This is a genomic window from Sellimonas catena (assembly GCF_027924685.1).
Classification (GTDB): Bacteria; Bacillota; Clostridia; order Lachnospirales; family Lachnospiraceae; genus Sellimonas; species Sellimonas catena.
Genome location: NZ_BSBO01000010.1, coordinates 1 through 57,671 on the forward strand (window position 1 = coordinate 1; position 57,671 = coordinate 57,671).

Here is a 57,671-nt window from a genome sequence, read left to right on the forward strand (position 1 = left end):
AGAGCATTCTGTTAAAAAGAAACATAAAATGATCAGATAAAGTCCGAGCTGAATTGTCTGAAAATAAAAGAAATAAACTGATATCAAAAAAAGAAGAAAAAGTGCCAACGATTACTTGACACATACTCCAGTGGAAATAGAGTTGTAATTTAAAAAGAAATTCGTTACAATAGAACTATCTGCATAGAGGGGGCTTTTATCGGCTGCGGTAAAGGAGTACTATGCATAGAAAGAAAAGAAAATTGTTTTGTATGGCGGCAGTTCTGATTTTTCTGGTGTTTGCAGGATGCGGCGGTAAGGAGGCCGAACCGGAAGAGACGGTGGTGCTTCTGGAGGAAGAGTCAGAGAAAGAGGCTGTTTTGGAAGAAGATACTGAGCAGAAATCTGCCGGGGAAGAAGAGTCAAAAGACCGGAAGAAGACAGAGACGGAGATGATTGTTGTCTACGTCTGCGGGGAAGTCCAAAAAGAAGGTGTTGTGACGCTTCCTGCCGGAAGCAGAGTTTATCAAGCGATCGAGATGGCGGGCGGCGTGACTGAGGAGGCCGAGGCTTCCTGGCTGAATCTGGCGGAGGTTCTGACAGATGGAGCCAGGATTTACGTGCCGGACAAAGAGGAAGTAAGCGGAGCAAATCCGGCAATCCCGCAAGGAGCCGGAAGCGGATCCCCGGAAGCAGCCGGTGGGCTGGTCAATCTCAACCAGGCTTCCAGGGAGGAACTGATGACGCTTCCGGGGATCGGTGAGGCAAAGGCTGAGGCGATTCTTCAGTACAGAACAGAACATGGGAACTTTGATTCCATCGATGAAATTAAAAATATTTCCGGTATCAAGGATGGAGTTTTTGAAAAGATTAAAGATAAGATAACAGTGTAGCGAGGGAGAAACATGGCAAAAAGGGTATTGGTTGTAGACGATGAAAAACTGATTGTAAAAGGAATACGCTTCAGTCTGGAACAGGACGGCATGGAAGTGGACTGCGCATACGACGGGGAAGAAGCTTTGGCCTATGCACGGGACAATGATTACGACATGATTCTTCTGGATATCATGCTTCCGAAGCTGGACGGGTTTGAAGTATGCCAGCAGATCAGAGAATTTTCGGATGTACCGATTGTGATGCTGACGGCAAAAGGCGACGACATGGACAAGATTCTTGGACTCGAGTATGGTGCGGACGACTATATCACAAAGCCGTTTAATATTCTGGAGGTAAAGGCAAGGATCAAGGCCATCATGCGCCGGACAGGCAAGAAGGAAAAAGATGGAAAAGATGCGAAGGTCATTGTCAAAGGAGACTTAAAGCTTGACTGTGAGAGCAGAAGAGTATTTTCCAAAGACAGAGAGATTAACCTGACGGCAAAAGAATTTGATCTTCTGGAACTTCTGGCCCACAACCCGAACAAGGTATATTCCAGAGAGGATCTGTTAAATCTTGTCTGGGGATATGAGTATCCGGGCGATGCAAGGACTGTGGATGTACATATCAGAAGACTTCGTGAGAAGATCGAAGTGAACCCGAGTGATCCGAAATATGTATATACAAAATGGGGAGTTGGTTACTATTTTAGGGGGTAAGTTAAAACTCAGGCACCATCCGTTTAAAAGTCTCAGGTTTCTGATTTTCCTGCTGATTCTTTTTATGGGAATGGTGCCGTGTCTGATTTTACGTTTTGTGGTTCTGCGGTCCAACGAGAGCCACTCTGTCTCAATCCGCATGGCAGAGATTCAGAATCAGTGTACGATTCTCTGCAACCAGCTTTCCGTGCTGGACACACTTTCGGGAGATATCCCGGAGACGATCGACGCGGAGATCACACAGTTTTCCAACATTTATAACGGCCGGGTCATGATTATCGATCAGTCTTACCGGATCATTGAGGATTCGTACGATCTGGATGCGGGCAAGACGATCATTTCCGGTGATGTGATCAAGTGTTTTGAAGGTGAAACAGTCAGCAATTATGACGACCGGAACAGCTATATCGAAGTGACATCTCCGATTCAGGGGACTGCGTCCAAAGAGATTGTCGGTGTTATGCTCGCAAGTGTTTCCACGGACAATATTGTGGATATTCAGGAAAATCTGAGACAGACGCTGGATATTATCATCATTACGGTGTTTGTTGTATTGATTGCGGTGGGCGTGCTGATCAGCTTTTACATTACGCGTCCGCTGAACCGGATTACAAAAGCAGTCGAAAACATGACAGAAAGTTATGAGGAAGACGATCTCCATGAAAATGCATTTCTGGAGACCATCCGGTTTTCGGAGGCGTTCAACAAGATGATCGGAAGGTTCAAGGTTCTGGACGAATCGAGACAGGAATTTGTTTCTAATGTCTCACATGAGTTGAAGACGCCGCTTACTTCCATGAAGGTGCTGGCGGATTCTCTTCTTTCCCAGGAGGAAGTGCCGGCAGAGCTCTACCGGGAGTTTATGGGAGATATGTCGGAGGAGATCGAACGGGAGAACAAGATTATCAACGATCTCTTGTCTCTTGTGAAGATGGATAAGACTTCCAACGATATGAATATCGAAATGCTGGATATTAACCTCATCGTAGAGCGGATTTTAAAAAGACTCAAGCCGATCGCGCAGAAACAAAATATCGAGCTTGTATTTGAGACATTCCGTACAGTGGAGGCGGAAGTAGATGAGACAAAACTTTCCCTCGCAGTCAGCAATCTGGTGGAAAATGCCATCAAGTACAATCATGAAAATGGCTGGGTGCATGTATCGTTAAACGCAGACCATAAGTTTTTCTATTTAAAAGTGGCGGATTCCGGAATGGGAATTCCAAAAGAAGCGCAGGAACATATTTTCGAGAGATTCTACCGCGTGGACAAATCTCATTCCAGGGAAATCGGAGGAACGGGACTTGGGCTTGCCATTGCACGAAGCGCTGTGATCATGCACAGAGGGGCTATCAAAGTGTACAGTGAAGAAGGGGAGGGCACGACGTTTACCGTGCGGATTCCGTTGAAATATGTGGCAAATGCAAAATAAGAGGAGGAGACCATGAAAGGAAAAAGGATTGTATCATTTCTGCTTGTCATACTCATGGCGTCTGGTCTCCTGTCCGGCTGCAGGAGAGGAGAGCAGGTCAAGCAGGGAGAGTTTGGACTGTTTTACTTAAGTGCGGATAAGACGGAACTTGTGAGAATTGCCGGGGAAAAGAAAGACGGGTCAAAGGCGGAGCAGGTACAGTATGTGCTGGATGCACTGGAAAAACCGGCTGAAGAGTCAGAGGACTATCAGACCCCGTTTCAGAATGACGTGAGGGTGGAAGAGTTTGAGATCGACGGAAAACAGGTGGATCTTACTTTTAATGAGAAATACACATCTCTGGATGCCGCAGAAGAAGTGCTTCTGAGAGCGGCGGTTGTAAAATCACTGGTACAGATTTCCGGGATCGATTATGTCTCTTTTTATATCGGAGAGGAGCCTTTGATGGCGGCAGACAATACGCCGGTCGGCCTGATGAGTAACGAGGATTTTATACAGAATGTCGGATCTTCGCTCCACTCCTATCAGTCTACGTCGCTGACACTTTATTTCGCCAACAAAGACGGGGACAAACTGGTTAAGGAAACGGTAAATAATGTCCGGTACAACAGTAATATCTCCATGGAACGTCTGGTGATTGAGCAGCTGTTGAAGGGGCCGTCCTCTTCGGGAGCCTATGCAACGATTCCGGCCAATACCAAGATCTTGAGTGTATCCACAAGGGATCAGATCTGCTATGTCAATTTTGATCAGGAACTGATGAACATGAAATCCAATGTAAAGCCTGAGATCCTGATTTACTCGATCGTCAATTCGATTGTGGAGAGCGGGATGGCAGGCCAGGTACAGATTTCCATCAACGGTGAGAGTAATATCAACTTCGGCGAAAGCGTTCCGCTGGACCAGCCGTTGTCGAGAAATCTGGATCTTGTGGAAGGAGAAAAATAAAGATTGAAAAACAGGCCGCTTGCAGTAATGTGCCTTGTTTTTCTTGTGATCCGCTGTCTGGTCTTCTGGGCGGGAGCCAAATGGGAGTTCCCGCCGGAAGTACTGCGGATGGACGGAGAAAAGATCTGTGTGAGCGGGCGTATTTTTAAAAGAGAACAAAGGGAAAAGGGCCCGACATGGTATCTTCGTGCGGGAGACAGGGCGTATATCATCTACAGCTCCGAGTGGAGCGATTACAGGATCGGCAATACGATCATAGTCACAGGCACCTTTCATCTGTTTGAAAGGGCTTCTAATCCGGGAACATTCGATTCCCGGTCTTATTATCAGAATCAGAATATCTACGGAATGATCTTTCCGGAATCAATCAAAGTTACAGACAACACAATTCAATATGGAAAAGAATGGATTGCCTCTCTTCGGGAGCGGTGGAAGAAAGAACTTCTGGACAGAATGGGGGACGAGGGTGCGGTTTTAAGCGGAATTCTCCTGGGAGATAAAAGTGCCCTGGATCCGGAGGTGAAAGAGCTGTATCAGAAAAACGGAATTGCTCATCTTCTGGCGGTCTCGGGGCTTCATGTGTCCTTTATCGGCCTTTTGATTTACCGGACAATGCGAAAGGCGGGAGTCCCGTTTTCTGGAAGCGCCGCCCTGGGCATCCTTGTTTTGCTCCCGTATGCGGTGATGACGGGATTCAGTGTCTCGGCAAGAAGAGCAGTTTACATGTATTTTATCCGGATGGGAGCAGAGGTGACGGGAAGAGTCTATGACCTTTTGACAAGCCTTGTCGTTTCCGCTGCTGTGATTGTGGGGACAGCGCCTCTTTCCGTATTTGATCCGGGATTTCTCCTCTCGTTTGGTGCGATCTTTGCCATCTGGGGAGGGGAAGAGCTGCGAATCCGGTTGGAGGAACTGAAAGAAAAGGAAAGAAAAAAAGAGAAAACTCCTGGAATAAAAAGGAAGAAAACCATCCGGCAGAAACTGCTTTGGGCAGCGTATCCGGGGCTGTGCATTCAGCTTCTGACCTTTCCTGTCCTTCTTTCTTCCTATTATGAATTTCCGCTGTACTCGGTCCTTGTGAATATCTGGGTAATTCCGATGATGTCGGTTGTCATGGGAGCCGGTCTTTTGGGAAGCATCTGCTGTCTGGTGCTGCCCCCTCTTGCGGATGTCATTCTCTGGATCAGTAAGGCGGTTCTGATGTTTTACGAATGGAACTGCCGGATCATGCTGAAACTGCCTTTTGCAAGAATTGTCACCGGAAAACCGGATACAATCCAGATTCTTCTCTATCTGTTTTTACTGATGCTGGTATATCTGCTGTTCCGAAAAGGAAAGGGAAAATCGGGGATGTCCGCCCTTATATTTGCACTGACTCTGCTTCTTGGCCCATGGAGCCAGTATTACGGAGAGCTGAAAGTCACCATGATAGACGTGGGTCAGGGGGACGGGATTTTGATCCGGATGCCGGGAGGACTGGACTGTCTGGTAGACGGAGGAAGCACATCGGAAGAGATGCTGGCAAAATACACGCTGGAGCCGTTTCTGGAAAGCAAGAGAATCCGGATGTTGGATTATGTCCTGATTTCCCATGGAGATACGGATCACATCAGCGGGATACAGGAAATGCTGGAGCGCCAGGATGTGGGCGTCGGCATCCGGACACTGGTTCTGCCCGAGCAGCATCTGTGGGATGAAGGTCTTGAAAATCTGGCACGGACCGCAAAAAGAGCAGGGACAAAAGTGCGGACCATGAAAGCGGGGGAAGCAATCCGGGACAGGGCAGGGACAGAGCTTTCCTGTCTTGGCCCTTCCGAAGAATATGGAGGAGAACCGGGAAATGAAGCATCCATGATTTTAAAGCTTTCCAGCGGGAAGTTTTCCATGCTCTTTACCGGGGATCTGGAAGGAGCAGGAGAAGAAGACTTCTTACAGGGAGAAAGCGGTTCAGGAACCTATACCGTACTGAAAGTTCCCCATCACGGATCTGACGGAGCAGCGACAGAAGCGTTTTTAGAACAGAACAATGCAAGGTATGCACTGATTTCTGCGGGAAAAGACAATCCATACGGACATCCGGGAGAAAAGCTTCTGAAACGTCTGGAAACCTGTGGAATCCAGACATTCTGTACAAAAGAGGACGGAGCCATCACATTGCTGGTCAAAGGGGAGACAATGACCATCCGAAAATTTTTGGAATAGGGTGTTTACGGAAAAACATGTTCTATGCTAGAATAGCGGTATGAAAAGTTTAAATGAAGATCTCAAAACAGGACAATTTAAACAGGTATATCTTTTGTACGGTGAGGAGAGCTATCTCAAAAAGCAGTATAAGGACAGGCTTTCCAAGGCGATGCTCCCCGAAGGGGATACGATGAATTATGCGTATTACGAGGGGAAGGGAACGGATGTCAGACAGGTCATCGATCTTGCCGAGACGCTTCCGTTCTTCGCCCCGCGACGACTGATTGTGATGGAGGACACCGGATTTTTCAAAGGCGCCTCTCCGGAGCTTGCGGAGTATATCCGCAGCATGCCGGAGACGACGTGCTTTCTTTTTGTGGAGAGCGAAGTGGACAAGCGGGGAAAGCTTTACAAGGCGGTAAAGGAAAAAGGGCGCATTGTGGAGATGGCCAGACAGGACGGCAGTACTTTGCAGAAATGGGTACTCTCCATGGTGAAGAAGGAAGGACGGCAGATTACCCAGTCGACGGTCCGGTATTTTCTCACGAAAGTCGGGGAAGATATGGAAAATATCCACGGCGAGCTTGAGAAGCTGTTCTGCTATACTCTTGGGAAACAGGAGATTACCATTCATGATATAGAAGAAATCTGTACGACCCACATAGACAACAAGATTTTCGACATGGTCAATGCCGTGGCAGATCAGAAGCAGAAGCAGGCGCTGATGTATTATTATGATCTGCTGGCCTTAAAAGAGCCGCCGATGCGGATTCTCTTTCTGATGACACGGCAGTTCCGGATCCTGCTGGAAGTATCTGAGATGAACAGACGGGGATACGGGAAAAAAGAGATCAGTGAAAATGTCAAGGTTCCGCCGTTTGCGGTGGGACGCTATCTGGCACAGGCACAGAAGTTTTCTCCTTCCAGTCTTCGGCAGATTCTGGAGGACTGTGCTTCGACAGAAGAGGAGGTCAAGACAGGAAGGCTTGCCGATACAATGGCGGTGGAGCTTCTGATTGTACAATACAGTAGTTAATATAAGATACAGCAGTTATAATGAGTTGATTGGAGGATTTTACATTGTCAGTAATTGATCAAAAACATATACGGAATTTCTGCATCATTGCCCATATCGACCATGGGAAGTCGACGCTTGCGGACCGGATCATTGAAGATACCGGACTTCTGACAAGCAGGGAGATGCAGTCCCAGGTACTGGATAATATGGATCTGGAACGGGAAAGAGGAATCACAATCAAGGCACAGACAGTCCGCACAGTCTACAAGGCAAAGGACGGGGAGGAATACGTTTTCAACCTGATTGACACGCCGGGACATGTGGACTTTAACTATGAGGTATCCAGAAGCCTTGCGGCCTGCGACGGGGCAATTCTCGTGGTGGACGCGGCACAGGGCGTGGAAGCACAGACGCTTGCAAATGTCTATCTGGCACTGGATCACGATCTGGATGTTTTTCCGGTAATCAATAAGGTCGATCTGCCGAGTGCGGATCCGGACCGTGTGGCAGAAGAAATTGAAGACGTCATCGGAATTGAAGCCACAGACGCACCGCGGATCTCCGCCAAGACCGGACTGAATATCGACCAGGTGCTCGAAGAGATCGTGCATAAGATTCCGGCACCGGAAGGAGATCCGGAGGCCCCGCTTCAGGCACTGATCTTTGATTCGGTCTATGATTCCTATAAAGGAGTCATCGTATTCTGCCGGATCAAAGAAGGAACCGTAAAAAAAGGAACCAAAATCCAGATGATGGCAACCGGGGCAAAAGAAGAGGTTGTAGAAGTCGGCTACTTCGGAGCCGGACGCTTTATTCCATGTGACGAACTGAGCGCAGGAATGGTCGGCTATATCACCGCCAGCATCAAAAATGTAAAAGACGCCAGAGTCGGCGATACCGTTACAGACGCAGATCGTCCGTGCGACGAGCCGCTTCCGGGATATAAGAAAGTCAACCCGATGGTATACTGCGGTATGTACCCGGCAGACGGAGCCAAGTACCCGGATCTCCGGGATGCCCTTGAGAAGCTTCAGTTAAATGACGCTTCCCTTCAGTTTGAGCCGGAGACGTCCATTGCCCTCGGATTCGGATTCCGCTGCGGCTTTTTAGGACTGCTTCATCTGGAAATTATCCAGGAGCGTCTGGAGAGAGAATACAATCTGGATCTCGTCACAACCGCACCAAGCGTTATCTATAAAGTCCACAAGACTAACGGTGAAGTGATTGAACTTACAAATCCGTCCAACCTGCCGGAGCCAAGTGAGATCGACTACATGGAAGAGCCGATGGTAAAGGCGGAAATCATGGTAACCTCCGAATTCATCGGGGCAATCATGGACCTCTGTCAGGAACGAAGAGGCGAATACCAGGGAATGGAATACATCGAGGCGACCAGAGCGGTCCTTCACTACCACCTGCCGCTCAATGAGATCATCTACGATTTCTTTGACGCCCTGAAATCTCGATCCAGAGGATACGCATCCTTCGACTATGAGATGCTCGGATACAAACAGTCCTCCCTCGTGAAACTCGACATTCTTGTCAACAAAGAAGAGGTGGATGCCCTTTCCTTCATCGTCTTTGAAGGAAGCGCATACGACAGAGGACGCAAGATGTGCGAAAAATTAAAAGAAGAAATTCCAAGACAGCTGTTTGAGATTCCGATCCAGGCAGCCATCGGCGGAAAGATCATCGCAAGAGAAACAGTAAAAGCACTCAGAAAAGACGTCCTTGCAAAATGTTATGGAGGAGATATCTCCCGAAAACGGAAACTCCTCGAAAAACAGAAAGAAGGAAAGAAACGAATGCGCCAGGTAGGAAACGTAGAGATTCCACAGAAAGCATTCATGAGCGTACTGAAACTCGACGACAAATAGTCAGAATTGTTTTATTTTTTTCATTGGGGACGTGTACCGATGCACAGGTACACGTCCCCAATAATGATTATGAAATGAGGATAAATAGATGAAACAAGAACTGGAAATATATATTCATATACCTTTCTGTGTGCAGAAATGTGCGTACTGTGATTTCCTGTCCGGCCCTGCCGGAAAGGAAGAACAGGAAGCGTATGTCCGGGCTCTTCGGAGGGAGATCAGCGTTGCTTCGAAAATGGCAGAGGAATATGAAGTCAGCACTGTCTTCCTTGGAGGCGGTACGCCGTCGATTCTGCCGCCGGAGGCAGTTGACGGGATTCTCAGGACGGTGAGGGAATCATTTTCGCTTTCTCCGAATGCGGAGATTACTATGGAACTCAATCCAGGGACTGATGGAAAAGAGAAGATGGAAGCGTATCGAAAGGCCGGGATCAATCGTTTGAGTATCGGGTTACAGTCTGCGAATGACCAGGAGCTCCATACTCTTGGAAGAATTCATACATGGCAGGATTTCCGAAACACGTATGAGGCGGCGAGAAAGGCAGGTTTTGTCAATATTAATATCGACCTGATGTCTGCGATTCCGGGCCAGACGCTGAAAAGTTATGAGAAGACACTGGAACGGGTATGCAGTCTTTGTCCGGAGCATATCTCGGCGTACAGTCTGATTCTGGAGGAAGGGACGCTGTTTTGGAATTGGTATGAGAAGACGGATCATCCAAAGGACCATCCGCCCCTGCCGGATGAGGAGACTGAGCGGCAGATGTATGAGCGGACAAAAGAGATTCTGCAAGGATACGGATATGAACGGTACGAAATTTCCAATTACGCAAAGAAAGGGAAAGAATGCAGACACAATATCGGTTATTGGAGAAGAATTCCGTATCTGGGATTTGGAGTCGGGGCAGCCTCTCTTTTTGAAGAGCAGAGGTGGAGTAATCTCCGGGACAGGAAGAAATATGTGGAAACCTGGAGTGAAAACGAGCCGAAAGAAGCGCTGCTTCTGACAAGGGAAGAAGTGCAGAAACTATCCGGGCGGGAAGCTCAGGAAGAGACGATGTTTCTGGGGCTTAGAATGATGGAAGGTGTTTCCGAAGCAGAGTTTGCGGCGCGGTTTCACCATACGGTGGAAGAAATTTATGGAGATGAGATCCGGGAACTGGAACAGGAGCATCTCATACAAAGAAAGCAGGGGCGTATCGCTTTAACAGACCGGGGAATTGATGTGAGCAATCATGTGATGGCCTGCTTTCTGCAGGATGAGGGAGAGGAGGAAAGCTCATGATCAATCTGATTCTGGCAGTTCTTTGCAGCGCAGGTGTTTCCATTTTCATGCGTGCAAGTGAGACGTACTGTCGGGGAAAATACGGGATTCTGCTGATGAACTACGCGGTCTGCGTCATTGCAGGGCTTTTGACAACGGGAAAAAACCTGGGACATATCGGGGAAGCCGGTACTATGACAGCCGTGGGATTTGGCGTGGTGACCGGTCTGCTTTACTGCGGGGCGTTCATTCTCCTGCAGTGGAATGTGCGGAAAAACGGCGTTATCCTGTCCTCTACCTTTATGAAGCTTGGCGTGATCGTCCCGTCTGCACTTGCAGTCCTCTGGTTTGGAGAAAAACCGGGATGGAACCAGGGAATCGGACTTCTGATTGCGGTGGTTGCCATTTTGCTCATCAATCTGGAGAAAGGAGCGGTCCGGACGGGAGGAAGCTCCAAGGCCGGACTTGTACTTCTTTTACTTGGCGGAGGCCTGGGAGATGCCATGGCCAAGTTTTATGACGCATACGGGAAAACATCCTTTGGAAGCTTTTTCCTGATGCTTTCCTTTCTTGTTTCCGGAGTAATCAGTGGTCTGCTTGTTGCACGAAACAGGGAGCGGATTACAAAAAACGAAGTTCTATTTGGAGTTCTCATCGGAATCCCAAACTATTTTTCGGCCCGGTTTCTGCTTTGGGCGCTGGCCGATGTCCCTGCAGTCATCGCCTATCCGACCTACAGCATTGCAGCGATGGCAGTGATCGGAGCAGCAGGAGTGCTCCTTTTCAAAGAGAAACTTACGAAAAGGCAGTGGGTAGCGTATGGAATGATAATCCTTGCTGTGGGACTTCTGAATATGTAGAAAGACACAAAAAAGATACAGAATCGGTGTTGACAAATGTGTGCGGGAGTGCTAAATTAGTAAACGTAGATATTAGCACTCGAAATAAATGAGTGCTAATAAGGCGGAAGGAGGATCTGAATGGAATTAATCCGGGAACTGAGTGAAAGAAAACTGAAGATATTAAAAGCAGTCATTCAGAACTATCTGGAGACAGGTGAGCCGGTTGGTTCCAGAACAATTTCCAAGTACACCGATCTGAATTTAAGTTCCGCTACAATCCGGAATGAGATGGCGGATCTGGAAGAACTTGGATATATTTTTCAGCCTCATACGTCTGCAGGACGTATTCCGTCTGACAAGGGATATCGGCTTTATGTCGATATGCTCATGCAGGATAAAGAGCAGGAAGTGACGGAAATCAAGGAACAGATGCTTCAGAAGGCGGATAAGATGGATCAGCTTTTGAAACAGGCGGCGAAAGTACTGGCTAACAATACAAATTACGCCACGATGGTATCCGCGCCTGTCAGCATGAAAAACCGGCTGAAATTTATTCAGCTTTCCCAGGTTGATGAGGAACAGTTGATCGCAGTCATTGTGCTGGAAGGAAACATTGTCAAGAACCAGATCATCCGGGTTGACCAGGATCTGGGAAGCGAGACGCTTCTAAAGCTGAACATGCTTTTGAATACGACGCTGAACGGCATGTCCATCGATCAGATTACACTGGGACTGATTGCCAAGCTCAAAGAACAGGCAGGCATTCACAGCGGAGTGATCAGCGATGTGCTGGATGCGGTAGGCAATGTGATTCAGCTCGATCAGGACATGGAGATCTATACAAGCGGAGCCACCAACATTTTCCGTTATCCGGAATTATCCGACAAGCAAAGCGCACAGGAAATCATCAGTGCCTTTGAGGAAAAACAGCAGCTTTCGGAACTTGTCACCCAGACACTTTCCAGTGACACTAAGGGAATACAGGTTTATATCGGAAATGAGACTCCGGTACAGAACATGAAGGACTGCAGTATTGTGACAGCAACCTATGAATTAGGAGAAGGCATGCAGGGAACGATAGGGATTATCGGACCGAAGCGTATGGACTATGAACATGTCATGGACACACTGAAAACACTGCAGACTGAGCTGGATACGATATTTCACAAAAAAGAATAGAGCAAAAGCAGAAAGGTGGTATCCTGGTGGGAGAAAGTAAGAATCAGGAAGAAATGGTAAAAGAGGCCGTAGAAGAAGCGAAAAAGCAGGCTGAGCAAAACGGTGAGATTCCTGTAGAGGATGAAACCGCACAGGATGAAGCGGAAGAGACCGGCGCGCCGGAAAGCACAGACGGCCAGGAAGCTTCGGACGACGGCAAAGAAAAGAAGGGATTCTTTAAAAGAAAGAATAAAAAGGATCCAAAAGATGAGAAGATCGAAGATCTGACCGATAAGCTGACACGCCAGATGGCGGAGTTTGACAATTACAGAAAGCGTACTGAAAAAGAAAAATCGGCCATGTATGAGATTGGAGCAAAGGACATCATTGAGAAGATCCTGCCTGTTATCGATAATTTCGAGAGAGGGTTCCAGAGCGTTGAAGACGGAAAGAAAGACGATCCGTTTGTAGACGGCATGGATAAAGTATATAGACAGCTTATGAAGACGCTGGAAGACGCAGGCGTCAAGCAGATCGAGGCCCTGGGACAGGAATTCAATCCGGACTTTCATAATGCGGTGATGCATGTGGAAGACGAAGAAGCCGGTGAGAATATTATCGTGGAGGAATTCCAGAAAGGGTATATGTACCGTGACAGTGTGGTAAGACACAGCATGGTAAAAGTAGCTAATTAAGAAAAATGAAATAAATCAGGAGGAATGCATTATGGGCAAAATTATTGGTATTGACTTAGGTACAACAAACAGTTGTGTTGCCGTAATGGAAGGTGGACAGCCGACCGTTATCGCAAATACAGAAGGCGCAAGAACGACTCCATCCGTAGTCGCATTTACAAAGAACGGAGAACGTCTTGTAGGTGAACCTGCAAAACGTCAGGCAGTTACAAATGCAGACAAAACAATTTCTTCCATCAAAAGGAAGATGGGAACAAATGAGAAAGTAAACATCGACGGAAAACAGTATTCTCCGCAGGAGATTTCTGCAATGATCCTTCAGAAACTGAAAGCAGACGCAGAAGGATACCTTGGTGAGAAAGTGACAGAAGCAGTTATTACAGTGCCTGCTTACTTTAATGATGCACAGCGTCAGGCAACAAAGGATGCCGGTAAAATCGCAGGACTGGATGTAAAACGTATCATCAACGAGCCTACAGCAGCAGCACTTGCTTACGGACTTGACAATGAAAAAGAACAGAAGATCATGGTATACGACCTTGGCGGCGGTACATTCGACGTTTCCATCATCGATATCGGAGACGGTGTTATTGAAGTACTTTCCACAGCCGGAAACAACAGACTTGGCGGTGACGACTTCGACCAGAAGATCACAGACTACATGCTGGCTGATTTCAAGGCAAAAGAAGGCGTAGACCTTTCCAATGACAAGATGGCTCTTCAGAGATTAAAAGAAGCGGCAGAAAAAGCAAAGAAAGAACTTTCTTCCGCTACAACAACCAATATCAACCTTCCGTTCATCACAGCAACATCTGAAGGACCGAAACATTTTGATATGGATCTGACAAGAGCAAAATTTGATGAACTGACAAGCGATCTGGTAGAAAAGACAGCAGAGCCTGTTCAGAGAGCGCTTTCTGACGCAGGACTTCGTCCGTCAGATCTTGGCCAGGTACTTCTGGTAGGTGGTTCTACACGTATTCCGGCTGTACAGGATAAAGTAAGACAGCTGACAGGAAAAGAGCCAAGCAAATCTCTGAATCCGGATGAATGTGTTGCACTTGGTGCTTCCATCCAGGGTGGTAAACTTGCCGGAGAAGCAGGCGCAGGCGACATCCTTCTTCTTGATGTTACACCACTGTCACTTTCCATCGAAACAATGGGTGGTGTTGCAACAAGGCTGATTGAAAGAAATACAACAATCCCGACAAAGAAGAGCCAGATCTTCTCTACAGCTGCAGACAACCAGACAGCAGTAGATATCAACGTTGTACAGGGTGAAAGACAGTTCGCAAGAGACAACAAGTCCCTCGGACAGTTCAGACTGGATGGAATTCCGCCGGCACCACGTGGAATCCCGCAGATTGAAGTAACATTCGATATCGATGCAAATGGTATTGTAAATGTATCTGCAAAAGACCTTGGAACAGGAAAAGAACAGCACATCACAATTACAGCAGGTTCCAACATGTCTGATGAAGATATCGACAGAGCAGTTAAAGAAGCAGCAGAATTTGAAGCGGCAGACAAGAAGAGAAAAGAAGCTGTTGATACAAAGAATGAGGCAGATGCGATTGTATTCCAGACAGAAAAAGCACTTAAAGATGTTGGAGACAAGATCGATGCAGCCGGAAAATCAGCAGTAGAGGCTGATATTCAGGCTCTTAAGGATATCCTTGCAAAATATCCGAATGCAGAAGAAATGACAGAAGCGAATATCGCTGAAATCAAAGCTGCAAAAGAGAAACTGATGACAAGTTCTCAGGAACTTTTCACAAAGATGTATGAGCAGGCAAATCCACAGGGCGGTGCTCAGGGAGCAGGACCTCAGGGTGGAAATGCACAGTCAGGACCGGCACCGGAAGGATATGACGATGTCGTAGACGGAGACTATAAAGAAGTATAATCCTGCCGGATAACAGGCAGAACACAGAGATTGCGCCCGGCGCAATCTCTGTGCGTGTGTGGATTCCGGCTTGATCCGGGGTCCCCGATACCGAAATGTAGGATACGCGGCAGCGCCTACTGTATAGAAAGGGAAGGTAACGATTATGGCAGAGGCAAAGAGAGACTACTATGAAGTCCTGGGAGTATCCAGAGATGCCGATGACGCAACACTGAAAAAAGCATACCGTCAGCTTGCGAAAAAATATCATCCGGATATGAATCCAGGAGATGCGGAAGCAGAAAGAAAGTTCAAAGAAGCTTCTGAAGCGTATGCTGTATTAAGTGATCCGGATAAGCGCCGTCAGTATGATCAGTTTGGTCATGCGGCATTTGAAGGCGGCGGTGCAGGCGGTGCAGGCGGATTCGGCGGCTTTGATTTCAGCGGTGCGGATTTCAGCGATATTTTCGGTGATATTTTCGGAGACTTTTTCGGCGGCGGAAGAAGAAGCGGCCGCACCAGTAACGGCCCGATGAAGGGGATGAATATCCGGAAAGGAGTCCGGATCACCTTTGAAGAGGCTGTGTTCGGCTGTGAAAAGGAAATTGAGATCGTTCTGAAAGATCCATGTGAGAAATGTCAGGGAACAGGAGCAAAACCGGGAACCAGTCCGGAGACGTGTCCGAGATGTGGCGGCAGAGGCCAGGTTGTCTACACCTCACAGTCTTTCTTTGGAACGGTGCAGAATGTACAGACATGTCCGGACTGTCATGGCTCCGGCAAGATTATTCGTGAAAAGTGTCCGGACTGCGCAGGAACCGGTTATATCTCAAGCAAGAAAACCATTCAGGTATCAATTCCGGCCGGAATCGACAATGGACAGAGTGTCAGAATACGGGACAAAGGTGAGCCGGGTACCAATGGAGGACCAAGAGGAGATCTGCTTGTGGAAGTAACGGTATCCAGACATCCGATCTTCCAGAGACAGGACATGAATATTTTCTCCACAGCGCCGATTTCATTTGCACAGGCAGCCCTCGGCGGAGATGTGCGCATCAAGACGGTGGATGGGGAAGTCATCTATACTGTTAAACCTGGAACAAAGACAGATACGAAGGTAAGACTGAAAGGCAAAGGAGTACCGTCCGTGCGGAATCCAAAGGTGAGGGGAGACCAGTACGTCACCCTTGTGATCCAGACACCGGAAAAATTAAGTCCGGAAGCAAAGGAAGCACTCAAACGGTTTGACGCTCTTTCAGGCAATTCCCTGAATCAGCCGGAACCGGAAAAAGAAAAACCGGAGAAACCGAAGAAAAAAGGCTTTATGGACAAATTAAAAGAGACCTTCGAGGAGAGGGACGATTAAGAAAACATACAGCTGCGGGGAGAAGCAACCCGCAGCTTTTTTCTGCTGAAAACCCGTTCGGAAGATTTTCTGAAAACCTATTGACAGGGCTTGCAATTCTATGTATAGTTAAAACGAAATATATGAATAATTGCTCATATGTTTTAATAAAATACCGGAATTCCAGGATTGAAACAAATGCCAGGATCCGGAATGATTATACAGGCTGGCAGTGGGAAGCACAGGCCTGCCGGAAGGGAAAAGGAAAATGACGAAAAAGCAGAAAAAGATGCTGGTAAGAATTGCTGTGGCATTTCTTCTCTATGCAGTACTCTTGATTCTTAAAGAGACAGGAACTGTGAAAGGAATGAAAGAATTTCCGAAAGGATTTCTTCTTTATCTGATTCCATATCTGGTAATAGGCTGGGATATTTTGTGGAAGGCAGCCAGAAATATCCGGAACGGACAGATTTTTGATGAAAACTTTCTTATGACGCTTGCTACTTTCGGGGCATTTGGAGTAGGTGAATATGCGGAAGCGGTTGCCGTCATGCTCTTTTATCAGGTAGGGGAATGGTTCCAGAGCTATGCGGTGAACCGTTCAAGGGCATCGATCGCGGAACTGATGGATATTTGTCCGGAGTATGCCAACATGGAGGAGGATGGACAGCTTGTCCAGGTCGATCCGTATGATGTTCAGACTGGAAGTGTGATTATCATTAAACCGGGTGAGCGGATTCCGCTTGACGGAGTGGTGGTGGATGGAACTTCTATGATCGATACATCCGCATTGACAGGAGAATCGGTTCCAAGGAAAGTGACTCCGGGATCCGATATCATCAGCGGATGTATTAACGGAAGCGGTATCCTCCATGTACGTGTGACAAAAGAGTTTGAGAATTCTACAGTTTCCAAGATTCTGGAGATGGTGGAAAATGCCAGCAGCAAGAAGGCAAAAGTGGAAAACTTCATTACCAGATTCGCAAAGTATTATACTCCGGTAGTTGTCATTGCGGCAGTGATTCTTGCGATTCTCCCTCCGGTCGTTCTGGGAGGAGGATGGAGTAACTGGATCCAGAGGGCGTGTATCTTTCTCGTGATTTCGTGTCCGTGTGCTTTGGTAATCTCTGTACCGCTCAGTTTTTTTGGTGGTATCGGGGCTGCATCCAAGGCCGGGGTACTTGTGAAAGGAAGCAATTATCTGGAAGCGATGGCGGATGTGGAGACAGTTGTTTTTGACAAGACCGGAACACTGACAAAAGGGGAATTCAAGGTGACTGAGGTTCTCCCGGAGCAGAAGAAAAGGGAGCTTTTAACCCTTGCCTACGCGGCGGAAGCGTATTCCGATCATCCTATTGCCCAGTCCATACGGGAAGCATATCTGGAAGAAAAAAAGGATGTGACGCCGGAAAAGATCAGTGATGCAAAAGAAATTTCAGGATGCGGGATCTGTACCGTTTACCGGGGGAAAGAGCTTCTTGCCGGAAACGGGAAGCTGATGCAGACATACGGGATCTCGTTTGAGCCGTACCGGGGTATCGGAACGGTTGTATATCTCGCATTGGACGGAAAATTTGAAGGAACAGTTGTAATTTCCGATACGATCAAAGAGCAGGCGCCGGAGACAATCCGTCTTCTCAAACAGTCCGGCGTGAAAAAGACCGTGATGTTAACCGGAGATAAAAAAGAGGCCGGGGAGGAAGCGGCAAAAGAGCTGGGAATCGATGAAGTCTATACAGAACTACTGCCGGGAGATAAGGTAGAACTGGTGGAACAGCTTCTTGACGAGATGAGCGGCAGTGGAGAAAAAAGAGCAAAACTTGCCTTTGTCGGGGATGGTATCAATGATGCTCCGGTTCTTGGAAGGGCAGATGTGGGAATTGCCATGGGAAGCATGGGATCAGATGCGGCCATTGAGGCGGCGGACATTGTCCTGATGGATGATGATACGGCCAAAATCGCGAAGATTACGGCGATTGCCAGAAAGACCATTCGGATTGTCCGCCAGAATATTGTATTTGCTCTCGCGGTGAAGGCGCTCGTGCTGGTTCTGGGCGCATTTGGAATGGCCAATATGTGGGAAGCGGTTTTTGCCGATGTCGGAGTTGCAGTCATCGCAATCCTTAATGCCATGCGGGCACTGAAGACAGACGGCAGTAAATAGGAAAAAGATGTTGTAAAGAAGCAGGAATGTGTGTTTACTTTACGGCATCTTTTTGGCATACTAAATCATGAACAGATAAAAGGAGATGGGGAAACATGCTGAAAGTAGAACACCTTTCTTATGAAATAGAAGAAGATGGAAAAAAGCAGGAAATACTAAAAGATGTCAGCTTTGAAGTAAAAGACGGAGAGATGCTCGTTGTGACCGGACCAAACGGCGGAGGCAAATCCACGATTGCCAAACTCATGATGGGGCTTTATAAAGCGACCGAAGGGAAGATCTGGCTGGACGGGCAGGACATTACGAGTCTTCCGATTTATGAGCGTGCGAAAGCTGGAATTGGTTTTGCGTTTCAGCAGCCGCCCCGGTTTAAAGGAATGACTGTCAGAAGACTGCTGAGCCTGGCTGCGGGAACGGATCTTCCGAAGCATATCTGCTGCGGGCTTTTGAGCCGGGTAGGCCTCTGCGCGGAGGAATATCTGGACCGGGAAGTGGATGCGACTCTTTCCGGAGGCGAGATGAAGCGGATTGAGATTGCCACGGTTCTTGTGAAAAAGCATAAGCTCTGCATTTTTGATGAACCGGAGGCCGGGATTGATCTTTGGAGTTTTGCCATGCTGGTAGAAGAATTTCAAAAGCTTCATACGGAGAAAAAGGAGAGTCTGCTTCTGATCTCTCATCAGGAACGGATTATTCAAATGGCGGACCGTGTCATGATTATTGACGGCGGACAGGTGACAAAGTGCGGACCAACACAGGAGATTCTGCCGTATCTGACAGGAGAAGCCATCAGCCATCCACAGTGCCTGAAAAATCAGGGCGCAGCGGTATAAGAAGGAAGAAGGTGCAAGAAGATGATGCTGGATAAGATTACAGAGAAAGTACTTCGTATGATTGACGGGGAAGGATTCAAACAGGAAGGAGCCTTCAATCTGCGTGAAAACGGAATTTCCATCTGCCACGGGGACAGCGAGCATGTCAAAATCCGCAAAAAAGAGGACAGGCAGGGAATTGATATCTATATTGATAAAGATACGAACGGAGAGACGGTACACATTCCGGTTGTTGTTTCCAGTTCCGGAATGACAGATGTTGTCTACAACGATTTTTACATTGAGGATGGAGCAAAGGTAACCATCATTGCAGGATGCGGAATCCACAATTCCGGATGCAACGATGCAAGACATGACGGAATTCATACGTTCCATATCGGAAAGAATGCGTCCGTCCATTACGAAGAAAAGCATTATGGTGAAGGAGAAGGAACAGGAGCCCGGATCTTAAATCCGGTAACCGATATCTATGTCGGCGAAAACTCCATTTTTACCATGGACACGGTACAGATCGAGGGAGTGGACTCGACAAAAAGGGAAACCGATATTACCATGGAGGCGGGAAGCCGTCTTACCGTGACAGAAAAACTGATGACACACGATAAACAGGAAGCGGTCTCCAACATGAAGGTGATTATGAACGGGGATGCAAGCTCGGCACAGATCATTTCACGGTCCGTGGCAAAGGGAGAGTCCATCCAGACCTTCCATCCGAGGGCAGTCGGAAAGGCGGCCTGCCATGCCCATATTCAGTGTGATTCGATTATTATGAATGATGCTCAGGTACGCTCCATTCCGGAGATTGACGCGAGAAATGTGGATGCTCAGATTATACATGAAGCGGCAATTGGAAGGATCAACAGTGAACAGCTTTTGAAGCTTCAGACGTTTGGACTTAATGAGGAGGAAGCGGAAGGCGTCATCATTGAAAATTTCCTCAACTAAACAGAAAGGAAAAAACAGGGAGGTTATGCCTCCCTGTTTTGACTACATCTTCACATCATTTAAATCCATAATTTCCTTGTGGCTGTATACATGCTGCTTTAAGGCCTCAAAACTTTCCGGGCTGATGACATGTTCAATCCGGCAGGCGTCCTGAGTGGCAGTTTCCCTGGAAACGCCGAGATACATCAGGAAGCTGGAAAGAAGGGTGTGACGCTCGTAAATGGTCTCAGCAATCTCATGCCCCTTTTCTGTCAATGCGATATAGCCGTCCTTGTCCATCAAAATATATCCATTCTCCCGCAGGTTTTTCATGGCTACACTGACACTCGGCTTTGAAAAAGAAAGAGCAGTTGCGATATCAATAGAACGGACATTTCCTTTTTCTTTTCCCAGCATCAGGATTGTTTCCAGATAATTTTCAGCGGATTCCTGTATCTTCAACAGAGTGCCTCCTTCCATATATAGTATCTTTGTAGTTTAGGATAACATATTTGTTGTGATAGTTCAAATACTTCTGAAAAATGAACCGGGAAATGGCAGCAGGAAAAAGATTATGGCGAAATAGGCTAAGAAACAGTCTTGGAAGGAGGACGATAGATGCGGAATTTTACATATTGTGTGCCGACAGAGATTGTGTTTGGAAAAGACACAGAAGTTTCCTGCGGCAGAGAAGTGAAAAAGCATGGAGGGACAAAAGCGCTGATTGTATACGGCGGAGGCAGCGCCAGAAGATCGGGGCTGCTGGAGCGGATTGAAAAGTCGCTGGAAGAAGAGGGAATCGCCTATGCAGAGTTTGGAGGCGTAAAACCAAATCCAGGGCTTGCATTTGCGGAAGAGGGGGTGGAAAAAGGGATCCGGGAGAAGGTGGATTTTATCCTGGGCGTAGGTGGAGGCAGCGCTATCGATACGGCCAAGGCCATTGCCCATGGAGTGGCAAATCCCGGGATTCCTCTTTGGGATATCTGGATGAAGAAAGTGCCTCTGACCAGGACGACAAAGGTCGGCGTTGTGCTGACGATTCCGGCCGCGGGAAGTGAGACAAGCGACTCTGCGGTCCTTACCAATGAAGTGATCGGGAAGAAATCGGGTCTCGGAACGGAGCTGAACCGGCCGGCCTTTGCCATTATGAATCCGGAGCTTACCTTTACACTTCCGAAATACCAGATCGGATGCGGGATTGCGGATATCATGATGCACACACTGGAACGGTATTTTATTCCGGACCAGGAAAACCGGATGACGGATGAGATTGCGGAGGGACTTCTGCGGACCGTTATCGACAGTGGAAGAAAGGCGCTTCAAAATCCGGCGGATTATGATGCCATGAGCGAGCTGATGTGGTGCGGCAGTCTTTCCCATAACAACCTGACGGGCCTTGGAAGAGCAAAAGACTTTTCTGTCCACAAGCTGGGGCATGCCTTGAGTGCAAGATTTGACTGTGTCCATGGGGCAACTCTTACCGCAGTCTGGGGCTCCTGGGCGGAGTATGTGTGGACCAATGATGTGAACCGGTTTGTCCACTACGCAAAACAGGTCTGGGGCATTGAAGGCAGTGGGGAAGAAACGGCAAGAGAAGGAATTGAAAAGACCGTATCCTATTTTAAAAGTATTGGAATGCCGGTATCGCTTGGGGAACTCGGAATCGGAATTCAGGATGAAAAAACACTGGAAGAGCTGGCTATGGACGCGACGATGAATGATACCGTCCGGCTTTCCGTACTCCGCCCGCTCGACGCTTCCGATGTGCTGGAAATTTTCCGGAAAGCCAATCACTAGCAATTGCCAAAGCAGGAGAAAAGGTGTTATACTATAACAAGATGCAGTAATACACTGTAAATATCGATAAGAGGAGTGACAGACGATGAAAGTAGTAGCAACAGAAAAAGCACCAAAAGCATTAGGGCCTTATTCTCAGGGATATGTATCAGGAGGAGTATTTTACTCAGCAGGACAGATTCCGATCAATCCGGCAACGGATACAGTAGAGGCTGACACAATTGAAGGTCAGGCAGAGCAGGCATGCAAGAATGTCGGCGAAGTATTAAAAGCAGCAGGAACAGATTTTGATCATGTTGTAAAGACAACATGCTTCTTAAGCGATATGGCTAATTTTGCAGCATTTAATGAAGTATACGCAAAATATTTCACATCCAAACCGGCAAGAAGCTGCATGGCAGTGAAGGAACTGCCGAAGAATGTACTTTGCGAGATCGAAGTGATCGCAGCAGTAGAGGAATAGGAGCATTAAAGACATGGCAGAAGAAAAGAAACAGGAAAGCTGTCCTTCAGAAGGATGTGCCGGATGTGCTCATGCATCGACATGTACCAGCCAGAAGAAGGATTTCAGAAAACCGGCGAATCCGTATTCAGCGGTCAGAAAAGTGATCGGAGTCATCAGCGGAAAAGGTGGAGTCGGTAAATCCATGGTTACGGCATCCCTTGCAAGAATGATGATTGAGAAAGGATATACGGCGGGAATTTTGGATGCAGATATCACAGGGCCATCGATCCCGAAGATGTATGGAATCCATGAGCAGGCCCTTGGAAATGAAGAGGGAATGCTTCCTTGCGTAGCAAAAGACGGAACGAAGATCATGTCTGTCAATCTGCTTCTGGAGAAAGAAGATACCCCGGTCATCTGGAGAGGACCGATCATCGCAGGCGTGGTGACTCAGTTCTGGACCGATGTCATGTGGGGTGACGTAGATTATCTCTTCGTAGATATGCCTCCTGGAACCGGAGATGTACCGCTTACGGTATTCCAGTCTCTTCCGGTGGACGGTGTCGTAATTGTGACATCTCCGCAGGATCTTGTCAGCATGATTGTAAAGAAAGCATATCATATGGCAAAAGACATGAATATTCCGGTACTTGGAATCGTGGAAAACTTCAGTTATCTGGAGTGCCCGGACTGCGGACGGAAGATCGAGGTCTTTGGAAAGAGTCATATTGAAGACATTGCAAAAGAACTGGAGATTCCGGTACTCGGCCGGATTCCGATCGATCCGAAGCTGACAGAAGCAGTGGAAAACGAAGCCTTTGACCAGGTGAACAATGCATACTTAAGCGATGCAGCACAGGTGTTGGAATCATGATCGATTATCGCCTTTTAAAAGAACAGATGGATGCACTGACCGGGACGCAGAGCCGTCCTGTTCCGAATCTGGCCAATGCGTCCGCATTACTCTGGCAGATACTCCCGGATCTGAACTGGGCCGGATTTTATCTGATGGAGGATGGAGCGCTTTACCTTGGACCATTTCAGGGAAAGACAGCCTGTATCCGGATCCCTCTGGGACAGGGAGTATGCGGAACTGCGGCACAGAAAGATCAGGTGCTCAGAGTGTACGACGTACATGAATTTGAAGGGCATATCGCCTGTGACAGCGCATCGAATTCCGAGATTGTCCTTCCGATCCACGACGGAGACGACGTCATTGGAGTGCTGGATATTGACAGCCCGCTTGTGGGACGCTTTTCCGAGGAAGACGAAGAGGGATTAAAGGAAATCGTAAGAGTGCTGGAGAAAAACTGCATATGGAAATAATCAGAAACTCTGTACAGACAGAACATTGCCTGTATGGAGTTTTTTAATTTCTCCTTGCGCATGCCGAACGTATGTGCTATCATAATAAAAAGAACATATGTTCGAAAAGAGGAGGGGAGATACGTGGATTGTTTTCGGATTCAGAAAGAAAAGACGCTGTATGAGAAGCTGAGCATTCTCTCTGACGCAGCCAAATATGATGTGGCATGTACTTCCAGCGGCACTCAGAGAAGGGGAGACGGAACTGGAATCGGGAATTGCGAGAAAGCAGGGATCTGCCACAGTTTTACGCCGGACGGACGGTGCGTCTCCCTCTTAAAGATCCTGTTTACCAATGAATGTATTTTTGACTGTAAGTACTGTATTAACCGTGCGTCCAATGATGTGGAGCGGACATCCTTTACCCCGGATGAGGTCTGCCGTCTTACGATTGAGTTTTACCGGAGAAATTATATAGAAGGATTGTTTTTAAGTTCCGGTATTATGAAAAGTCCGGACTATACGATGCGCCTGATTTATGAGACTTTATACCGGCTGCGGTCACAGTACCGGTTTCAGGGTTATATTCATGTAAAGGCAATACCGGGTGCATCTCAGGATCTGATTCGGATGACGGGATTTCTTGCGGACAGAATGAGTATTAATCTGGAGCTTCCTACGGCTGAGAGCCTGCATCTTCTGGCACCTCATAAGAGCCGGAAAAATATTTTATCTCCGATGCGATATGTACAGAAGAAACGGGAGGAGAATACACATGAGCTTGCGCTGTACCGGCACGCGCCGCAGTTTGTTCCGGCAGGACAGAGTACGCAGATGATTATCGGGGCAACACCGGAGAGCGATTATCAGATTATCCGTGTGGCAGAGTCTCTTTATCAGAAGTTTGAGTTAAAGAGGGTGTTTTACTCGGCGTTTGTTCATGTGAATGAAGATTCTGCCCTTCCTGCAAGGACGGACCTTGGGCCGCCGCTTCTTCGGGAGCATAGATTGTACCAGGCGGACTGGCTTCTGCGGTATTATCATTTTTCGGCAGAGGAGCTTTTATCGGAAGAACGCCCGAATTTCAATCTGGTTCTGGATCCGAAGTGCGACTGGGCCCTGCGGCATCTGGAGTATTTTCCGGTGGAGGTCAACCGGGCTGATTACCAGACGCTGCTTCGGGTGCCGGGGATCGGCTATACATCCGCCAGACGGATTGTGCGGGCAAGAAGAACAGGAACGCTGGATTTCACAGATTTGAAGAAGATGGGCGTTGTGTTGAAGCGGGCGCTTTATTTTGTGACATGCAAAGGGAAGATGATGTATCCGATACGGATGGATGAAGATTATATTTTAAGGAATCTTCTGGATCCGAGGGAGAAGCTTCCGGGGAGACTTGGGGAGATTACCTACAGGCAGCTGTCGCTTTTTGATGACATGAAGATCGGGGAAGTGGGAAGATGAAACGAAGATATATCTGTACGGAGACCATGACAGGAGTACTCTCCGCCATCTATGATGCGTGGACTTATGACAGGAGTGACCAGGAGGCAGGGATTGTTTTCTGGGGCAGTGTGCAGCAGGAGATGTTCTGTGAGTACCGGGAAGTGAGAGAGGATGAAAAGAAGGCACAGGCAGTCCGCAGGCTGATTCACCGCCATCTGGGAGAGGAGGCTGAACTGTCTGTCGGATATGCCTTGCTTTCAGAAGATCCCGGAAAGGGAACGGCGATTCTTCGTATGATGATGGAGGCAAGAAACCTTCCCGACGGGAAGAAGATTATGGGGCATCTCTCTCATCCGGAGGTGCGCCGTGTGTTTGAACTGAGCAGAAATGTTGGCAGGGAAACACATGCGTGGAAAGAGTTTCTTCGTTTTCAGGAGCTGGAAGGAGGGATTCTTTATGCCAGCATTACACCGCACAATTTTGTCCTTCCGGGGATTGCTGATCATTTTTCCAACCGGTTCCCGCTGGAAGATTTTGTGATCTGCGATGAGACACATGCTTCTTTTCTGATCCACCCGAAACAGAAGCCATGGCTGATTATCAGAGATGAAGAGCGCAAATGGGAAATAGAAAAATCGTTTTCGGAAAAGGAAAAAGAGTGGCAGAGATTATGGAAGGGATTTAAAAAGAGCGTGACGATTCAGGAAAGGAAGAATTTGAAGCTTCAGCAGATGAATATGCCGCTGCGCTACCGGGGCGAAATGATAGAATACCGGGACGGAGAGCAGTCTTAGGACAGGAGTTTCATTTTGCGGATTTTTTGAGCGGTTTCGACAAAGAAAAGAGGAAAACCTGGAAAATACTGGCATTTTTACAGATTGATTTTCAAAAAAGATGATGGCATAATACATGGGAACACAGAAGGGAGTGTATTCAAATGGAACATAAACGAAAAATCAAATTGACCCCTGCAGATGTCCATGAGTTTGTCACATCCGCAGAAAAGTGCGATTTTGATATCGATGTATTTTACAATCGATTCATCGTAGATGCCAAATCGATTTTAGGCGTTTTCAGTCTCGATCTGAACAAAACTCTGACTGTGCAGTATGCTGGAATCGATCCGCATTTTGAAGCAACTTTGAATAAATTCTGTGTCGCATAAGGCGGCATTTGGCAGGGTATAAAAAAGAAGTGTTTCCATTCCGACAAGACGGGGAAGCACTTCTTTTTTATACTGTGTTTATGTTATAATAAACAAGATTAGACAAAAATGAAAGAAAAGACGTGACCCGGGATGGAAGAGAAAAAAGAGGAGAAGGTACGGATTTCGGTCCGAAATCTGGTGGAGTTTATTCTAAGAGAGGGAGATCTGGACAGCAGACAGGGAGGCACAGCGGATAAGGAGGCCATGCTGCTTGGGGGAAGGATTCATCGGAAAATTCAAAGACAGATGGGAGGCGGATATCATGCGGAGGTGCCGCTTCAGATTGTCGTGCCGTGTGAGAAACTGGATATTATAGTGGAGGGAAGAGCGGACGGAATTATTGAGGAGGATGGCCGGACCGCAGTGGATGAAATCAAGGGAATCCTGCAGGATCTGGATCTGATCAAAGAACCGAAGAAGGTGCATCTGGCCCAGGCAAAGTGCTATGCCTATATATATGCCAGCATAAAGGAACTTTCTGAAATCGGAGTACAGATGACCTACTGTCAGATGGAGACAGAGGAAGTAAAGCGTTTTTATCAGACTTTTTCCTGTGAAGAACTGAAGAAATGGTTTTTTGATCTGGTGCACCGGTATGAAAAATGGGCCGTTTTTCAGATAGAGTGGAGGCAAAAGAGGAATCAGTCCATCAAACAGGTGGAGTTTCCTTTCGGTTACCGGGAAGGGCAGAAAGATCTGGTGGTATCGGTGTACCGGTCGATTCTCAGGAAGAAGAAGCTGTTTATTCAGGCTCCGACAGGAGTAGGGAAGACGATGGCGACAGTGTTCCCTGCGGTAAAGGCAGTTGGCGAAGGACTGGCGAATCAGATCTTCTATCTGACAGCCAAGACGATCACAAGGACAGTGGCGGAAAAGGCTTTCCTTACGTTAAAGGAGCAGGGACTGGCCTGCAAGGTTATTACTCTGACTGCAAAAGAGAAGATCTGCTTTTGTGAAAAAGCGGAATGCAATCCGGATGCCTGCCCATATGCGAAAGGACACTTTGACCGGGTCAATGATGCGGTCTTTGATATGCTGACCCACACCGATGATATGAGCAGGGATCAGATTGAATCCTATGCAAGAAAGCATATCGTATGTCCGTTTGAGATGGCGCTGGATCTTTCTGTCTGGACTGATGCGGTCATCTGTGATTACAATTATGTATTTGATCCGAATGCCCATCTCAGGCGCTTTTTCGGAGAAGGAGCGAAGAAGGAGTATCTCTTTTTGATTGACGAGGCGCACAATCTGGTGGAAAGGGGGAGATCCATGTACAGTGCCTCCATCTGCAAGGAAGATTTTCTGGAGGTCAGAAGAGCGGTAAAAGAGGAGGATGCAAAACTGGGAAAAGCCATCAGCGGGTGTAATGAGCAGCTTCTGACACTGAAAAGGGAATGCCCGGGACATGCTTTATATTCCAGTGTCTCCCATTTGGTGCTCCGTCTGATGAATGTGATGACCGAAATAGAGCGTTTTCTGGAAGAGTGCAGTCAGGAAGAGATCCGGGAGAAGGTGCTGGATCTGTATTTTGAGATTCGGGATTTCCTGTATATTCATGATAAACTGGACGAAAATTATATGATTTATACGGAGCTTACCGAAGAAGGGAAGTTTTATGTCCGGCTGTTCTGCGTGAATCCGGCAGTCAATTTAAGCGAGTATCTGAATTACGGAGTCAGTACGATCTTCTTTTCGGCAACCCTGCTTCCGATTCAATATTATAAGAAGCTGTTGAGCACGCAGACAGATGACTATGCGGTGTATGCCCATACCCCGTTTCCGGAAGAGAATAAAAGGGTTCTGATCGGAAGCGATGTTACGACCCGATATACGAGGCGCAGTGAGGAGATGTACGAGCGGTATGCCAGATATATGCTGGAGACGGTTCGAAAGAAAAATGGGAATTATCTTGCCTTTTTCCCATCCTATCGGTTTTTAAATGATGTGTATGAGGCCTTTTTGGCACTTCAGAAAGAAGAGGAGGAGATTTTCTGCCTGATTCAGGATCCGGGCATGACGGAGGAAGAACGGGAAGAATTTCTGAATTACTTTGAGGAAGAGCGGGACGGATCACTGATCGGATTCTGCGTGATGGGCGGGATTTTTTCAGAGGGGATCGATCTGACAGAAGAGCGGCTGATCGGGACGTGGATTGTCGGCACAGGACTTCCACAGGTCTGTCTGGAGAGAGAGCTGTTAAAGCAGTATTTTGATGAAAAAGGAATGAGCGGATTTGATTATGCCTACCTGTATCCTGGAATGAATAAAGTCATGCAGGCGGCTGGACGGGTGATCCGAACCGATACGGACAGAGGAATGATTTTTCTTCTGGACGACCGTTTCCTGCTTCGACAGTACCGGGCGGTCTTTCCCAGAGAATGGAGCAAGGCTTTCTCCATCCGGCTTCCCCAGACCGCGGAAGCGGTGGCTGCATTCTGGGATGAAACCAGGACGCAGCCATAGAACACTCCGAAAACGTAAGGATCCGGCTGTGATCCAAAGATTAGAAGTAATCGAGAAAAGCCTGTACAGACCGGGACATCGGAATCCGGTCATTGTAGGCGATCAGGAGCTGCCGTTTTGGCAGCTCTTCTTTTGTCTCCACGATAAAGAGCCCTTCCGGGTCACGGCTTAAACAGTAATCCGGAATGAAAGCGATGCCAAGGCCGATCTTTGCAAGATCGATGAGAAGATCATTGCTGCTCAGCTCGATTTCCGGTACAAGATCCAGCTGATGCTGCTGGAAAAGACTGTGAAGGAATTCACTGGTCGTACTTTTCCGGTCCAGCATCAGGATCGGTTGATCCAAAAGTTCCTGGTAGGAAAGTTTCTTCCCTTTCAGGTGGGAGAAGGAATCATTGGCGACAAAGACGTCCCGGAACGTTTTGATCTTTTTGACAGTAGAAAGCTGGTTGATATAATTGTTAGGGTAATTGATAAAAATCAGATCCACCTGTCCGTTTTCCAGAAGATCCACGCATTTGATGGACGTCTGGTTTGTCACCTTGATGTGAGAACTTGGAAAACTCCTGTGAAAACGCTCTAGATACGGTACGAGAAAGTAGCGGCAGATGGTATCACTTGCCCCGATCCGGATCTGACCGCCTGTGGAGGCGGATTCCAGAAGCTGGTTTTCTCCTCTTTTGATCAGATTCATGGCCGGTTCCACATGGCGCAGAAGGATCTCCCCTTCCGGAGTGAGCTGGACTTTCTTTGTACTCCGGATAAACAGGACCTGATCCAGTTTCTTTTCCAGAGCCTTGATTGACTGGCTGACTGCGGACTGGGAAATATAAAGCTGCTTGGATGCTTCGGAGAAGCTTAAACTTGACGCAACATAGTAAAAAACTTTATATAATTCATAGTTGATATCCATCATAAGTCCTCCTTATAAATTCTAGTTTTATTATAAGGAAAGAATGGGAAAAAAACAAGGCACAAAAGTTTTGCTGGAAGGACAGGCCGACAGCATATATAATAGGAAAAGAAGACAGACAGAAAGGAACGGCGATAAGAATGAAGACAAAAAAAGTGCTACACGGATTTCTGGCAGCAGCGGCAGCGGTTTCGCTGATTCTGATTTTACTGCTGAGTGCTTTCGAGATCGCAGCATACAGTGATTTTGGGTTTTACCAGAAAGAATATGAAAAGTATGAAATTCAGGAGACACTCCCGATGGAGATGGACGACATCATGGATGTTACGGAAAAGATGATGTCCTACTTACGAGGAGACCGGGAGGAGCTTTCCGTCATGACTACGATTGATGGGGAGCGTCAGGACTTTTTCAATGAACAGGACAGGTTCCATATGGGAGAGGTCCGGGATCTGTTTCTTGGAGGGTTTGCCCTCAGAAGATATGCGGCGGTTATACTGGCTGCGGCGGTAGTGCTTCTGCTCATTTTGAAGGCGGATCTCAAACGGATTCTGCCGAAGGCTTATGAGATCACGGTCGGGGTATTTCTGGCGCTGGTTGCGGCTCTTGGAATTGCGATTGCCGTGAACTTTGACCGGTGCTTTGTCATTTTCCATGAGCTGTTTTTCGACAATGATCTGTGTATGTTTGACCCGGCCACGGATTATATGATCCGGATGCTTCCGGAAGGATTTTTCTTCGATATGACACTGCGGATCGGGGGATTTTTTGTTGCTTTTCTGATTTTCTTTGAATTGATCTGTATTGGACTTCGGATCTGGAGGAAGAAAAAAGAAAATTAGGACAACTTATAAGTAAATTTAAATATATTAATTATACTTATCAAGAAAAGTATGATACACTAGGGTCAGAATCGAATAATCTTGTAAAAAGAAGAATGGAGGAAATTCATGAGCGGTGTAAGACGTGTATATGCAGAGAAAAAGCAGGATTTTGCCGTACAGGCGAAAGCATTAAAACACGAGATCAAAAGCTACCTGGGGATTTGCGGCGTGACCAATGTCCGTGTGCTGATCCGCTATGATATTGAAAATCTGTCAGACGAGACATTTGAGAGAGCGTGCAACGGTGTGTTTGCGGAACCGCCGGTAGATACCTTATATAAAGAGACTTTCCCGATGAAAGAGGACGAGCGGGCATTTTCCGTAGAGTACCTGCCGGGGCAGTTTGACCAGAGAGCGGATTCTGCTGTACAGTGCGTACAGTTTATCCGTGAGGATGAAAAGCCGGTAATCAAGACGGCGACAACTTACGTAATCGAAGGAAGCGTAAGCGACGAGGAGTTTGCGGCAATCAAGGCGCACTGCATCAACCCGGTGGATTCCAGAGAAACCGGAATGGACAAGCCGGAAACACTGGTGACACAGTTTGAGGAGCCTGCAGACGTCCTGATTTTTGACGGCTTCCAGGACATGGAAGAGGGAAGCTTAAAAGAGCTTTATGATTCCCTTGGCCTTGCCATGACATTTAAGGATTTCCTTCATATTCAGAATTATTTCCGGACAGAGGAGAAGCGTGATCCGTCCATGACAGAGATCCGTGTGCTGGATACATACTGGTCTGATCACTGCCGTCATACGACATTCTCCACTGAGCTTACCAATGTAACTTTCGGAGAGGGAGACTACCGTGAACCTCTGGAAGAGACATACCGGGAATATTTACAGACACACAGTGAAATTTTCAAAGGCAGAGAGGACAAGTTTGTCTGCCTGATGGACCTTGCCCTGATGGCAATGCGGAAGCTGAAAAAAGAAGGAAAGCTTCAGGATCAGGAGGAGTCCGATGAGATCAATGCGTGCAGTATCGTAGTGCCGATCGAAGTGGACGGAAAGGAAGAAGAGTGGCTTGTCAACTTTAAGAACGAGACACACAATCATCCGACCGAGATCGAGCCGTTTGGAGGCGCTGCAACCTGCCTTGGCGGAGCCATCCGTGACCCGCTGTCCGGCCGTACTTATGTTTACCAGGCAATGCGTGTGACAGGAGCGGCAGATCCGACCGTTTCTGTGAAAGATACGATGAAAGGAAAGCTCCCTCAGAAGAAGCTTGTCAGAGAGGCTGCTCATGGATACAGCTCCTATGGCAACCAGATTGGACTTGCTACAGGCATGGTTAAAGAGATTTATCATCCGGATTATGTGGCAAAACGTATGGAGATCGGTGCTGTCCTTGGCGCTGCGCCGAGACGTGCGGTCATCCGTGAGACATCCGATCCGGGCGATATCATCATTCTGCTCGGCGGACGGACAGGAAGAGACGGATGCGGCGGTGCGACCGGTTCTTCCAAAGTACATACAGAGGCATCCATCGAGACCTGTGGTGCGGAAGTTCAGAAAGGAAATGCGCCGACAGAGCGTAAGATTCAGAGAATGTTCCGCAGAGAAGAAGTCAGCCGTCTCATCAAGAAATGTAATGACTTTGGCGCAGGCGGAGTTTCCGTTGCGATCGGAGAGCTGGCAGATGGTCTGAGAGTGGATCTTGACAAAGTGCCGAAGAAATACGCAGGACTTGATGGAACAGAGATCGCTATTTCCGAGTCCCAGGAACGTATGGCCGTTGTAGTAGATCCAAAAGATGTCGCACAGTTTTTAGAGTATGCCAAAGAGGAGAACCTGGAGGCGGTGGAAGTGGCAGTTGTCACAGAAGAACCTCGTCTTGTACTCTCCTGGAGAGGCAAAGAGATTGTCAACATTTCCCGTGCATTCCTCGATACAAACGGAGCACATCAGGAGACAGAAGTCTTTGTTGAGATTCCGTCAAAAGACGGCAACATGCTGGAAGAACGCAAAGATGTTCCGGATGTGAAGGAAGCATGGCTTGATACATTAAAAGACCTCAACGTATGTTCCCAGAAAGGACTTGTGGAGATGTTTGACGGTTCCATTGGAGCAGGATCTGTCTTCATGCCGCACGGCGGAAAATACCAGATGACAGAGACCCAGACCATGGTAGCCAAACTTCCGGTACTGAAAGGGGCATGTGATACGGTATCCATGATGAGCTTTGGATTTGACCCGTATCTTTCAAGCTGGAGCCCGTATCACGGAGCAGTTTATGCAGTGACCGAGTCCATCGCAAAGATCGTAGCTTCCGGCGGAGATTACCGGAAAATCCGCTTCACATTCCAGGAGTATTTCCGCAGAATGACAGAAGATCCGAAACGCTGGAGTCAGCCGTTTGCGGCACTCCTTGGTGCATACAGCGCACAGATCGGATACGGACTTCCATCCATCGGAGGAAAGGACAGTATGTCCGGAACCTTCCAGGATATCGATGTACCTCCGACACTGGTTTCCTTTGCTGTGGACATTGCGAAGGTTGGAGACATTATTACACCGGAACTCAAAGCAGCAGGCAATAAGCTTGTATGGCTTCGGATTGAGAAAGACCAGTACAGCCTCCCGGTTTACAGCCAGATAATGGATCAGTACGGCAAGTTCCGCGAGGACATTCAGAATGGAAACATTGTTTCCGCGTACGCTCTGGACCGCCACGGTATTGCTGCGGCTGTCAGCAAGATGGCATTCGGAAACGGCATGGGTGTCAAGATTGAGCATAATGTAGACCCGAGAGATTTCTTTGCTCCGGGATTTGGAGATATTATCGCAGAAGTACCGGCAGAAAAAGTCGGAAAACTTGCGATTACATATACAGTAATCGGTGAAGTGACAGATAACGGTACCTTCTCTTATGGAAATACGGAAATTACACTTGCAGAAGCAGAGTCAGCATGGAAAGCACCTCTGGAAAAGGTATTTGCAACCGTTTCAGGTGAAGAATCAGCACCGGAGTCCGTATATGTGGCGCCGGCAGATCCGGAAGCACGTATCACGGAAGACGGATGCTACGATACAAAGAAAGTTCACATCTGCTCCCACAAGATTGCGCAGCCGACTGTCTTTATTCCGGTATTCCCGGGAACAAACTGCGAGTACGACAGTGCAAAGGCATTTGAGCGCGCAGGTGCTAAGGTGATTACAAAGGTATTCCGGAATCTGGATGCGGCAGATATCCGCGATTCTGTAGCTGAGTTTGAAAAGGCAATCGGACAGTCTCAGATTATTATGTTCCCGGGCGGATTCTCCGCAGGAGATGAGCCGGACGGATCTGCGAAGTTCTTTGCGACTGCATTCCAGAACGCAAAGATGAAAGAAGCAGTAGAGAAGCTCTTAAATGAAAGAGACGGTCTTGCGCTTGGTATCTGTAACGGATTCCAGACACTGATCAAACTGGGCCTTGTTCCGCACGGCAAGATTGTCGGACAGACAGAAGACGCGCCGACATTGACATACAATACCATTGGACGTCATATTTCCAAGATGGTTTACACAAAAGTAGTTACAAACAAGTCCCCATGGCTTCAGATGGCAGAGCTTGGCGGAGTTTATACAAACCCGGCTTCCCACGGGGAGGGACGTTTTGTTGCAAATGAAGAATGGCTTAATACCCTCTTTGCAAACGGACAGGTAGCGACACAGTACTGCGATCTGGACGGAAATGTAACGATGGACGAGGAATGGAATGTTAACGGTTCCTACCGCGCGATCGAAGGTATCACAAGCCCGGACGGACGTGTACTTGGCAAGATGGCACATTCCGAGCGTAGAGCGGATGGTGTGGCAATCAATATTTACGGCGAACAGGATATGAAGATCTTTGAATCCGGCGTCGCATATTTCAAATAGGGCATATAATTGATAGAGAAAGAGGACAGATCAGAGCAGGATTTGTCCTCTTTCCGTTTCCCTTGAGTATTTGACAGAAGAAAACACGATGATTATAATGTAAGCGTAAAATTGCTTAATGGTTTTATTAAGGGAGGGACAGATATGCCGTCCAGTAAGATCGGAAAATATATTTCTATTCTAAACCGTCAGTCACAGAAGTATCTGCACCATCTGGTGGAGCAGTACGGGATCGGCTATTCCAGCTATTATTTTGTCATGTATATTGGGGCCAATCCAAAGTGCAGCCAGAGAGAGATGTGCGATTCCATGGCCATGGATCAGGCAATGGCGACGAGAGAGATGCGCCGCCTCGAGAAAAGTGGATATATAATCAGGGAAAAACGTCCGGGAAATGCAAAAACATACGAAATTTCGCTTTCAGAAAGCGGAGAAAAACTGTATCTGAAGCTGAAAGACAAGTTGACGGAATGGTGGGGAGAACTGCTGGCCGAGAGCGAAATCGATCCGGAGCCGTTTTCCGAACAGCTGCGAATACTGGCAAAAGCTGCCCATGAGAAGGCCGCGGGAATGGAAAATCAGGAAAAACGAACCAAAAAGACAAGGTAAAAAATTCTTGACAATGACATGAAAATGCTTTACAGTGTTAAAGAAGAAAAGCGATGTATGTTTATGCAGACTTTTTTAGGAAAAGAAGTAGGAGGAAGATGTTATGTCATACGTAGATGAAGTGATTGACCTTGTAGTAAAGAAAAACCCAAACGAACCGGAATTTCACCAGGCTGTCAAAGAAGTTCTGGAATCTCTCCGTGTCGTGATTGAGGCAAATGAAGATAAATACAGAAAAGAAGCGCTTCTGGAAAGACTGACAGAGCCAGAAAGACAGCTGCTCTTCCGTGTGCCGTGGGTAGACGACAACGGACAGGTACATGTCAATAAGGCATACCGGGTACAGTTCAACAGCGCAATCGGACCATACAAAGGAGGACTCAGACTCCATCCGTCTGTCAATTTAAGCATTATTAAATTCCTTGGATTTGAGCAGATTTTCAAAAACTCCCTGACAGGTCTTCCAATCGGCGGAGGAAAAGGCGGATCTGACTTTGATCCAAAAGGAAAATCCGACAGAGAGATCATGGCATTCTGTCAGAGCTTCATGGCAGAGCTGTGCAAATACATTGGAGCAGACACAGACGTGCCGGCCGGAGACATCGGAACAGGGGCAAGAGAGATCGGCTACATGTTCGGACAGTACAAGAGAATCCGCGGCGTATTTGAAGGCGTGCTCACAGGAAAGGGTCTGACTTATGGAGGATCCCTTGTTCGTACAGAAGCAACAGGATACGGACTGCTTTACTTCACGGAAGAAATGTTAAAACTTGCAGGCAAAGACATGAAAGATAAAGTCATTGCCATCTCCGGAGCAGGAAATGTTGCGATCTATGCAGCAGAAAAAGCAGTACAGATGGGTGCAAAAGTCGTGACCATGAGCGATTCTACCGGATGGATCTACGATCCAGAAGGCATTGATCTGGATGCAGTGAAAGAAATCAAAGAAGTAAAACGCGCAAGACTGACCGAGTACAAGACATACCGTCCGAACTCCGAATACCATGAAGGCGCAGGCGTATGGTCCGTAAAATGCGACATCGCACTTCCTTGCGCAACACAGAACGAACTGCACCTTGAAGATGCAAAACAGCTTGTGGCAAACGGATGTATCGCAGTTGCAGAAGGAGCAAACATGCCGACTACAATGGAAGCAACCGAATACTTACAGGCAAATGGCGTACTCTTTGCACCTGGAAAAGCATCCAACGCCGGCGGTGTTGCAACATCCGCACTGGAAATGTCACAGAACAGCGAGCGTTTGAGCTGGTCTTTTGAAGAAGTTGATGCGAAACTGAAAAACATCATGGTAAACATCTGCCACAACGCAACAGACGCAGCAAAGAGATACGGATGCGAAGGCAACTATGTTGTAGGAGCAAACATTGCCGGATTTGAAAAAGTAGCAGCCGCAATGGAAGCTCAGGGAATTGTTTAAAAATTTCCGCAAAATAAAGACGCAGATTCATTGAGATCCTGCTATAACAGTCTGAAACGGAAAAAGCCGCAAAGACCATCAAAAAAAGTGAAAAAATCTATGTCAAAAAAGATAAAAAAAGTGTTGACATTTATCAGATGTTAATAGTATAATAATCAAGCGGGTTGCGAAAGCGACCCGCGATATATGGGATCTTAGCTCAGCTGGGAGAGCATCTGCCTTACAAGCAGAGGGTCATAGGTTCGAGCCCTATAGGTCCCATTTCGTAAGAAATTACGAACATATGGCGGGATAGCTCAGTTGGCTAGAGCATACGGTTCATACCCGTAGTGTCGCTGGTTCGAATCCAGTTCCCGCTATTCATATGGGATCTTAGCTCAGCTGGGAGAGCATCTGCCTTACAAGCAGAGGGTCATAGGTTCGAGCCCTATAGGTCCCATTTCTTATGAAAATTACAAAACATATGGCGGGATAGCTCAGTTGGCTAGAGCATACGGTTCATACCCGTAGTGTCGCTGGTTCGAATCCAGTTCCCGCTACTACAAATTCATAAGTACAAAAAAAGAGACGAAAGTCTCTTTTTTTGTTGTGTTTTACTTTCGGCGGGGACGTGTTCCGATACACAGGTACACGACGTAAATGACAAAAAAAGCCCCGAAACCCGCATAAAATAAGGCAAAACTCAAATTGTCAGATTTTTTCCATCGGGGACAGGTTCCGATACACCGGAACACGTCCCCGATAATTTGGCAATAATTCTTAATATTTCTGGAATATGGTTTTTTACGTTGTATCTGGCAGACTTTTTAGATATAATATTGAAAAAATCGAACGAAAAGGGGAAGGATATGGAATTACGTTTAAATAATGTGAAGAAATCTTTTGGCAGCAAGGTGGTTTTGCATGATTGTTCCTTTGTGTTTGAAAAGGGAAAGATTTATGGGCTTCTTGGGCGTAATGGAGCTGGTAAGACGACGTTGTTTAATTGCCTGAGTGATGAGATTCAGCCGGATTCAGGGGCTGCTATGCTCTGGGACGGAGAAAACGAGCGGGAGATAATGCCGGATGAGATTGGATATGTGTTTTCGGTGCCGGTGCTTCCGGATTTTTTGACGGGTGAAGAGTTTGTGCGGTTTTTTATGGATATTAACAGGGACAGGATTGAGCCGGGGACGAGTGCGGAAGCGTATTTTGATCTGGTGCAGATTGACCAGGAGGACAGGAAGAAGCTGATCAAGGGATATTCTCATGGAATGAAGAATAAGCTTCAGATGATTTGTTTTATGATCTCAAGGCCGCCGGTGATTCTTCTGGATGAGCCGCTGACTTCACTGGATGTAGTTGTTGCGCTGGAGATGAAGCGTCTTCTGCGCAGTATGCAGAAGGATCATGTGATCATTTTCTCTACGCATATTCTGCAGCTTGCGACGGATCTCTGTGATGAGATCGTCATTTTAAGTGACGGGAGACTCAGGCAGATCGACCATGAGATGTTGAAGCAGAAGGATTTTGAAGAACAGATCATTGAATTATTGAAGGATGAGGAAAGCCATGGTTAGAACATTACAGCAGATTATTATGTTAAAAGCAACAATTGTGACGAATACGTTCCTGTATTATCTGAAGAGACTGTGGGTGATCGGGAAGCATGTTCCGGACAGTGTGTATGGGAATCGGGAACTGAAGATGGTGCTTGCGGTGTTGTTTACAATTCTTGGTCAGGTTTTCAGTCTGGCGGGGAAGGCGCTTTACATATTTCTTTTTGCTGTCCTTCCGGCACTTTTTGCTGGTACGGCGGAAAGTGGAGTGAGATTTGACAGTCTGGTTCAGATCCTGTTCTTTTTGTCCTGTATTATGGGACCGCTTCAGGATAGTGTGGTCTTTAAAGTAACGAAAGAGAAATTTACCGCGATACGGTACATGAAAATGGATGTGGAAAAGTATACAAAGGTATATCTTCTTTACTGTTATATCCCGTTCGCATTGTATTTTCTGATTTGCATCATGACAGCTTCCTGGTTTACGGGAGGAAGTATTGCAGACGGTATATGTCTCTGGATTGTCATTGTGATGATGCGTGCTGCGGGCGAGGCGTTTCAGGTATGGCTGTATGACCGGAAAGGGATTGTGTTCTCCAGAAAAACCGGATGGGTATGGACAATTATTTTTCTGTCCGTTGCCGGTGCATATACTGTGTTCGTGCCGTGGGGACCATTTTTGACTGCAGAGAGACTGTTTCATCCTGTTTTACTTGTTCTGATTTGTATTGTGGGTGTGATTTCGGCGTGGTATATTCTGTCAGGATACCGTTGTTACCGCCGGAAACTCCACAGGACGGTAGAAGAGCAATGGCTGTTTTCTTCCATTGTCAATCAATCCACTCAGGCGGCAAATGAGAAGTCTGTGGGAATTCGGGAGCAGGATCTGCATGCAGACAGCAGAAAGATGGCGGGAGTGGAAAAGCTTCACGGCTATGAATACTTTAATGCTTTGTTTTTCCTGAGGCACAGGAGGCAGATTCTAAGACCGGTGTACTATCGTCTGGCGGCAGTCGTGGGCTTTTTTATCGCAGGTGTAATGTTCAGAGTGGGAATGCCGGAAGTAGCGTATCTGGGAGCAGAAAACCTTGCGGATTTCCTTCCGATTTTCGTTTTTGTTATGTATATGATGACGGTGGCTGACAAGGCCTGCAAGGCAATGTTTTATAATTGCGATAAAAGTATGCTGAAATTCGGTTTCTACCGGAATCCAAAGACGCTTCTATCCAATTTTCGGATCCGTCTGGTAAAAATCGCGGGGTATAATCTGGTGATCGGAGCTGCAATCTGTGCAGCGGTGGCAGGATTTCGTGGAATCTGCGGTATCTGGAATTTTGGACAGAACATGTTTTTGTTTTGTGCGGCAGTACTGATGCTTTCTGTGTTCTTTACCGTGCATCACCTGTTTTTGTACTACGTATTCCAGCCGTATTCTGAAGAGATGAATGTAAAAAATCCGTTTTTTCAGGCAATTAATATGGCGGTCTATCTGATTTGTTTTCTGTGTTATGAGCTTCAGGCAAACGGTACTCTCACAGGAAATCTTCCGTTTACCGCAGGTGTGCTGGTTGTGACACTTGCCTATATTGTGGCGGCGCTCATTCTGGTGTACCGCTATGCCCCGAAAATGTTCCGCGTTAAATAATGTTCCCGAAAAATCAGTAGTTTTTGGGAAGAATATGTTAAAATAAGATGGAAAAGAGTACAATACATGACAGATGAACGCGAAAAGGAAAGGAGGAGTCTTATTGAGAGTAGGAATGGGATATGATGCCCATAAATTGACAGAAGGAAGAGACTTGATTATCGGAGGGGTGAAGATTCCATATGAAAAGGGGCTTTTGGGTCATTCGGACGCGGACGTGCTTTTGCATGCGGTCATGGATGCGCTTCTCGGCGCCGCGGCCCTTGGAGATATCGGTCTTCACTTTCCGGATACAGACGAAACATACAAAGGAGCATCCAGCCTGAAACTTCTGGAACAGGTTGGAGAGCTTCTTGATGAACACTTATATGTGATTGAAAATATCGATGCGACAATCATTGCGCAGCGGCCAAAGATGCGTCCGCATATTGATGCCATGCGGGAAAATATTGCAAGGACGCTTGCCATTGATGTGGATCAGGTCAACATCAAGGCAACCACGGAAGAAGGTCTTGGATTTACCGGAAGCGGAGAGGGAATTTCCGCCCAGGCAGTCTGCTGCATTGAAAAGGCAACGAATTTCAGCTATGACGTGACGTGGCAGGAAGGCGGATGCCGGGGATGCCCTGGATGTCACGGTGTGTCGGATGACCGGGTGATGGAATGAAAATAAGAAAGCTGAAACAAGAGGAGCACAGAATGACCCGATCGCTCTGGGAAGAGATTTTTACGGAGGACGACGAGGCGTTTCTTGATTATTATTATCAGGTGAAAACGGCGGAGAATTCCATCTATATCATAGAAGAAGAGGACGGGCCGGTCTCCATGCTGCAGCTTAATCCATATCCGGTGCAGTTTTTGGGGGAAACATGCCTGCTTCACTATATTATAGCGGTGGCAACAAAGAAGGAATACCGGAGCCGGGGCTATATGACGCGGCTTTTGCAAATGTCTGCCAAAGACATGTATCAGGCAGGAGAGCCGTTCACTTATTTGATGCCGGCTGCGGAGGGAATTTATTATCCGCATGGATTCCGGTTTGTCTACCGCCAGTGCCGGATAGAGGGAAAACCATCCGGAGAAAAAGGACAAGATGGGACTTTGGCAGGATGCCAGGTGCGGTACGCCGGGGAATCGGACTGTCAGGCACTTGCCTGCCTTGCAGAAGAGCTGCTGGGACAGATGCCTTTCATCCGCGCTGTCCGGACAGAACGTTACTATAGGACGATCTTAAAAGAACAGCAAAGCGAAGGCGGAGGAATCCTGCTTACGGAAAAGGACGGAAAACCGACCGGATTTGTCGTTTATGGATGTTATGAAGGAAAGGCAGAGCTTCGGGAGCCGCTGTTCGAGAAAAAAGAAGACTGGGAGCAGATCCTCGCGTTTCTGAATGAGGAACCGGTAAAAACCGTCCAGATTTCAGGGGCCCGCCCGGAGGATGCGGCATGGCTTAAAGAAGAACTGGAAGGAGCCGAAGAAAAGGAAGTTCCGGTGATCATGGTCCGGATCGTCCATCTTCAGCACTTTCTGGAACGGTTCCTTGCCCGGAGCAATTTTGAGATCCGGCTTCATATAGAAGATGGACTGATTCCGGAAAATACCGGCTACTGGGAGATCCGGGGACAGGAGGGACAGACTTTATCTGTCCGGAAAACCAAAGCCTCCAAAGAGGCGGAAACGGTTTCTCCGGGGGAACTTGTGACGGTATTGTTTGGCTACTGGTCAGAGCGCAAAGAGGAGCGGGAAGTCTATGAAAACATGGGCCCGCAGATGCGCGTGCTTCTGAAGGGCACCCAACCCGCACCACCGGTATTTTTGAATGAGATTGTATAGAAATGGGAGTTGACAAAATGAGAGTTATCCCATACACTATAACAACAGAAGGATAGAAAAAGGCAGAGAACGGAAAGAGTAGCATATGCATACTTTACAGAGAAGGAAGGCCGCCGGCTGAGAGCCCTCCGAAAGAACGGATATGTGAAGTGCGTCCGGGAGCCGGGTCTGCGAAGGAAAAGTAGCAGATCACGTAGGCAGTCGTTACCTGCACAGATGAGTGGAAAGGGCATCTGCCCTTTTTAATAGAGTGGAACCGCGGATCAACTTCGTCTCTTGGATGTTATCAGGGACGAAGTTTTTCTTTTTATGTGCCGGAAAAATTTTCCGGTGCGATAGAAATGCTCCGTAAGACTCTGCAAAAAAAGAAAAGGAGGAGAATGACAGATGAAACTGTACAATACGATGACACGAAAAAAGGAAGAATTCGTGCCTCTGGAAGAGGGAAAGGTAAAGATGTATGTATGCGGCCCGACCGTTTATAATTTTATTCATATTGGAAATGCAAGACCGATGATTGTCTTTGATACGGTACGCCGCTATTTTGAATACAAAGGATATGAAGTGAATTTTGTTTCCAACTTTACAGACGTAGATGATAAGATCATTAAAAAAGCACTGGAAGAGGGCGTGACGGCAGATGAGATCGCGGCACGCTATATCGCAGAGTGCAAAAAGGATATGGAAGACCTCAACATCAAGCCGGCTACCGCAAATCCGCTGGCGACCCAGGAGATCGGCGGAATGATCGAGATGATCCGGGAACTGATTGAAAAGGGGCATGCCTATGAGAAGAACGGAACCGTTTACTTCCGCACAAGAAGTTTCAAAGACTATGGAAAGCTGTCCCATAAAAATCTGGATGACCTGCAGTCCGGCGGAAGAGAGCTTCTCGTATCCGGCCAGGACGAAAAGGAAGATCCTCTGGATTTCGTACTCTGGAAGCCGAAAAAAGACGGCGAGCCGTTCTGGGATGCACCGTGGAGTAAAGGACGTCCGGGATGGCACATCGAATGCTCGGAAATGTCCAGAAAATATCTGGGCGAGCAGATTGACATTCATGCCGGCGGCGAAGATCTTATTTTCCCGCATCATGAAAATGAAATAGCACAGTCCGAGGCATGCAACGGCAAGGAATTTGCGCGTTACTGGATGCACAATGGATTTTTAAATATTGATAATAAGAAGATGTCAAAATCTCTCGGAAACTTCCGCACTGTACGGGAGATCGGGGAGAAATATGACCTGCAGGTATTCCGGTTCTTTATGCTGAGCGCGCATTACAGAAGCCCGCTGAATTTCAGCGCGGAGCTGATGGAAGCAGCAAAGAACAGTCTGGAGCGTATTACCAATGCTGCAGACCATCTGAAACACCTGATGGAAACAGCACAGACAGAGCAGATGACAGATGTAGAGAAAGAAAACGCGGCAAAGACTGCAGAGTTCATCAAAGAATTTGAAGACGCTATGGAAGATGACTTCAATACAGCCGATGCCATCACTGCTATCTTTGAACTTGTAAAATTTGCCAACACAACAGCAGACGGAGAAAGCTCCAAAGAGTACGCAAAGGCACTTTTTGATCTGATTGTGCGTCTTTGCGATATCCTCGGACTGATTGTGGACAAAGAAGAGGAAATGCTGGATGCGGACATCGAGGCTCTGATCGAGGAGAGAACAAAGGCAAGGAAGGAAAAGAATTTCAAACGTGCTGATGAGATCAGGGATGAGCTTCTGGAAAAAGGAATTGTCTTAAAGGACACAAGAGAAGGAGTACAATGGAAGAGAGTATAACGATGGAACTGGATTCGTATCTGTGTGAAGTCTTTCAGACAGAGGAACATGATATCAGAAGTTATTCCCCTTTGTCCCTTGCCTTTATCGGGGACTGTGTCTATGACCTGGTGATCAAATCGCTGATTATCAGAAAGGGAAACCGCCCGGTGAATGTTATGCAGAAAGAGACGAGCAGGCTTGTGCAGGCATCTGCACAGTCTGCCATGATGAGGGTGATGCAGGAACATCTGACGGAAGAGGAACATGCGGTTTACCGGAGAGGGAGAAACGCAAAATCCGTTTCCCCGGCGAAGAATCAGTCCATCACGGACTATAGACGGGCAACAGGATTTGAAGCGCTGATCGGATATCTTTATCTGAAAAAAAACTACAGACGGATCGTTGATCTGATCAAAACCGGCCTTGTCGGGCTGGAGGAAGCAGAGGAGAAGGATGAAAGACCAGAAGAATAGAAATGAATCGATGATTGAAGGAAGAAATGCGGTGCTGGAAGCATTCCGCTCCGGGAAACCGGTGGATAAGCTGTACGTTCTGGACGGATGTCAGGACGGACCGGTGCGGACCATCGTACGGGAAGCAAAAAAGCACGATACGATTTTAAACTTTGTTACAAAAGAGCGGCTTGACCAGCTCTCGGAAACAAAAAAGCATCAGGGCGTTATTGCAGTAACAGCCGCGTATGAATACTCGGATATTGAGGATATGTTCAACCTTGCGAAGAAGAAGGGGGAGGATCCGTTCCTGATCCTTCTGGATAATATCGAGGATCCGCACAATCTGGGAGCCATTATCCGGACGGCCAATCTGGCGGGCGCCCACGGGGTGATTATTCCGAAACGCCGGGCGGCAGGATTGACCGCGACAGTCGCAAAAACATCGGCAGGGGCGTTAAACTATACTCCGGTTGCAAAGGTGACCAATCTGGTGAAAACAATGGAAGAATTAAAGGAACGGGGACTCTGGTTTGTCTGTGCCGACATGGGAGGCGATGTGATGTACGATGTCGATCTCAAAGGGCCGATCGGGCTTGTGATCGGGAACGAAGGAGAGGGAGTTTCCAGACTCGTAAAGGAAGCATGTGATTTCACTGCGTCAATTCCTATGAAAGGAGAGATTGATTCTCTCAACGCATCTGTGGCGGCCGGCGTACTGGCTTACGAGATTGTTCGCCAGAGGACAAGGTAAAGGAGCGGCAGAAAGATGGCTGATTATGAAACCAGAACAGATGAAGAGCTGATCCAGAGCCTTCGAAGCGGAGAAGCCGAGATTATGGATTTCCTTCTGGAAAAGTATAAGCCCGTGGTTAAGAAAAAAGCGCGGGCGATGTTCCTTTTGGGCGGGGACAGTGATGACCTGATTCAGGAGGGAATGATCGGTTTGTTTAAAGCGGTGCAGGATTACGATCCGGAGCAGGAGGCTTCCTTTGAAACCTTTGCGACGATCTGTGTGACAAGACAGCTGTATTCAGCGATCCGGGCATCGAGGAGGAAGAAACATCTGCCGCTGAATTCCTATGTTTCTCTCTATGATAAACAGGAGATTTCCGAGGAAAAGGAATCCGAGCTGATCGGTCTCCAGAATACTTCATCCAACAATAATCCGGAGGATCTGGTGATTCACAAGGAATCCGAGGATTCTTTCATGAAAGATCTGGAGGGACGTCTGAGTGATCTGGAAAAGAGGGTGTTGTACCTGCATCTGCTTGGAACCGATTATAAAACGATTGCAGGGCTTCTGGGAAAGAAGCCGAAGACGGTGGACAATGCCCTGCAGAGAATTAAAACAAAAGCAGAGGACCTGCTCTGATTATATTGTAAAACAGTAAAAACCGCCAAAATATTCATTGAAAAATGCGAGTGTTTTGGCGGTTTTTCTGTTATATAAATAACAATTGGAAAAATGTTGACAGGTCAAGGAAAAAACCTTATAATCCTACTGTTAGGAAACGAACAAATCATAGGAGTGGAAACGATGGACCAAGAGTTACGTAAGGCACGGGAGCATCACGTTGGGAGAATCATCCATATGCTGTCCCATCAGCTGAAAAGGCGGGGAACGATGCCGGAAGTGGAGATGGGGCTGACGCCGATGCAGAAGCATGTCCTGACCTTTATTCTGTTTGAGACGATGGAGCGGGATCTGTACCAGCGGGATATCGAAGAGGAGTTCCGCATCAGAAGATCTACCGCAAGCGGAATTTTGCAGCTGATGGAAAAAAACGGATTTATTTACCGCAAAAGTGTTGCGAGGGATGCAAGGCTCAAACAGATTATCCCTACGGAAAAGGCAGAGAAACTCAGGATGGATATTCTGGTAAATATTCAGGAGATGGAAAAGAAGCTGACCGGAGGGATTCCGAAAGAGGACCTGGAAGTGTGTCTTCGTGTTCTGCGGAAAATGATCTGCAATCTTTCGGAAGAAGAACAGATCAAATGAATAACTTCAGGAGGTAGAGATGAACAGAAAGCTTTTTAAATCAATCAGGGAATATAAAAAAGAATCCGTTCTCGCACCGTTTTTTGTCATTCTGGAAGTGCTGATGGAAGTATTGATCCCGCTTCTGATGGCAAACATTATCGATATCGGAATTCAGGACGGCAATCTTCCCTACATTATTAAGATGGGCATCCTTCTGGTCGTTATGGCCATGCTTGCTCTCTGGTTCGGAGTAAAGGCCGGTACCTATGCGGCAAGAGCCGGAGCGGGATATGCGAAAAACCTGCGGCATGATATTTTTTACAAGGTTCAGGAGTTTTCCTTTAAAAACATTGACCACTTTTCCACATCCAGCCTTGTAACACGTATGACGACAGATGTTACCAATGTGCAGATGGCGTATATGATGAGCATCCGTCTGCTTGCAAGAGCACCGATTATGATCGTTCTGTCATGGATCATGACACTGACGATCAATGTAAAAATCGCGCTCCTGTTCCTTATTGTAATCCCGCTGCTGGGAGGGACATTGATTTTCATTGCCAAGAAGGCCCATCCTCATTTTATCAAAGTATTTGATGAATACGATGTTCTGAACAACGAGGTACAGGAAAATGTCAATGCGGCCAGAGTGGTAAAGGCATACGTAAGAGAAGATTATGAAATCAGGAAGTTTCATAAAGTCTCCCGGACTGTCTACGATCTCTTTACGAAAGCAGAAAAAATCGTGGCCTGGAACTCTCCGACCATGCAGTTTTTTGTATATGCGGTTGTACTTTGCATGGTGCTGATTGGAGGAAAGGATATTGTATTTGAAACGATGGAAACAGGAGAGCTGACAAGCGTTATTGTCTATGCACTTCAGATTCTTTCTTCCCTGATGATGGTATCTTTTGTTTTCGTTATGATTATGATTGCGGAGGCTTCCAGTGACCGTATTGCGGAGGTACTGGATGAAGTGCCGGAGATGCAGGATAAAGAGGATGCTGTCAAGGTCGTTCCGGATGGATCCATCGATTTTGAACATGTGGATTTCAGCTATGCCGGGGAAGGTGGAAATCTTTCCCTGAAAGATGTCGATATTCACATCAAATCCGGACAGACAATTGGAATTATCGGCGGTACCGGAAGTTCCAAATCTACGTTTGTGCAGCTGATACCAAGACTTTACGATGTGACAAAGGGATGTGTTAAAGTCGGAGGTATTGATGTCAGAGAATACAACCTGGAAGCACTGCGTGACCAGGTATCCATGGTGCTTCAGAAAAATGTGCTTTTTACCGGAACAATTTACGACAATATCCGCTGGGGTGATGAAAACGCATCTGATGAAGAAGTGCAGAGAGTATGTAAGCTTGCTCAGGCAGACACCTTTGTGCAGGAATTCCCGGCTGGCTACAATACAATGATTGTTCAGGGAGGAAACAATGTTTCCGGCGGACAGAAGCAGAGACTTTGTATCGCGAGAGCCCTTCTGAAAAAACCAAAGATTCTGATCCTGGACGATTCCACAAGTGCGGTGGATACGAAGACGGATGCCATGATTCGAAAGGCATTCCGGGAAGAAATTCCGGACACAACAAAGATCATTATCGCGCAGAGAGTCTCTTCTGTTGAGGATGCAGACCTGATTATCGTCATGGATGATGGTAAGATCAACGGAATCGGCACATCTGAAGAGCTTTTAAAGACAAATGCGATTTATCGGGAAGTTTACGAATCGCAGGTAAAGGGAGGTGAGGAAGATGAATAAGAATGACGAAAAGGTACGTGTTTCCAAAGGGACCTTAAAGACGGCAAAACGACTGCTCGGCTATGTGACCAGCCGCTTTAAAGTACAGTTTTTTGCAGTATTTATCTGTATCATTATCAGTTCCATTGCGTCTATTTCGGTATCTCTGTCACTGAAATTTCTGCTGGATGACTTTATTATCCCGCTGATCGGGCAGGAGTCGCCGGATTTCTCAGAGCTTTACATGGCGCTTGGAGTACTTGGAACCATCTTCCTGGCCGGAGTGATTTCTACATTTGTTTACACAAGACTGATGGTAACGATCGGGCAGGGTGTGTTAAAACAGGTCAGAGATGATATGTTTGAACATATGCAGAAACTTCCGATCCGCTATTTTGACCAGAATACCAACGGCTCCATCATGAGTCTTTACACCAATGATACGGATACCCTGCGTCAGATGATTAACCAGTCCATCCCGCAGGTGCTGATGTCTTCCATTACCATCGTGGTTACGTTTATTTCCATGGTGGCGCTGAGCCCGATTCTGACGGTTCTGGCTGTTATTATGATCTTCCTGCTCATCTTTGTCGCAAAGACGATCGGAGGAAACAGTGGAAAATATTTCCTGAAACAGCAGATTGCCATCGCAAATATTACCGGGTTTGTGGAAGAGAGGATGAACGGACAGCGTGTCATCAAGATTTTCAATCATGAGCGTGTATCCGAAGAAGAGTTCGACGAACTGAACGAGAAGCTTTACGACAGTGCGGCAAACGCCAATACTTTCGCGAACATGATGGGACCGATTATCGGAAACATTGGAAACCTGCAGTTTGTACTGACGGCGGTGCTTGGCGGATTTCTGTCCGTCATGGGAGTGGGCGGCATCACCCTTGGTGTCATGGCTTCCTACCTTCAGTTTACAAAGAGTTTTACCCAGCCGTTCATGCAGGTGGCACAGCAGTTTAACTCTATCGTCATGGCGCTTGCCGGCGCAGAGCGGATCTTTGCAATGATGGATGAAGAGCCGGAAGTGGACGAAGGATATGTGACACTGGTCAATGTCCGCAAGGATGCAGAAGGAAATATGATCGAGTGCAAAGAAAGAACCGGTATGTGGGCATGGAAGCATCCGCATCAGGCGGATGGTACCGTGACCTACACGGAACTGAAAGGGGATGTACGGTTCTACGATATGACATTCGGGTATACGGATGAAAAGATGGTGCTCCACGATCTGACACTCTACGCAAAACCGGGACAGAAGATTGCGTTTGTAGGTTCCACCGGAGCCGGAAAGACGACCATCACAAACCTGATCAACCGGTTCTACGATGTGCAGGATGGTAAGATCCGTTACGATGGCATCAATATCAACAAGATCAAAAAGTACGATCTGAGACGTTCTCTTGGAATTGTATTGCAGGATACCCATCTGTTTACCGGAACAATCATGGAAAATATCCGGTACGGAAGACTGGATGCAACGGACGAGGATGTATACGAGGCAGCAAAACTTGCCCACGCGGATCAGTTTATCAATATGCTTCCGAATGGTTATCAGACCATGTTAAGCGGTGACGGAGAAGAACTTTCCCAGGGGCAGAGACAGCTTCTTGCCATCGCGAGGGCAGCTGTATCCAATCCGCCGGTACTGATTCTGGACGAAGCAACATCCAGCATTGATACCCGTACGGAAAGCATCGTACAGAAAGGTATGGATAACCTGATGAAAGGACGTACGGTATTTGTCATTGCCCATCGGCTTTCCACGATCCGGAACAGCGATGCTATCATGGTTCTGGAACACGGACGCATTATCGAACGGGGCAATCACGAAGATCTGATCAAACAGAAAGGGACATACTACCAGCTTTATACAGGAAAACTGGAATTGTCATAAACAGAAAACCTTCCGGTACAGCACGAAAAGAAGCTGTACCGGAAGGTTTAAAATTTTCTCTTGACATTTCTGATAATTTACGATATAGTAAATGAGCGTGTTAAATATGCTGCCTTGGCTCAGTCGGTAGAGCGTCGCCTTGGTAAGGCGGAGGTCGGCGGTTCAAGTCCGCTAGGCAGCTTAAAAAACTCCTGAGAAATCAGGAGTTTTTTCATTTTCATGTCCGCACACGTAAACTATTCATTTATATTTGGAATACATTGAGAAATAAACTCATCGATAGAAGCCGCTTTGGCAGCAACTTTGCTCCAGACGGTTAAAAGCTCAGGGTCTTTTTCAGAAAGAATCCGCTCTTTCAGAGGCTCAGTGACATCCCCAAGATCTGCCAGAAATGAAAGAACAATTTGAGCTTTTCCTAAACATATTCCCTCATTTTTGCTGATACGCCGTGTTTCCTGAACGTCATAAGCTTCAAAATTTTCAAACAGCATTGCAAAATCCCTCCGTTCGATCTGATCTGCAAAAGCAACAATTTCTTCTTTCGGAACATTAAGACGGTGTAGAAGGACAGAGATAATTTTAGCAATCAACTGTAAAAGCGAGTCAGGAGAATTACGGCTAATCTCTTCCAAATAACCATCTGGCACTTCCTGTAATTGCCGGAAATCAGCTGCACTTCTTAATTTATCAATCAGCATTACCAAGGACAGTTCATCTCGTGATCTACTTTGGACTGATGCTCAATCAGTGTAATTAAAAAAATAGACTCGGATTCAGGACAATCTTTCAAATGGATTTCTTTAATTGAATCAGAATCTCGCTCTTCATGCCACATAGAAATAAAACGCTCGGAAATATCTGTAATATCTTCCGGCTGAACGTCTTTTAGAAGTTCAATATTCGTATATCCCCGCAAAAATTGTGCACATAAAATGGGATTGCCGAAAATCAGTTTTGCACCACTATCTTTCACCTTTTTATTGGTAATTTGTGCATCTGAGAAATTGATGTTTTGCTCTTTTTGCATGTCTGTCGAACTGCCATTGTTCTTTTGCGTAATTTCTGTCATAAATGTCTCCTTTCTTGAGTGGAATACAGAAAAAACGGACAGACTGCTTCTTAAACTGATTTTATCAATGAATGCAAAAAAATACAATGAAAATCAAGCGATTCTCTTCGTTTTCCCTAATATTCCTGTTGGTTATGTGAAACGTGATAAATTTGGCCGAAGGGCCGGGATTTTCTGCGGGAAATTATAGTTTCCCGGTAGGACAACAGAAAAAAGAAGTCCTGAATAGATATTCTCAGTATAAAGAAGGAACCGAAAAAAAGCAAGAGGAGATTTGAGACTCTTCCGGAGAAATGATATAATTAGAATCAGTGAATAATATAGTATCAGGGAAAAGGAGGCGTTTACGTTGAAAGCAATGGTTTATCAGGGAGAGGGAAGAGCCGCGCTTCTTCAGAAGCCGCGCCCGGTCATCCAGAAGCCGACGGATGCTATCATCCGGGTGACCCTTTCGACGATCTGTTCCAGTGATATTCACATCCTGCATGGTGCGGTTCCAAAAGCGGTGCCGGGTGTGACTCTGGGACATGAATTTGTCGGCATTGTGGAGGAGACCGGACCTGCAGTCAGAAGCGTTTCCGTTGGAGACCGGGTGGCGGTCAATGTAGAGACATTCTGCGGAGAATGCTTTTTCTGCAAAAGAGGATATGTGAATAACTGTACTGATCCGGAGGGTGGATGGTCGCTTGGATGCCGGATAGACGGAGGACAGGCGGAGTACGCAAGGATTCCTTTTGCAGATCAGGGACTTATCAGGATACCGGATGAAGTGTCTGACGAGGAGGCGCTGTTCACCGGGGATCTTCTTTCCACCGGATACTGGGCGGCACAGATGGTGGAGATCCGGAAAGAAGATACGGTCGTGGTTATCGGGGCAGGACCTGCGGGACTTTGCACGATGCTCTGCGCAAGACTGTATGAGCCAAAACGGATTATTGCCATTGACTGTATGAAAGAACGCCTTGCCTTCGCGGAAAAATACAAGATGGCGGATCTGACATTTACACCGGACGATATGGATCTTCTGGAACGGGAGATCCGGGCACTGACAGGCGGACGCGGGGCTGATGCTGTCGTAGAGGCGGCAGGAGGCACCAACACCTTTGAGATGGCATGGAGACTGGCACGTCCCAATGCAGTGATCGGGCTGGAAGCCATGTACGAAGAACCACAGACACTTCCGCTCCCGGATATGTACGGGAAAAATCTGATCTGGAAATCCGGAGGGGTAGACGCATGCAAATGCAAAGAGATTCTGGAACTGATCCGGGAGGGCAGACTGGATGCCAGACCTTTGATTACCCACACATGCACACTTTCCGAGATCGAAAAGGCATACCGGATCTTCGAAAACCATGAAGACGGTGTGATGAAATACGCAGTCTATCCGGAATAGTTTGATGCCGCTCGTTTGCGGTTTTGGCTTGTGGTTGCAGGTGTTTTATGGTAACATAAAAGTTATGAATAAAACCAAACCTATGAGGAGGGCTTTATGGAGACAACAGCAACTGAATCCAGGAATTTTATTGAGCAGGAAATAGAAAAAGATTTGAGGGAAGGAGTGTATGATCATGTCTGCACACGGTTTCCACCGGAGCCGAATGGATATCTGCATATCGGACATGCAAAGTCAATCCTTCTGAATTATGGTCTCGCACAGAAATACAATGGGGAATTCCACATGCGTTTTGATGATACGAACCCGACAAAAGAGCGTATGGAGTTCGTAGATTCTATTAAGGAAGATATCCAGTGGCTCGGCGCGGACTGGGGCGATCATCTGTACTTTGCATCCGATTATTTTGATGTGATGTATGAGTGCGCGGTAAAGCTGATTAAAAAGGGAAAAGCATATGTCTGTGATCTGACTCCGGATGAGATCAGAGAATACAGAGGAACTTTGACAGAGCCTGGCAAGGAGAGTCCGTACCGGAACCGTTCCGTGGAAGAGAACCTGGAATTATTTGAAAATATGAAGAATGGCGTTTACAAAGATGGAGAAAAGGTACTCCGTGCCAGGATAGACATGGCATCCCCGAATATCAATATGAGAGATCCGATCCTGTACCGCGTGGCACATATGACTCACCACAATACAGGAGACAAATGGTGCATCTATCCGATGTACGATTTCGCGCACCCGATTGAAGATGCGGTTGAGAAGATCACACATTCCATCTGTACACTGGAGTTTGAGGATCACCGCCCGCTTTATGACTGGGTAGTCAGAGAGTGCGAGTTTGACCACGGCCCGAGACAGATTGAGTTTGCAAAGCTTTATCTGACCAATGTCGTGACCGGAAAGCGTTACATTAAAAAGCTGGTAGAAGAAAAGATCGTCGATGGCTGGGATGACCCGAGACTGGTGTCAATCGCTGCCCTCAGAAGAAGAGGATTTACGCCGGAATCCATCCGGATGTTTGTAGAGCTGTGCGGGGTTTCCAAAGCACAGAGTTCTGTAGACTACGCGATGCTTGAGTACTGCATCCGTGAGGATCTGAAGCTGAAACGCCCAAGAATGATGGCAGTACTGGATCCGATCAAACTTGTGATTGACAACTATCCGGAAGGAGAAGTGGAATATCTCGAGGCAGATAACAATCTGGAAAATGAAGCACTTGGAAAACGTATGGTACCGTTTGGCAGAGAGCTTTATATCGAGAGAGAAGATTTCATGGAAGAGCCTCCGAAGAAATACTTCCGTCTGTTCCCGGGCAACGAAGTGCGCCTGATGAATGCGTATTTTGTAAAATGTACCGGATGCGAAAAGGATGAAAACGGTAATGTGACAGTCGTACACTGCACCTATGATCCGGAGACAAAATGCGGCACCGGATTTACCGGCCGGAAAGTCAAAGGAACGATTCACTGGGTGGCAGCGCCGACAGCAGTGAAAGCAACCGTACGTCTTTATGAAAACCTGATTGATGAGGAGAAAGGCGTATACAATAAGGAGGACGGGTCTTTGAACCTGAATCCGAATTCTCTGGAAGTAAGAGAGTGCTATGTAGAGCCGAATTTCCAGGATGCAAAGGCATACGACAGCTTCCAGTTCGTACGCCAGGGATACTTCTGTGTGGATTCCAAAGATTCCAGACCGGATGCACTGGTATTTAACAGAATCGTATCACTCAAGAGCTCCTTTAAACTTCCGAAAAAATAAAAATGAATGAATTGACAATGAATCTGGAACCGCACAGTGCGGTTCCTCTTTATGAACAGATTTATCAGTATATCAAAAATGACATACAGAAAGGGAGGATTTCCGCAGGGGAAAAACTCCCTTCTACCCGTTCTCTGGCCGGCTATCTGGAAGTCAGCAGAAGTACGGTGGAACTTGCCTATGAACAGCTTGTATCGGAAGGTTATATCGAATCGGTACCGTACAAAGGGACATTTGTGCTGGATGTTAAGGAACTGTACCGGCTAAAACCGAAAAAGACAGTTGCAGGAGGACAGCAGGAGAAGAAAAAAGATATCCTGTATGACTTTTCTCCGCACGGGGTAGATCTGAAGCGTTTCCCGTATCAGGTGTGGAGAAAGCTCTCGAAAGATGTGCTGGGGGAGGACAAGTCCGAGCTGTTCCGGATGGGAGATCCGCAGGGGGAATATGGACTGAGAAGAGTCGTCGCCTCCTATCTTTACCAGGCGCGGGGGGTCAACTGTACGCCGGAACAGATCATCATCGGGGCAGGGAACGACTATATGCTTCTTCTGCTCCATACGATTCTTGGACATAATCATAAAGTGGCGTTCGAAAATCCGACTTACCGACAGGCATACCGGATGTTTGAGCGGCTCGGATATCCGGTATGTACCGTGGATATGGACAAATACGGAATGGAAGCCAGTATCCTTCGGGAGACGGATGCGGATATTGCCTATGTCATGCCGTCCCACCAGTATCCCCTTGGAATTGTTATGCCGATCAGGCGGAGAATGGAGCTCCTGGCATGGGCAGATGAAAAAGAAGGGCGTTATCTGATCGAGGATGATTACGACAGTGAATTCCGTTATAAAGGAAAACCGATCCCGGCGCTGAAAGGTTACGATGCGTCGGAGAAGGTGATCTATCTCGGCACTTTTTCCAAATCCATCGCTCCGGCTATCCGTATGAGTTACATGGTACTTCCGGAAAGCCTGATGAAAGTTTATCAGGCGGCCTGCCGGTTTATCAATCCGACCGTATCCAGAGTGGATCAGATGATTCTGCAGAAGTTTATCGAAGACGGTCATTACGAGCGTCACCTCAACCGGATGCGGGCACTTTATAAAGGAAGGCACGATACCTTTCTGAACTGTCTGAAACCATTTGCAGGAAAATGCAGGATTTCCGGAGAACATGCCGGTGTCCACCTGCTTTTGACATTTGAGAACGGACGGTCGGAAGAGGAACTGATCCGGCTTGCAAGGGAGGAAAAAGTGGCGGTCTACGGTCTTTCCTCCTACGATACACAGGGGACCAGAAAAAACCAGGCTTCTGTGCTTCTCGGTTATGCCAATATGGAAGAAGACCAGATTAAAGAAGCAGTGGAAATCCTGAAAAAAGCCTGGCTTTCCTGAGAAAAATCAAATGTGAATTTTTCAAAAAAAGGCTTTCAAAATCGAGGAAAAACGAGTATAATAAGGAGCTGTCTGATAAGAAAAATATGCACATAAGGCAGGAGAAAAACAATGAGAGAGGTATATGTGAATATTGGTTCAGTGGAGAAAGCAAAAGGACTGAATGGAGTTCTGAGAAAACTGGAGGGGGATTTCGATCTGGTTCAGGGGAGAGCCACGATTGATGCGAAATCCTTTTTGGGGATCCTTAGTATGGATTTATCCAAATCTGTCAAGCTGATCATTCATGACAGTGATTCGGTCGACATGACACTTCTGGAAGAATATATGGCATAGTGACAGAGAGGATAAAAGGGAAAAAGAAAGAAGCATCAAACGGGGATGCTTCTTTCTTTTCATAAAGAGAAACCCGGAAACAAATTTAAGCAGGAGATTAAAAATGGAGAACAGAATAGAAATAAAAGATGAGATTTATGTAAACGGAGAAAAACTGCAGATCATTTCAGGAAGTATCCATTATTTCCGGGTAGTTCCGGAATACTGGAGAGACCGTTTGGAAAAATTAAAGGCCATGGGCTGTAATACGGTGGAAACCTATGTGGCGTGGAATGTCCACGAGCCGTACGAAGGGGAGTTTCACTTTGAAGGAGAATATGATCTTTGCAGATTCATGGAACTGGCACAGGAGCTGGGGTTATATGTGATTTTAAGACCGTCTCCGTATATCTGCGCAGAGTGGGAGTTCGGCGGATTCCCGGCATGGCTTTTAACGAAACCGGGAATCCGGCTTCGCTGCAATAACAAAGTATATCTGGACTGCGTAGAGCGTTATTATGACAAACTGATTCCGATGATTGTGCCGTATCAGTTCACAAAGGGCGGTCCGGTACTGATGCTTCAGATCGAGAACGAATATGGTTCTTATGGAAATGATAAAGAATATCTGAACGCATTGAAAACAATGATGGTAGAACGAGGCATTGAAATACCATTTGTGACTTCGGATGGCACAGATGATCATATGCTGGCTGACGGAGGCGTTGAAGATGTCTGGCAGACTGCAAATTTCGGTTCCAAAGGTTCGGAGAGATTTGACGAGTTGGAAAGTGTCATTGGAAATCAACCGCTGATGTGTATGGAATTCTGGGATGGCTGGTTCGATCACTGGGGACAGGGAGAACATAAAGTTGTAGGTCTTGAGGACCATAGAAAATCCCTGGAAGATATGCTGAATCGGGGACATGTGAACTTCTACATGTTCCATGGTGGAACAAACTTTGGGTTTATGAATGGTTCTAATTATGATGGAAAGCTTCTTCCGGATGTGACATCCTACGATTACGATGCTCCATTAAGCGAGGATGGCCAGATTACAGAGAAGTATCTGGAATTCCAGAAAGTGATTTCCAAATTCCGTGAGATTCCGGAAGTGGAGTTTACAACTCCAATTACAAGAAAATCATATGGAACATTGCAGGTACAGGAAAAAGCAGGACTTTTTGATACGTTGGATACATTAAGCACCCCGGTCAGAGAGGCCATGCCGTTGTCCATGGAGGAACTTGGACAAAATTATGGCTATGTTCTCTACAGAAGTACAATTACCAGAGGAAAAGAGATTCGTTCCTGCGAAATCCGTGGCGGAGCAGACCGTGCAATTCTCTTTGCGGATGGAAAACAGGTAGATATCCGTAATGATTATGAGATGGACAGAACGACTGGATTTGAACTGGAAAATGAGCAGGGAAATCTTGATATTCTGATGGAAAATATGGGAAGAGTCAATTACGGACCGGAAATTGAATTACAGAAAAAAGGAATTACCCATGGGGTTCTGGTCAATGGAACGTTCCATATGGGATGGGATATGTATCCGCTTCCGCTTGAGGACATCTCAAAGGTGGATTTCGCAAGAGATTATGAAGAAGGGATGCCTGCATTCTACAAATTTACATTTGATGCCAGGGAGACGGGAGATACGTTCCTTGACGTGACCGGATTCGGAAAAGGATGCGTGTTTGTAAATGGTAAAAACATCGGAAGATTCTGGGAGGCCGGCCCGCAGAGACGTCTTTATATTCCGGGACCGCTGTTGAGAGAAGGAACCAATGAAATTATTCTGTTTGAGACGGACGGAAAAGCGGTTGAGACAATCTGTCTCATGGATACACCGGATCTGGGATAAATAAAAAATATAACACAACACAAAAGATGTCCCTTGTACACGGAAAACCTGCATAGTATAATAAATAAAAAGGGTTTCGGCCCTTGAAAAAGGGCAGAGTCCAAAAGGAGAGGATTGCCATGCAGGAGTTAAACAAGCTGGACACATTGAGGGAGATTATCGACAGAGGACAGTATATTGTCGCATTATGCGGTTCCGGGATGATGGAAGAGTGCGGAATTTATCCGCTCAAGGAGCAGGAACGTGCTTACCGGATTGAGGAAAGGTACGGACGATCTCCGGAATACCTTTACACGGACGCCTTTTTTAATACACGGACAGAAATGTTTTACGATTTTTATAAACACGAGATTCTTGCAGATCTGGAGCCGTCGGCATCTACCTATGCTCTTGCGGCAATGGAGCGGGCAGGAAAGCTGAAATGTATTATTTCAAGCAATATCTATGAGT

49 protein-coding genes, 5 tRNA genes and 1 other annotated feature (1 of these 55 running past the window's edge) are annotated in these 57,671 nt (G+C 47.0%); of the genes, 50 read left to right on the forward strand and 4 right to left on the reverse strand.

Annotation, left to right across the window (positions count from 1 at the left end; genetic code table 11):
- Positions 1 to 221: 221 nt before the first annotated feature.
- From Selli1_RS06015 to Selli1_RS06090, 16 genes are all read left to right on the forward strand, one after another.
- Positions 222 to 872 carry a helix-hairpin-helix domain-containing protein gene (locus tag Selli1_RS06015; RefSeq protein ID WP_191436606.1) on the forward strand — a complete coding sequence of 217 codons (651 nt, stop codon included), beginning with the start codon at positions 222 to 224 and terminating at the stop codon, positions 870 to 872.
- 12 nt (positions 873 to 884) lie between these two features.
- Positions 885 to 1,574, forward strand: a complete 690-nt coding sequence (locus Selli1_RS06020; protein ID WP_087167390.1) for a response regulator transcription factor — start codon at positions 885 to 887, stop codon at positions 1,572 to 1,574.
- Positions 1,531 to 3,006 (forward strand): sensor histidine kinase, encoded by a 1,476-nt coding sequence (locus Selli1_RS06025; protein ID WP_087167389.1) that lies wholly within the window; start codon positions 1,531 to 1,533, stop codon positions 3,004 to 3,006. The genes Selli1_RS06020 and Selli1_RS06025 overlap by 44 nt, the downstream gene beginning before the upstream one ends.
- Before the next feature lie 12 nt (positions 3,007 to 3,018).
- Positions 3,019 to 3,954 carry a GerMN domain-containing protein gene (locus tag Selli1_RS06030; RefSeq protein ID WP_087167388.1) on the forward strand — a complete coding sequence of 312 codons (936 nt, stop codon included), beginning with the start codon at positions 3,019 to 3,021 and terminating at the stop codon, positions 3,952 to 3,954.
- A gap of 3 nt (positions 3,955 to 3,957) precedes the next feature.
- A complete protein-coding gene (locus tag Selli1_RS06035) occupies positions 3,958 to 6,156 on the forward strand; it encodes a DNA internalization-related competence protein ComEC/Rec2 (RefSeq protein ID WP_281844535.1) in 2,199 nt (732 codons plus the stop codon).
- Positions 6,157 to 6,196: 40 nt separating this feature from the next.
- A complete protein-coding gene (holA, locus tag Selli1_RS06040; RefSeq protein ID WP_281844536.1) occupies positions 6,197 to 7,174 on the forward strand; it encodes a DNA polymerase III subunit delta in 978 nt (325 codons plus the stop codon).
- A 44-nt stretch (positions 7,175 to 7,218) separates the two neighbouring features.
- Positions 7,219 to 9,033, forward strand: a complete 1,815-nt coding sequence (gene lepA / locus Selli1_RS06045; RefSeq protein ID WP_087167385.1) for a translation elongation factor 4 — start codon at positions 7,219 to 7,221, stop codon at positions 9,031 to 9,033.
- Positions 9,034 to 9,121: 88 nt separating this feature from the next.
- Positions 9,122 to 10,318, forward strand: coding sequence for a radical SAM family heme chaperone HemW (gene hemW / locus Selli1_RS06050; protein ID WP_281872501.1), 1,197 nt, complete (start codon positions 9,122 to 9,124; stop codon positions 10,316 to 10,318).
- Positions 10,315 to 11,157: an EamA family transporter gene (locus Selli1_RS06055; protein ID WP_281872503.1), complete on the forward strand. Its 843-nt coding sequence runs from the start codon at positions 10,315 to 10,317 to the stop codon at positions 11,155 to 11,157. Before hemW ends, Selli1_RS06055 begins: the two co-directional genes overlap by 4 nt.
- 120 nt (positions 11,158 to 11,277) lie before the next feature.
- Positions 11,278 to 12,318: a heat-inducible transcriptional repressor HrcA gene (gene hrcA / locus Selli1_RS06060; protein ID WP_087167382.1), complete on the forward strand. Its 1,041-nt coding sequence runs from the start codon at positions 11,278 to 11,280 to the stop codon at positions 12,316 to 12,318.
- Positions 12,319 to 12,371: 53 nt separating this feature from the next.
- Entirely contained in the window at positions 12,372 to 12,992 is a 621-nt protein-coding gene (gene grpE / locus Selli1_RS06065) for a nucleotide exchange factor GrpE (protein ID WP_087167520.1), read from the forward strand.
- Between the two features lie 31 nt (positions 12,993 to 13,023).
- The gene (gene dnaK, locus Selli1_RS06070) at positions 13,024 to 14,898 is read left to right on the forward strand and encodes a molecular chaperone DnaK (protein WP_087167381.1); all 1,875 of its coding nucleotides are present in this window, start codon (positions 13,024 to 13,026) and stop codon (positions 14,896 to 14,898) included.
- A 145-nt stretch (positions 14,899 to 15,043) separates the two neighbouring features.
- A complete protein-coding gene (dnaJ, locus tag Selli1_RS06075) occupies positions 15,044 to 16,243 on the forward strand; it encodes a molecular chaperone DnaJ (protein ID WP_087167380.1) in 1,200 nt (399 codons plus the stop codon).
- Positions 16,244 to 16,490: 247 nt separating this feature from the next.
- Positions 16,491 to 18,386 (forward strand): heavy metal translocating P-type ATPase, encoded by a 1,896-nt coding sequence (locus Selli1_RS06080; RefSeq protein ID WP_281844540.1) that lies wholly within the window; start codon positions 16,491 to 16,493, stop codon positions 18,384 to 18,386.
- 95 nt (positions 18,387 to 18,481) lie between these two features.
- Positions 18,482 to 19,219, forward strand: a complete 738-nt coding sequence (locus Selli1_RS06085) for an ABC transporter ATP-binding protein (RefSeq protein WP_087167378.1) — start codon at positions 18,482 to 18,484, stop codon at positions 19,217 to 19,219.
- Between the two features lie 21 nt (positions 19,220 to 19,240).
- Positions 19,241 to 20,164, forward strand: coding sequence for a SufB/SufD family protein (locus tag Selli1_RS06090; RefSeq protein ID WP_087167377.1), 924 nt, complete (start codon positions 19,241 to 19,243; stop codon positions 20,162 to 20,164).
- A 42-nt stretch (positions 20,165 to 20,206) separates the two neighbouring features.
- Here the strand turns inward: Selli1_RS06090 and Selli1_RS06095 are convergent, their stop codons facing one another.
- Positions 20,207 to 20,605, reverse strand: coding sequence for a metal-dependent transcriptional regulator (locus Selli1_RS06095; RefSeq protein WP_087167376.1), 399 nt, complete (start codon positions 20,603 to 20,605; stop codon positions 20,207 to 20,209).
- A gap of 156 nt (positions 20,606 to 20,761) precedes the next feature.
- Here Selli1_RS06095 and Selli1_RS06100 point away from each other — a divergent pair, with 156 nt between their 5' ends.
- The 8 genes from Selli1_RS06100 to Selli1_RS06135 all read left to right on the forward strand — a co-directional run bounded on the left by Selli1_RS06100 (position 20,762) and on the right by Selli1_RS06135 (position 28,809).
- On the forward strand, positions 20,762 to 21,940 hold the full coding sequence (locus Selli1_RS06100) for an iron-containing alcohol dehydrogenase (protein WP_281844542.1): 1,179 nt from the start codon (positions 20,762 to 20,764) through the stop codon (positions 21,938 to 21,940).
- An 85-nt stretch (positions 21,941 to 22,025) separates the two neighbouring features.
- Positions 22,026 to 22,403: a RidA family protein gene (locus Selli1_RS06105; protein ID WP_087167374.1), complete on the forward strand. Its 378-nt coding sequence runs from the start codon at positions 22,026 to 22,028 to the stop codon at positions 22,401 to 22,403.
- 13 nt (positions 22,404 to 22,416) lie between these two features.
- Positions 22,417 to 23,259 (forward strand): Mrp/NBP35 family ATP-binding protein, encoded by an 843-nt coding sequence (locus Selli1_RS06110; RefSeq protein ID WP_087167373.1) that lies wholly within the window; start codon positions 22,417 to 22,419, stop codon positions 23,257 to 23,259.
- Complete coding sequence (locus tag Selli1_RS06115; RefSeq protein WP_281844544.1) at positions 23,256 to 23,711, forward strand: free L-methionine (R)-S-oxide reductase MsrC; 456 nt, start codon at positions 23,256 to 23,258, stop codon at positions 23,709 to 23,711. Before Selli1_RS06110 ends, Selli1_RS06115 begins: the two co-directional genes overlap by 4 nt.
- Before the next feature lie 123 nt (positions 23,712 to 23,834).
- Positions 23,835 to 25,154 carry a putative DNA modification/repair radical SAM protein gene (locus Selli1_RS06120; RefSeq protein WP_243097567.1) on the forward strand — a complete coding sequence of 440 codons (1,320 nt, stop codon included), beginning with the start codon at positions 23,835 to 23,837 and terminating at the stop codon, positions 25,152 to 25,154.
- Positions 25,151 to 25,930, forward strand: coding sequence for a TIGR03915 family putative DNA repair protein (locus tag Selli1_RS06125; protein ID WP_281872504.1), 780 nt, complete (start codon positions 25,151 to 25,153; stop codon positions 25,928 to 25,930). The genes Selli1_RS06120 and Selli1_RS06125 overlap by 4 nt, the downstream gene beginning before the upstream one ends.
- A 143-nt stretch (positions 25,931 to 26,073) precedes the next feature.
- A complete protein-coding gene (locus Selli1_RS06130) occupies positions 26,074 to 26,301 on the forward strand; it encodes an HPr family phosphocarrier protein (RefSeq protein WP_087167369.1) in 228 nt (75 codons plus the stop codon).
- A gap of 132 nt (positions 26,302 to 26,433) precedes the next feature.
- Positions 26,434 to 28,809, forward strand: coding sequence for an ATP-dependent DNA helicase (locus Selli1_RS06135; protein ID WP_281872505.1), 2,376 nt, complete (start codon positions 26,434 to 26,436; stop codon positions 28,807 to 28,809).
- A gap of 40 nt (positions 28,810 to 28,849) precedes the next feature.
- Here the strand turns inward: Selli1_RS06135 and Selli1_RS06140 are convergent, their stop codons facing one another.
- Complete coding sequence (locus tag Selli1_RS06140; protein WP_171027881.1) at positions 28,850 to 29,722, reverse strand: LysR family transcriptional regulator; 873 nt, start codon at positions 29,720 to 29,722, stop codon at positions 28,850 to 28,852.
- 140 nt (positions 29,723 to 29,862) lie between these two features.
- Here Selli1_RS06140 and Selli1_RS06145 point away from each other — a divergent pair, with 140 nt between their 5' ends.
- The 20 genes from Selli1_RS06145 to Selli1_RS06240 all read left to right on the forward strand — a co-directional run bounded on the left by Selli1_RS06145 (position 29,863) and on the right by Selli1_RS06240 (position 49,585).
- Positions 29,863 to 30,564, forward strand: coding sequence for a TIGR01906 family membrane protein (locus tag Selli1_RS06145; protein WP_281872508.1), 702 nt, complete (start codon positions 29,863 to 29,865; stop codon positions 30,562 to 30,564).
- A 108-nt stretch (positions 30,565 to 30,672) separates the two neighbouring features.
- Positions 30,673 to 34,470, forward strand: coding sequence for a phosphoribosylformylglycinamidine synthase (locus Selli1_RS06150; protein ID WP_281872510.1), 3,798 nt, complete (start codon positions 30,673 to 30,675; stop codon positions 34,468 to 34,470).
- Positions 34,471 to 34,614: 144 nt separating this feature from the next.
- Positions 34,615 to 35,079, forward strand: a complete 465-nt coding sequence (locus Selli1_RS06155) for a MarR family winged helix-turn-helix transcriptional regulator (protein WP_087167364.1) — start codon at positions 34,615 to 34,617, stop codon at positions 35,077 to 35,079.
- A gap of 103 nt (positions 35,080 to 35,182) precedes the next feature.
- Entirely contained in the window at positions 35,183 to 36,517 is a 1,335-nt protein-coding gene (gdhA, locus tag Selli1_RS06160; RefSeq protein WP_281872512.1) for an NADP-specific glutamate dehydrogenase, read from the forward strand.
- A 188-nt stretch (positions 36,518 to 36,705) separates the two neighbouring features.
- Positions 36,706 to 36,778: transfer RNA gene (locus tag Selli1_RS06165), tRNA-Val, on the forward strand.
- A 24-nt stretch (positions 36,779 to 36,802) separates the two neighbouring features.
- Positions 36,803 to 36,876 (forward strand) — tRNA-Met (locus Selli1_RS06170).
- A 7-nt stretch (positions 36,877 to 36,883) separates the two neighbouring features.
- A tRNA-Val gene (locus Selli1_RS06175) sits at positions 36,884 to 36,956 on the forward strand.
- Between the two features lie 26 nt (positions 36,957 to 36,982).
- Positions 36,983 to 37,056 (forward strand) — tRNA-Met (locus Selli1_RS06180).
- Between the two features lie 309 nt (positions 37,057 to 37,365).
- On the forward strand, positions 37,366 to 38,076 hold the full coding sequence (locus Selli1_RS06185; RefSeq protein WP_087167362.1) for an ABC transporter ATP-binding protein: 711 nt from the start codon (positions 37,366 to 37,368) through the stop codon (positions 38,074 to 38,076).
- Positions 38,069 to 39,700, forward strand: a complete 1,632-nt coding sequence (locus Selli1_RS06190) for a hypothetical protein (RefSeq protein ID WP_281872514.1) — start codon at positions 38,069 to 38,071, stop codon at positions 39,698 to 39,700. Before Selli1_RS06185 ends, Selli1_RS06190 begins: the two co-directional genes overlap by 8 nt.
- A 103-nt stretch (positions 39,701 to 39,803) precedes the next feature.
- Entirely contained in the window at positions 39,804 to 40,367 is a 564-nt protein-coding gene (gene ispF, locus Selli1_RS06195; RefSeq protein ID WP_281872516.1) for a 2-C-methyl-D-erythritol 2,4-cyclodiphosphate synthase, read from the forward strand.
- A complete protein-coding gene (locus tag Selli1_RS06200) occupies positions 40,364 to 41,533 on the forward strand; it encodes a GNAT family N-acetyltransferase (RefSeq protein WP_281872518.1) in 1,170 nt (389 codons plus the stop codon). The genes ispF and Selli1_RS06200 overlap by 4 nt, the downstream gene beginning before the upstream one ends.
- 56 nt (positions 41,534 to 41,589) lie before the next feature.
- Positions 41,590 to 41,813 (forward strand) — a binding site (T-box leader).
- A gap of 107 nt (positions 41,814 to 41,920) precedes the next feature.
- Entirely contained in the window at positions 41,921 to 43,327 is a 1,407-nt protein-coding gene (gene cysS / locus Selli1_RS06205; RefSeq protein ID WP_087167358.1) for a cysteine--tRNA ligase, read from the forward strand.
- The gene (locus tag Selli1_RS06210) at positions 43,312 to 43,782 is read left to right on the forward strand and encodes a Mini-ribonuclease 3 (protein ID WP_087167357.1); all 471 of its coding nucleotides are present in this window, start codon (positions 43,312 to 43,314) and stop codon (positions 43,780 to 43,782) included. Before cysS ends, Selli1_RS06210 begins: the two co-directional genes overlap by 16 nt.
- Positions 43,763 to 44,515 (forward strand): 23S rRNA (guanosine(2251)-2'-O)-methyltransferase RlmB, encoded by a 753-nt coding sequence (gene rlmB, locus Selli1_RS06215; protein ID WP_087167356.1) that lies wholly within the window; start codon positions 43,763 to 43,765, stop codon positions 44,513 to 44,515. Before Selli1_RS06210 ends, rlmB begins: the two co-directional genes overlap by 20 nt.
- Positions 44,516 to 44,530: 15 nt before the next feature.
- Positions 44,531 to 45,136 carry a sigma-70 family RNA polymerase sigma factor gene (locus Selli1_RS06220; RefSeq protein ID WP_087167355.1) on the forward strand — a complete coding sequence of 202 codons (606 nt, stop codon included), beginning with the start codon at positions 44,531 to 44,533 and terminating at the stop codon, positions 45,134 to 45,136.
- 165 nt (positions 45,137 to 45,301) lie between these two features.
- Entirely contained in the window at positions 45,302 to 45,766 is a 465-nt protein-coding gene (locus tag Selli1_RS06225; RefSeq protein ID WP_118635724.1) for a MarR family winged helix-turn-helix transcriptional regulator, read from the forward strand.
- A 19-nt stretch (positions 45,767 to 45,785) separates the two neighbouring features.
- The gene (locus tag Selli1_RS06230) at positions 45,786 to 47,519 is read left to right on the forward strand and encodes an ABC transporter ATP-binding protein (protein WP_118635723.1); all 1,734 of its coding nucleotides are present in this window, start codon (positions 45,786 to 45,788) and stop codon (positions 47,517 to 47,519) included.
- Positions 47,512 to 49,404 (forward strand): ABC transporter ATP-binding protein, encoded by a 1,893-nt coding sequence (locus Selli1_RS06235; protein WP_118635722.1) that lies wholly within the window; start codon positions 47,512 to 47,514, stop codon positions 49,402 to 49,404. The genes Selli1_RS06230 and Selli1_RS06235 overlap by 8 nt, the downstream gene beginning before the upstream one ends.
- 108 nt (positions 49,405 to 49,512) lie before the next feature.
- Positions 49,513 to 49,585 (forward strand) — tRNA-Thr (locus Selli1_RS06240).
- 55 nt (positions 49,586 to 49,640) lie between these two features.
- On the opposite strand, the gene Selli1_RS06245 is transcribed toward Selli1_RS06240, so the two are convergent.
- Positions 49,641 to 50,108, reverse strand: a complete 468-nt coding sequence (locus Selli1_RS06245) for a hypothetical protein (RefSeq protein ID WP_330677518.1) — start codon at positions 50,106 to 50,108, stop codon at positions 49,641 to 49,643.
- Entirely contained in the window at positions 50,102 to 50,473 is a 372-nt protein-coding gene (locus Selli1_RS06250) for a hypothetical protein (protein ID WP_281872520.1), read from the reverse strand. Before Selli1_RS06250 ends, Selli1_RS06245 begins: the two co-directional genes overlap by 7 nt.
- A 349-nt stretch (positions 50,474 to 50,822) precedes the next feature.
- Between Selli1_RS06250 and Selli1_RS06255 the strand changes: the two genes are divergently transcribed.
- The 6 genes from Selli1_RS06255 to Selli1_RS06280 all read left to right on the forward strand — a co-directional run.
- The gene (locus Selli1_RS06255) at positions 50,823 to 51,869 is read left to right on the forward strand and encodes an alcohol dehydrogenase (RefSeq protein WP_334304923.1); all 1,047 of its coding nucleotides are present in this window, start codon (positions 50,823 to 50,825) and stop codon (positions 51,867 to 51,869) included.
- A 96-nt stretch (positions 51,870 to 51,965) separates the two neighbouring features.
- Positions 51,966 to 53,636, forward strand: a complete 1,671-nt coding sequence (locus tag Selli1_RS06260; protein ID WP_087252944.1) for a glutamine--tRNA ligase/YqeY domain fusion protein — start codon at positions 51,966 to 51,968, stop codon at positions 53,634 to 53,636.
- 2 nt (positions 53,637 to 53,638) lie between these two features.
- Positions 53,639 to 55,036: a MocR-like pyridoxine biosynthesis transcription factor PdxR gene (gene pdxR / locus Selli1_RS06265; protein ID WP_087167350.1), complete on the forward strand. Its 1,398-nt coding sequence runs from the start codon at positions 53,639 to 53,641 to the stop codon at positions 55,034 to 55,036.
- Positions 55,037 to 55,147: 111 nt separating this feature from the next.
- A complete protein-coding gene (locus Selli1_RS06270) occupies positions 55,148 to 55,372 on the forward strand; it encodes a hypothetical protein (RefSeq protein ID WP_087167349.1) in 225 nt (74 codons plus the stop codon).
- A gap of 103 nt (positions 55,373 to 55,475) precedes the next feature.
- Entirely contained in the window at positions 55,476 to 57,221 is a 1,746-nt protein-coding gene (locus Selli1_RS06275; RefSeq protein WP_281844566.1) for a glycoside hydrolase family 35 protein, read from the forward strand.
- A gap of 119 nt (positions 57,222 to 57,340) precedes the next feature.
- Positions 57,341 to 57,671, forward strand: the start of a protein-coding gene (locus tag Selli1_RS06280) for an SIR2 family NAD-dependent protein deacylase (protein WP_087252937.1). Its footprint extends 404 nt past the window's final position; only the first 331 of its 735 coding nucleotides appear in the window; it begins with the start codon at positions 57,341 to 57,343; the stop codon falls past the right edge of the window.

Bases quoted from the DNA above. Each gene is read 5' to 3' on its own strand.
- Selli1_RS06155 (WP_087167364.1), top strand. From the start codon at position 34,615: ATGCCGTCCAGTAAGATCGGAAAATATATTTCTATTCTAAACCGTCAG.
- grpE (WP_087167520.1), top strand. From the start codon at position 12,372: ATGGTAAAAGAGGCCGTAGAAGAAGCGAAAAAGCAGGCTGAGCAAAAC.
- hrcA (WP_087167382.1), top strand. From the start codon at position 11,278: ATGGAATTAATCCGGGAACTGAGTGAAAGAAAACTGAAGATATTAAAA.
- Selli1_RS06220 (WP_087167355.1), top strand. From the start codon at position 44,531: ATGGCTGATTATGAAACCAGAACAGATGAAGAGCTGATCCAGAGCCTT.
- pdxR (WP_087167350.1), top strand. From the start codon at position 53,639: ATGAATGAATTGACAATGAATCTGGAACCGCACAGTGCGGTTCCTCTT.
- Selli1_RS06230 (WP_118635723.1), top strand. From the start codon at position 45,786: ATGAACAGAAAGCTTTTTAAATCAATCAGGGAATATAAAAAAGAATCC.
- Selli1_RS06145 (WP_281872508.1), top strand. From the start codon at position 29,863: ATGAAGACAAAAAAAGTGCTACACGGATTTCTGGCAGCAGCGGCAGCG.
- Selli1_RS06025 (WP_087167389.1), top strand. From the start codon at position 1,531: ATGTATATACAAAATGGGGAGTTGGTTACTATTTTAGGGGGTAAGTTA.
- Selli1_RS06080 (WP_281844540.1), top strand. From the start codon at position 16,491: ATGACGAAAAAGCAGAAAAAGATGCTGGTAAGAATTGCTGTGGCATTT.
- Selli1_RS06090 (WP_087167377.1), top strand. From the start codon at position 19,241: ATGATGCTGGATAAGATTACAGAGAAAGTACTTCGTATGATTGACGGG.
- Selli1_RS06250 (WP_281872520.1), bottom strand. From the start codon at position 50,473: ATGACAGAAATTACGCAAAAGAACAATGGCAGTTCGACAGACATGCAA.
- Selli1_RS06085 (WP_087167378.1), top strand. From the start codon at position 18,482: ATGCTGAAAGTAGAACACCTTTCTTATGAAATAGAAGAAGATGGAAAA.
- Selli1_RS06235 (WP_118635722.1), top strand. From the start codon at position 47,512: ATGAATAAGAATGACGAAAAGGTACGTGTTTCCAAAGGGACCTTAAAG.
- cysS (WP_087167358.1), top strand. From the start codon at position 41,921: ATGAAACTGTACAATACGATGACACGAAAAAAGGAAGAATTCGTGCCT.
- rlmB (WP_087167356.1), top strand. From the start codon at position 43,763: ATGAAAGACCAGAAGAATAGAAATGAATCGATGATTGAAGGAAGAAAT.
- Selli1_RS06185 (WP_087167362.1), top strand. From the start codon at position 37,366: ATGGAATTACGTTTAAATAATGTGAAGAAATCTTTTGGCAGCAAGGTG.
- Selli1_RS06140 (WP_171027881.1), bottom strand. From the start codon at position 29,722: ATGGATATCAACTATGAATTATATAAAGTTTTTTACTATGTTGCGTCA.
- Selli1_RS06125 (WP_281872504.1), top strand. From the start codon at position 25,151: ATGAAACGAAGATATATCTGTACGGAGACCATGACAGGAGTACTCTCC.
- Selli1_RS06055 (WP_281872503.1), top strand. From the start codon at position 10,315: ATGATCAATCTGATTCTGGCAGTTCTTTGCAGCGCAGGTGTTTCCATT.
- dnaK (WP_087167381.1), top strand. From the start codon at position 13,024: ATGGGCAAAATTATTGGTATTGACTTAGGTACAACAAACAGTTGTGTT.
- Selli1_RS06275 (WP_281844566.1), top strand. From the start codon at position 55,476: ATGGAGAACAGAATAGAAATAAAAGATGAGATTTATGTAAACGGAGAA.
- Selli1_RS06260 (WP_087252944.1), top strand. From the start codon at position 51,966: ATGGAGACAACAGCAACTGAATCCAGGAATTTTATTGAGCAGGAAATA.
- holA (WP_281844536.1), top strand. From the start codon at position 6,197: ATGAAAAGTTTAAATGAAGATCTCAAAACAGGACAATTTAAACAGGTA.
- Selli1_RS06100 (WP_281844542.1), top strand. From the start codon at position 20,762: ATGCGGAATTTTACATATTGTGTGCCGACAGAGATTGTGTTTGGAAAA.
- Selli1_RS06105 (WP_087167374.1), top strand. From the start codon at position 22,026: ATGAAAGTAGTAGCAACAGAAAAAGCACCAAAAGCATTAGGGCCTTAT.
- Selli1_RS06225 (WP_118635724.1), top strand. From the start codon at position 45,302: ATGGACCAAGAGTTACGTAAGGCACGGGAGCATCACGTTGGGAGAATC.
- Selli1_RS06115 (WP_281844544.1), top strand. From the start codon at position 23,256: ATGATCGATTATCGCCTTTTAAAAGAACAGATGGATGCACTGACCGGG.
- Selli1_RS06030 (WP_087167388.1), top strand. From the start codon at position 3,019: ATGAAAGGAAAAAGGATTGTATCATTTCTGCTTGTCATACTCATGGCG.
- Selli1_RS06190 (WP_281872514.1), top strand. From the start codon at position 38,069: ATGGTTAGAACATTACAGCAGATTATTATGTTAAAAGCAACAATTGTG.
- hemW (WP_281872501.1), top strand. From the start codon at position 9,122: ATGAAACAAGAACTGGAAATATATATTCATATACCTTTCTGTGTGCAG.
- Selli1_RS06135 (WP_281872505.1), top strand. From the start codon at position 26,434: ATGGAAGAGAAAAAAGAGGAGAAGGTACGGATTTCGGTCCGAAATCTG.
- Selli1_RS06270 (WP_087167349.1), top strand. From the start codon at position 55,148: ATGAGAGAGGTATATGTGAATATTGGTTCAGTGGAGAAAGCAAAAGGA.
- Selli1_RS06210 (WP_087167357.1), top strand. From the start codon at position 43,312: ATGGAAGAGAGTATAACGATGGAACTGGATTCGTATCTGTGTGAAGTC.
- gdhA (WP_281872512.1), top strand. From the start codon at position 35,183: ATGTCATACGTAGATGAAGTGATTGACCTTGTAGTAAAGAAAAACCCA.
- Selli1_RS06020 (WP_087167390.1), top strand. From the start codon at position 885: ATGGCAAAAAGGGTATTGGTTGTAGACGATGAAAAACTGATTGTAAAA.
- Selli1_RS06110 (WP_087167373.1), top strand. From the start codon at position 22,417: ATGGCAGAAGAAAAGAAACAGGAAAGCTGTCCTTCAGAAGGATGTGCC.
- Selli1_RS06200 (WP_281872518.1), top strand. From the start codon at position 40,364: ATGAAAATAAGAAAGCTGAAACAAGAGGAGCACAGAATGACCCGATCG.
- Selli1_RS06015 (WP_191436606.1), top strand. From the start codon at position 222: ATGCATAGAAAGAAAAGAAAATTGTTTTGTATGGCGGCAGTTCTGATT.
- Selli1_RS06130 (WP_087167369.1), top strand. From the start codon at position 26,074: ATGGAACATAAACGAAAAATCAAATTGACCCCTGCAGATGTCCATGAG.
- dnaJ (WP_087167380.1), top strand. From the start codon at position 15,044: ATGGCAGAGGCAAAGAGAGACTACTATGAAGTCCTGGGAGTATCCAGA.
- Selli1_RS06150 (WP_281872510.1), top strand. From the start codon at position 30,673: ATGAGCGGTGTAAGACGTGTATATGCAGAGAAAAAGCAGGATTTTGCC.